The organism is Rufibacter ruber (assembly GCF_001647275.1).
GTDB classification, from domain to species: domain Bacteria; phylum Bacteroidota; class Bacteroidia; order Cytophagales; family Hymenobacteraceae; genus Nibribacter; species Nibribacter ruber_C.
This window is the reverse complement of record NZ_LRMM01000004.1, coordinates 1-56,616: the sequence shown is the minus strand read 5'-3', so window position 1 is coordinate 56,616 and position 56,616 is coordinate 1. Positions and strand designations below refer to the sequence as shown.

54 protein-coding genes and 1 pseudogene are annotated in these 56,616 nt (G+C 52.8%); 35 read left to right on the top strand and 20 right to left on the bottom strand.

Translation table 11 applies throughout. From position 1 onward, the window contains the following. The first annotated feature begins 156 nt into the window (after positions 1-156). From A8O25_RS02695 to coaE, 6 genes are all read left to right on the top strand, one after another. The gene (locus A8O25_RS02695) at positions 157-462 is read left to right on the top strand and encodes a YtxH domain-containing protein (RefSeq protein WP_066830503.1); all 306 of its coding nucleotides are present in this window, start codon (positions 157-159) and stop codon (positions 460-462) included. A gap of 9 nt (positions 463-471) precedes the next feature. After that, positions 472-1,470, top strand: coding sequence for an isocitrate/isopropylmalate dehydrogenase family protein (locus A8O25_RS02690; protein WP_066830500.1), 999 nt, complete (start codon positions 472-474; stop codon positions 1,468-1,470). A 32-nt stretch (positions 1,471-1,502) separates the two neighbouring features. Then, on the top strand, positions 1,503-2,048 hold the full coding sequence (locus A8O25_RS02685; RefSeq protein WP_066830496.1) for a DUF1573 domain-containing protein: 546 nt from the start codon (positions 1,503-1,505) through the stop codon (positions 2,046-2,048). Positions 2,049-2,061: 13 nt separating this feature from the next. Beyond that, positions 2,062-2,388 (top strand): preprotein translocase subunit YajC, encoded by a 327-nt coding sequence (gene yajC / locus A8O25_RS02680; protein WP_066830493.1) that lies wholly within the window; start codon positions 2,062-2,064, stop codon positions 2,386-2,388. Between the two features lie 92 nt (positions 2,389-2,480). Beyond that, a complete protein-coding gene (locus tag A8O25_RS02675; protein WP_153042559.1) occupies positions 2,481-3,377 on the top strand; it encodes a YbbR-like domain-containing protein in 897 nt (298 codons plus the stop codon). Between the two features lie 4 nt (positions 3,378-3,381). Beyond that, positions 3,382-3,990 (top strand): dephospho-CoA kinase, encoded by a 609-nt coding sequence (gene coaE, locus A8O25_RS02670; RefSeq protein ID WP_066830490.1) that lies wholly within the window; start codon positions 3,382-3,384, stop codon positions 3,988-3,990. Positions 3,991-5,462: 1,472 nt separating this feature from the next. Here coaE and A8O25_RS02665 read toward each other — a convergent pair. Continuing rightward, positions 5,463-5,942: a DUF4293 domain-containing protein gene (locus A8O25_RS02665; protein ID WP_066830487.1), complete on the bottom strand. Its 480-nt coding sequence runs from the start codon at positions 5,940-5,942 to the stop codon at positions 5,463-5,465. A gap of 55 nt (positions 5,943-5,997) precedes the next feature. Between A8O25_RS02665 and A8O25_RS02660 the strand changes: the two genes are divergently transcribed. The 3 genes from A8O25_RS02660 to truA all read left to right on the top strand — a co-directional run bounded on the left by A8O25_RS02660 (position 5,998) and on the right by truA (position 9,006). Then, positions 5,998-7,203, top strand: coding sequence for a thiolase family protein (locus tag A8O25_RS02660; protein WP_066830484.1), 1,206 nt, complete (start codon positions 5,998-6,000; stop codon positions 7,201-7,203). 158 nt (positions 7,204-7,361) lie between these two features. Beyond that, positions 7,362-7,805 carry a hypothetical protein gene (locus A8O25_RS02655; protein WP_066830481.1) on the top strand — a complete coding sequence of 148 codons (444 nt, stop codon included), beginning with the start codon at positions 7,362-7,364 and terminating at the stop codon, positions 7,803-7,805. Between the two features lie 415 nt (positions 7,806-8,220). After that, positions 8,221-9,006 carry a tRNA pseudouridine(38-40) synthase TruA gene (gene truA / locus A8O25_RS02650; protein ID WP_066830478.1) on the top strand — a complete coding sequence of 262 codons (786 nt, stop codon included), beginning with the start codon at positions 8,221-8,223 and terminating at the stop codon, positions 9,004-9,006. A 1,121-nt stretch (positions 9,007-10,127) separates the two neighbouring features. Here truA and rpmA read toward each other — a convergent pair. Both rpmA and rplU read right to left on the bottom strand, forming a co-directional pair. Continuing rightward, on the bottom strand, positions 10,128-10,406 hold the full coding sequence (gene rpmA, locus A8O25_RS22385) for a 50S ribosomal protein L27 (RefSeq protein ID WP_074987928.1): 279 nt from the start codon (positions 10,404-10,406) through the stop codon (positions 10,128-10,130). 67 nt (positions 10,407-10,473) lie between these two features. Then, a complete protein-coding gene (gene rplU, locus A8O25_RS02640; protein ID WP_066830472.1) occupies positions 10,474-10,782 on the bottom strand; it encodes a 50S ribosomal protein L21 in 309 nt (102 codons plus the stop codon). An 889-nt stretch (positions 10,783-11,671) separates the two neighbouring features. Between rplU and A8O25_RS02635 the strand changes: the two genes are divergently transcribed. The 8 genes from A8O25_RS02635 to A8O25_RS02600 all read left to right on the top strand — a co-directional run bounded on the left by A8O25_RS02635 (position 11,672) and on the right by A8O25_RS02600 (position 20,489). Then, the gene (locus A8O25_RS02635) at positions 11,672-12,631 is read left to right on the top strand and encodes a ribonucleoside-diphosphate reductase small subunit (protein ID WP_066830470.1); all 960 of its coding nucleotides are present in this window, start codon (positions 11,672-11,674) and stop codon (positions 12,629-12,631) included. Positions 12,632-13,090: 459 nt separating this feature from the next. Then, a complete protein-coding gene (locus A8O25_RS02630) occupies positions 13,091-15,472 on the top strand; it encodes a ribonucleoside-diphosphate reductase subunit alpha (protein ID WP_066830468.1) in 2,382 nt (793 codons plus the stop codon). A gap of 87 nt (positions 15,473-15,559) precedes the next feature. Continuing rightward, on the top strand, positions 15,560-16,393 hold the full coding sequence (locus A8O25_RS02625) for a hypothetical protein (RefSeq protein WP_066830465.1): 834 nt from the start codon (positions 15,560-15,562) through the stop codon (positions 16,391-16,393). 76 nt (positions 16,394-16,469) lie between these two features. Next, positions 16,470-16,817 (top strand): STAS-like domain-containing protein, encoded by a 348-nt coding sequence (locus tag A8O25_RS02620; RefSeq protein ID WP_066830462.1) that lies wholly within the window; start codon positions 16,470-16,472, stop codon positions 16,815-16,817. Continuing rightward, entirely contained in the window at positions 16,810-17,409 is a 600-nt protein-coding gene (locus A8O25_RS02615; protein ID WP_066830459.1) for a hypothetical protein, read from the top strand. The genes A8O25_RS02620 and A8O25_RS02615 overlap by 8 nt, the downstream gene beginning before the upstream one ends. Positions 17,410-17,425: 16 nt before the next feature. Beyond that, positions 17,426-17,935 (top strand): DUF2199 domain-containing protein, encoded by a 510-nt coding sequence (locus A8O25_RS02610; RefSeq protein WP_066830456.1) that lies wholly within the window; start codon positions 17,426-17,428, stop codon positions 17,933-17,935. 993 nt (positions 17,936-18,928) lie between these two features. After that, the gene (locus tag A8O25_RS02605; protein ID WP_066830453.1) at positions 18,929-20,212 is read left to right on the top strand and encodes an alkaline phosphatase family protein; all 1,284 of its coding nucleotides are present in this window, start codon (positions 18,929-18,931) and stop codon (positions 20,210-20,212) included. 10 nt (positions 20,213-20,222) lie between these two features. Then, the gene (locus tag A8O25_RS02600; protein ID WP_066830450.1) at positions 20,223-20,489 is read left to right on the top strand and encodes a hypothetical protein; all 267 of its coding nucleotides are present in this window, start codon (positions 20,223-20,225) and stop codon (positions 20,487-20,489) included. Positions 20,490-20,745: 256 nt separating this feature from the next. Here the strand turns inward: A8O25_RS02600 and A8O25_RS02595 are convergent, their stop codons facing one another. Next, a complete protein-coding gene (locus tag A8O25_RS02595) occupies positions 20,746-21,417 on the bottom strand; it encodes a hypothetical protein (protein WP_066830448.1) in 672 nt (223 codons plus the stop codon). Between the two features lie 212 nt (positions 21,418-21,629). Here A8O25_RS02595 and A8O25_RS02590 point away from each other — a divergent pair, with 212 nt between their 5' ends. Beyond that, entirely contained in the window at positions 21,630-22,475 is an 846-nt protein-coding gene (locus tag A8O25_RS02590; protein WP_082893397.1) for a DUF3298 and DUF4163 domain-containing protein, read from the top strand. 180 nt (positions 22,476-22,655) lie between these two features. Here the strand turns inward: A8O25_RS02590 and A8O25_RS02585 are convergent, their stop codons facing one another. Both A8O25_RS02585 and A8O25_RS02580 read right to left on the bottom strand, forming a co-directional pair. Beyond that, on the bottom strand, positions 22,656-23,462 hold the full coding sequence (locus A8O25_RS02585; RefSeq protein ID WP_066830443.1) for a hypothetical protein: 807 nt from the start codon (positions 23,460-23,462) through the stop codon (positions 22,656-22,658). A gap of 129 nt (positions 23,463-23,591) precedes the next feature. Next, entirely contained in the window at positions 23,592-24,110 is a 519-nt protein-coding gene (locus tag A8O25_RS02580) for a DUF421 domain-containing protein (RefSeq protein ID WP_241498914.1), read from the bottom strand. A 273-nt stretch (positions 24,111-24,383) separates the two neighbouring features. On the opposite strand from A8O25_RS02580, the gene A8O25_RS02575 reads away from it, so the two are divergent. The 4 genes from A8O25_RS02575 (at position 24,384) to A8O25_RS02560 (ending at position 27,643) form a co-directional block, all read left to right on the top strand. After that, positions 24,384-24,839 carry a hypothetical protein gene (locus A8O25_RS02575; RefSeq protein ID WP_066830441.1) on the top strand — a complete coding sequence of 152 codons (456 nt, stop codon included), beginning with the start codon at positions 24,384-24,386 and terminating at the stop codon, positions 24,837-24,839. A gap of 741 nt (positions 24,840-25,580) precedes the next feature. After that, entirely contained in the window at positions 25,581-26,240 is a 660-nt protein-coding gene (locus A8O25_RS02570; RefSeq protein ID WP_066830431.1) for a hypothetical protein, read from the top strand. Beyond that, entirely contained in the window at positions 26,201-26,992 is a 792-nt protein-coding gene (locus A8O25_RS02565; protein ID WP_066830428.1) for a sensor histidine kinase, read from the top strand. The genes A8O25_RS02570 and A8O25_RS02565 overlap by 40 nt, the downstream gene beginning before the upstream one ends. 6 nt (positions 26,993-26,998) lie before the next feature. Beyond that, a complete protein-coding gene (locus A8O25_RS02560; RefSeq protein WP_066830425.1) occupies positions 26,999-27,643 on the top strand; it encodes a response regulator transcription factor in 645 nt (214 codons plus the stop codon). A 271-nt stretch (positions 27,644-27,914) separates the two neighbouring features. On the opposite strand, the gene A8O25_RS02555 is transcribed toward A8O25_RS02560, so the two are convergent. Continuing rightward, positions 27,915-28,349 carry an STAS/SEC14 domain-containing protein gene (locus tag A8O25_RS02555; RefSeq protein ID WP_066830422.1) on the bottom strand — a complete coding sequence of 145 codons (435 nt, stop codon included), beginning with the start codon at positions 28,347-28,349 and terminating at the stop codon, positions 27,915-27,917. A gap of 1,110 nt (positions 28,350-29,459) precedes the next feature. Next, complete coding sequence (locus tag A8O25_RS02550; protein ID WP_066830420.1) at positions 29,460-29,888, bottom strand: hypothetical protein; 429 nt, start codon at positions 29,886-29,888, stop codon at positions 29,460-29,462. A gap of 319 nt (positions 29,889-30,207) precedes the next feature. On the opposite strand from A8O25_RS02550, the gene A8O25_RS02545 reads away from it, so the two are divergent. Both A8O25_RS02545 and A8O25_RS02540 read left to right on the top strand, forming a co-directional pair. Continuing rightward, the gene (locus tag A8O25_RS02545; RefSeq protein ID WP_066830417.1) at positions 30,208-30,588 is read left to right on the top strand and encodes an Hsp20/alpha crystallin family protein; all 381 of its coding nucleotides are present in this window, start codon (positions 30,208-30,210) and stop codon (positions 30,586-30,588) included. Positions 30,589-30,690: 102 nt separating this feature from the next. Then, the gene (locus A8O25_RS02540; RefSeq protein WP_066830414.1) at positions 30,691-31,251 is read left to right on the top strand and encodes an Hsp20/alpha crystallin family protein; all 561 of its coding nucleotides are present in this window, start codon (positions 30,691-30,693) and stop codon (positions 31,249-31,251) included. Positions 31,252-31,327: 76 nt separating this feature from the next. Here A8O25_RS02540 and A8O25_RS02535 read toward each other — a convergent pair whose 3' ends face one another. Continuing rightward, entirely contained in the window at positions 31,328-31,576 is a 249-nt protein-coding gene (locus A8O25_RS02535; RefSeq protein ID WP_066830412.1) for a hypothetical protein, read from the bottom strand. Positions 31,577-31,738: 162 nt separating this feature from the next. On the opposite strand from A8O25_RS02535, the gene A8O25_RS02530 reads away from it, so the two are divergent. Continuing rightward, on the top strand, positions 31,739-32,482 hold the full coding sequence (locus tag A8O25_RS02530) for a hypothetical protein (protein WP_066830409.1): 744 nt from the start codon (positions 31,739-31,741) through the stop codon (positions 32,480-32,482). A 257-nt stretch (positions 32,483-32,739) separates the two neighbouring features. Here the strand turns inward: A8O25_RS02530 and A8O25_RS02525 are convergent, their stop codons facing one another. Beyond that, positions 32,740-33,054, bottom strand: coding sequence for an SH3 domain-containing protein (locus A8O25_RS02525; RefSeq protein ID WP_153042558.1), 315 nt, complete (start codon positions 33,052-33,054; stop codon positions 32,740-32,742). Between the two features lie 636 nt (positions 33,055-33,690). Here A8O25_RS02525 and A8O25_RS02515 point away from each other — a divergent pair. The 3 genes from A8O25_RS02515 (at position 33,691) to A8O25_RS02505 (ending at position 35,360) form a co-directional block, all read left to right on the top strand. Beyond that, positions 33,691-34,149 carry a GNAT family N-acetyltransferase gene (locus tag A8O25_RS02515; RefSeq protein ID WP_082893395.1) on the top strand — a complete coding sequence of 153 codons (459 nt, stop codon included), beginning with the start codon at positions 33,691-33,693 and terminating at the stop codon, positions 34,147-34,149. A gap of 112 nt (positions 34,150-34,261) precedes the next feature. Further along, positions 34,262-34,954, top strand: coding sequence for an alpha/beta fold hydrolase (locus A8O25_RS02510; protein ID WP_066830739.1), 693 nt, complete (start codon positions 34,262-34,264; stop codon positions 34,952-34,954). Next, positions 34,947-35,360 carry a septal ring lytic transglycosylase RlpA family protein gene (locus A8O25_RS02505; RefSeq protein WP_066830393.1) on the top strand — a complete coding sequence of 138 codons (414 nt, stop codon included), beginning with the start codon at positions 34,947-34,949 and terminating at the stop codon, positions 35,358-35,360. The genes A8O25_RS02510 and A8O25_RS02505 overlap by 8 nt, the downstream gene beginning before the upstream one ends. A gap of 526 nt (positions 35,361-35,886) precedes the next feature. Here A8O25_RS02505 and A8O25_RS02500 read toward each other — a convergent pair. The 6 genes from A8O25_RS02500 to A8O25_RS02470 all read right to left on the bottom strand — a co-directional run bounded on the left by A8O25_RS02500 (position 35,887) and on the right by A8O25_RS02470 (position 42,403). Beyond that, positions 35,887-36,591, bottom strand: coding sequence for a head GIN domain-containing protein (locus tag A8O25_RS02500; RefSeq protein WP_066830390.1), 705 nt, complete (start codon positions 36,589-36,591; stop codon positions 35,887-35,889). A gap of 204 nt (positions 36,592-36,795) precedes the next feature. Continuing rightward, positions 36,796-37,320 (bottom strand): hypothetical protein, encoded by a 525-nt coding sequence (locus A8O25_RS02495; protein WP_153042557.1) that lies wholly within the window; start codon positions 37,318-37,320, stop codon positions 36,796-36,798. A 290-nt stretch (positions 37,321-37,610) separates the two neighbouring features. Further along, entirely contained in the window at positions 37,611-38,912 is a 1,302-nt protein-coding gene (locus A8O25_RS02490; protein ID WP_066830378.1) for a S41 family peptidase, read from the bottom strand. A gap of 407 nt (positions 38,913-39,319) precedes the next feature. Next, positions 39,320-39,547 carry a hypothetical protein gene (locus A8O25_RS02480; RefSeq protein WP_153042556.1) on the bottom strand — a complete coding sequence of 76 codons (228 nt, stop codon included), beginning with the start codon at positions 39,545-39,547 and terminating at the stop codon, positions 39,320-39,322. A 401-nt stretch (positions 39,548-39,948) separates the two neighbouring features. After that, the gene (locus A8O25_RS02475) at positions 39,949-42,024 is read right to left on the bottom strand and encodes a M56 family metallopeptidase (protein WP_066830365.1); all 2,076 of its coding nucleotides are present in this window, start codon (positions 42,022-42,024) and stop codon (positions 39,949-39,951) included. Further along, positions 41,999-42,403 carry a BlaI/MecI/CopY family transcriptional regulator gene (locus A8O25_RS02470; protein WP_066830364.1) on the bottom strand — a complete coding sequence of 135 codons (405 nt, stop codon included), beginning with the start codon at positions 42,401-42,403 and terminating at the stop codon, positions 41,999-42,001. The genes A8O25_RS02475 and A8O25_RS02470 overlap by 26 nt, the downstream gene beginning before the upstream one ends. Positions 42,404-42,799: 396 nt before the next feature. Here A8O25_RS02470 and A8O25_RS02465 point away from each other — a divergent pair, with 396 nt between their 5' ends. Then, the gene (locus A8O25_RS02465) at positions 42,800-43,315 is read left to right on the top strand and encodes a hypothetical protein (RefSeq protein WP_066830362.1); all 516 of its coding nucleotides are present in this window, start codon (positions 42,800-42,802) and stop codon (positions 43,313-43,315) included. Positions 43,316-43,527: 212 nt separating this feature from the next. Continuing rightward, entirely contained in the window at positions 43,528-43,929 is a 402-nt protein-coding gene (arfB, locus tag A8O25_RS02460) for an alternative ribosome rescue aminoacyl-tRNA hydrolase ArfB (RefSeq protein ID WP_066830736.1), read from the top strand. A gap of 291 nt (positions 43,930-44,220) precedes the next feature. Here arfB and A8O25_RS02455 read toward each other — a convergent pair whose 3' ends face one another. Together A8O25_RS02455 and A8O25_RS02450 are read right to left on the bottom strand one after the other, a co-directional pair. Beyond that, a complete protein-coding gene (locus A8O25_RS02455) occupies positions 44,221-45,027 on the bottom strand; it encodes a DUF481 domain-containing protein (RefSeq protein ID WP_161947683.1) in 807 nt (268 codons plus the stop codon). 628 nt (positions 45,028-45,655) lie between these two features. Then, on the bottom strand, positions 45,656-46,993 hold the full coding sequence (locus tag A8O25_RS02450) for an MBL fold metallo-hydrolase (RefSeq protein WP_066830358.1): 1,338 nt from the start codon (positions 46,991-46,993) through the stop codon (positions 45,656-45,658). Between the two features lie 296 nt (positions 46,994-47,289). Here A8O25_RS02450 and A8O25_RS02445 point away from each other — a divergent pair, with 296 nt between their 5' ends. After that, positions 47,290-48,114, top strand: a complete 825-nt coding sequence (locus A8O25_RS02445; RefSeq protein ID WP_066830356.1) for a cyanophycinase — start codon at positions 47,290-47,292, stop codon at positions 48,112-48,114. A gap of 445 nt (positions 48,115-48,559) precedes the next feature. Here the strand turns inward: A8O25_RS02445 and A8O25_RS02440 are convergent, their stop codons facing one another. Beyond that, positions 48,560-49,453 carry an NAD(P)/FAD-dependent oxidoreductase gene (locus A8O25_RS02440; protein ID WP_066830354.1) on the bottom strand — a complete coding sequence of 298 codons (894 nt, stop codon included), beginning with the start codon at positions 49,451-49,453 and terminating at the stop codon, positions 48,560-48,562. A 277-nt stretch (positions 49,454-49,730) separates the two neighbouring features. On the opposite strand from A8O25_RS02440, the gene A8O25_RS02435 reads away from it, so the two are divergent. The 4 genes from A8O25_RS02435 (at position 49,731) to A8O25_RS02420 (ending at position 53,518) form a co-directional block, all read left to right on the top strand. Then, positions 49,731-50,990 carry an OmpP1/FadL family transporter gene (locus tag A8O25_RS02435; protein WP_066830352.1) on the top strand — a complete coding sequence of 420 codons (1,260 nt, stop codon included), beginning with the start codon at positions 49,731-49,733 and terminating at the stop codon, positions 50,988-50,990. Between the two features lie 18 nt (positions 50,991-51,008). After that, a complete protein-coding gene (locus A8O25_RS02430) occupies positions 51,009-52,337 on the top strand; it encodes an SGNH/GDSL hydrolase family protein (RefSeq protein ID WP_066830349.1) in 1,329 nt (442 codons plus the stop codon). Positions 52,338-52,468: 131 nt separating this feature from the next. After that, a complete protein-coding gene (locus A8O25_RS02425) occupies positions 52,469-52,909 on the top strand; it encodes a lipocalin family protein (protein WP_153042555.1) in 441 nt (146 codons plus the stop codon). A 222-nt stretch (positions 52,910-53,131) separates the two neighbouring features. Then, positions 53,132-53,518 (top strand): lipocalin family protein, encoded by a 387-nt coding sequence (locus A8O25_RS02420; RefSeq protein ID WP_161947682.1) that lies wholly within the window; start codon positions 53,132-53,134, stop codon positions 53,516-53,518. A 105-nt stretch (positions 53,519-53,623) separates the two neighbouring features. Here the strand turns inward: A8O25_RS02420 and polA are convergent. Continuing rightward, positions 53,624-56,490: pseudogene (gene polA / locus A8O25_RS23675) on the bottom strand (DNA polymerase I). Positions 56,491-56,616 lie beyond the last annotated feature (126 nt).

The following is a 56,616-nucleotide window of genomic DNA, read 5'->3' as shown; positions in this document are numbered from 1 at the left end:
TTGGTTTTCGTTCGTATGGAGAGGAGATACTAACCGTTTTCTGTTTTGGGGCTGTTTTTCTGAAAACAGCCCCAAAACAGAAAACCATATTGCTAACCTCCGCCCGGCAGCGTACTTTATCCAGGGCGGCTTACATACTTAAACACTACCAAAACTATGGGCAAAAAAACCAATGCAATCCTTGCCTTTTCCACCGGTATCGCCACAGGCGCGGTATTGGGAATTCTGTTCGCCCCGGAGAGAGGCCGTGAAACCCGTGACAAACTGAGCTTTCAGTTAGAGAAGTACCGCACCCGGCTGCTGGAGTTGACCAATGACCTGGTGTCTGGAAGAGAAGAACTGGGCTCTGCCGCCAAAACCGAGGGACAGCGCGTGATCAAAGACGCCCGCGACAAAGCCGAGCGCCTGCTGGTAGACGTAGACTCCCTCATCAATCAAATAAACAGTAAGAAGGAAATTTAAGCCCTGACCATGACAACCGTTACCCTTATTCCCGGCGACGGGATAGGTCCTGAGATCACAGAAGCCGTTAAGGCGATCTTTGCAGCCGCACAAGTGCCCATTACCTGGGAAGAAGAGAATGCCGGACAGACCACCTTTGAGAGCATGGGTGAGTTGATTCCGCAGAGCCTGCTAGCCTCGCTGGAGCGTAACAAAATTGCCTTGAAGGGCCCTATTACCACCCCGGTAGGCAAAGGTTTCAAGAGCATTAACGTGCAGCTCCGCCAGAAATACGACCTGTACTCCAATGTGCGCCCGGCCAAAACCACGGCGGGCGTGAAAACCCGCTTTGACAATGTAGACCTGGTGTTGTTCCGGGAGAACACAGAAGGCTTGTACGCGGGTCTGGAGATCTATGACGAGCGTCTGGGCATTGCTGACTCTATTTCACGCGTGACGGTTGAGGGCTGCCATAAAATTGTTAGGGCGGCATTCCAATATGCCGCCAAGCAAAACCGTTCTAAGGTAACGGTGGCGCACAAAGCCAATATCCTGAAAAACGCCGGCCGGTTAATGCTGGAGGCGGCCGCTGAGGTGTCTAAGGAATTCCCCAGCGTGCCGTGGGAAGACAAGATCATTGACAACATGTGCATGCAGCTGGTAAGCAAGCCAGAGCAGTTTGACGTGATAGTGACCACCAACCTGTTTGGTGATATCCTGTCTGACCTGTGCGCCGGCCTGGTGGGCGGTCTGGGCGTGGTGTCTGGTGCCAACATTGGCGATGACATGGCCATTTTTGAGGCAGTACACGGCTCAGCCCCAGATATTGCCGGGCAGGGCCTGGCCAACCCCACCGCCTTGCTGCGTTCAGCTTTGATGATGCTGGAGCACATGGGCTTGCATGAGCATGCTAGCAAAATTGAGAAAGCACTGGAGAAAACCCTGATTGACAAGAACTGCTGCACCCGTGACCTGGGTGGTACGGCTTCTACCTCAGAATTTGCCCAGCATATCATTTCTAATTTGTAACTTGTCCTATTCTTAAGATAGGCTAACCATTTATGAAAAAGCAATTTATATTCGCCATGTTGATAGCCGGCGGCCTTTTCACTGCCAGCTGCGAGAAGAAAGCTGCTACCGAGGAGGCAACCGCCACTGAGCAGAACGCCTCTGAAGGCTCTGCCCCGGTTGCCGCCAATGACCCGGCCACCAACCCCAACGTGACCAGCCAGGAGGCCGTGAACCCTAATGCGCCCAAGCCGGTGATGACGTTCAAAGAAACCGAGTATGACTTTGGGACTATTAAGCAAGACAAGAAAGTAGAGCATACCTTCACCTTCACCAACACCGGTAAATCACCGCTGGTGATTGAGAGCGCATCTGCTTCTTGCGGCTGCACCGTGCCAGAGTGGCCAAAAGAGCCGGTGGCTCCAGGCAAGACAGGTTCTATCAAGGTGGTGTTTGACCCTGCTGGCAAGTCAGGCCAGACTTCAAAACAAATCACTATCACGGCTAATACAGACCCACAGGTAAACTACCTGACCATTAAAACCAACATCACCGGTTCTGTGCCAACGGCGGGAGCTGAGGGTCCGGTTAGATTATAATTCAAAAGCAGGTATGTTAACTATTCTTTTACAGGCTGCCGCCCCGGGCGGTGGCATGTCTCAGTTCCTCTTGATAGGGGCCATCTTTATTGTGTTCTACTTCTTCATTATGCGTCCGCAGCAGAAGAAGGCCAAGGACCAGAGAAAGTTCAGGGATGAACTCAAAAGAGGAATGCAGGTGGTGACCATAGGAGGTCTGCACGGCCGTATTCTCAGCATTGATGAAGATGCTGTCTGGCTGGAGATTGACAAAGGCATCAAATTAAAGTTTGACAAAGTAGCCATTGCCCGCGAATCTGCGAGCAAAGTGGCTGCCACTACAGAAACCGTTAATTCTTAAAAGACACCTTGCCTTTTAACAGAACAAAGCAAGCCCTCCTCTGGTTACTGAAACCGTTTTCGCCCAAGCAGAAACAGTATTGGAGGGTGGTCTTGCTTTGTTTTTTCACGGCGGCTACTTTCTGGCTCCTCAACGCACTCAATAAGAATTACACCACCCTGGTCTCCTACCCCATTCAGTTTGCCTATGACCCCAGGCAGCTGGTGCCCGTAAAACCGCTCCCGGAGGAGGTTACCATCAGTGTGACCGGCAAGGGCTGGAAGCTGCTGCGCAAGAACCTCCAGTTCCAGGTGCAGCCCGCCATACTCACCATAAGGGGCCTTCCGTACGTGAAAAGTGTGCCGGGTACGGCCTTACGCCCCGCTATTTCCAGTGTGCTGGATGGGCTGGCGCTGAATTTTGTGGCCACAGACTCCATTGCTTTTGACTTTGACCGGCTGGTCACCCGGAAAGTACCCATTACGGTAGACTCCACCCAACTCCAGATTGACTCCGGCTTTGCCTTTGCGGGACCCATTGTGATCAGACCAGACTCGGTCACGTTTGTGGGCCCTGAACGGATCATTGAGCAATTCCCCAGCCCCTACCCGTTGGCGGTGCCCACCGCCAGTTTAAAAGCTCCTTACAAGGGCGAGTTAAGCCTTACCCATGACTTTACCAAACTGGTGAAAGCAGATGTGAGTGAGGCCGAAGTTGAGTTCAACGTACTGGCGCTGGAGCGGCAGGAGGTGGCGGTGCCGCCTTTGTTGCAGAATTTCCCGCCGGGGTATAGGTTGCGGCTGGTAAATGGCCCGGTTAGGGTACAATACGCCTTCCTGCCTAAACACAGGGAGCAAATACAGCCAGAGCTGTTCCAGGTGGTGCTAGACTACCAGAAATTCAATGCCGCAGACTCAACCATTGTGCTGGTGGTAAGCCACACCCCCCCTTTGGTGAGGCAAGTGTCTGTTCTGCCGGCGCGGGTGCACATCTCCCTCACACCACAATAACCTCATGCTCAAAATTGGCATCACCGGCGGAATTGGTTCTGGCAAGAGCATTGTCTGCAGATGCTTCCAGCTGCTGGGAGTCCCCGTCTATGACTCAGATACTCGTGCCAAATGGGTGATGAACCATGACCCGGAGCTTCGGCAAGGCTTGATGGCTGCCTTCGGGCCAGAGACCTTTGATGCACACCACCACCTGAACCGCCCCTATCTCGCCCAAAAAGTATTTCATGATGCAGAACAGCTGGCCAGGCTGAACAAATTGGTACACCCTCAGGTGCGGAAGGATTTTTACCGCTGGTTAGAGGCGCACGCCCAGGCCCCATACGTGTTGAAAGAGGCCGCCCTCATGTTTGAATCAAACGCTTACACGCAGGTTGACCATGTGCTCACCGTTTCAGCCCCCATTGGCCTTCGCAAAGCCCGCACCCTCCTGCGGGATTCCCACCGCAGCCCCGCAGACGTTGACGCTATCATAAGCAAACAACTCCCAGAAGAAGAACGCATACGCCGCGCCCAGTTTGTTCTGTACAATGATGATGTGCAACTGGTAGTGCCCCAGGTAGTGCAGCTCCACGAAAAGTTTTTAACCCTGGCCGAACAGAAGCAGCCGTAATATTTTCCGTTTTGGAGCTGTTTTCAGAAAAACAGCCCCAAAACGGAAGTTGGTGCAGACGCCCGCAGGTCTCATGGCACCATAAGGTCTGATGAATTGCTGATGGTTGGAGGATGGAACTGCGCGGGACTTCGTACCCTAGGATGGGGCGATCCTCCTGCCTGGCGGGAACAGCAAGGAGATCAGCCATGCTTGCAACCCACCCCTGCCCCTCCCGGGAGGGGAGTGATCTGGAATGCGTAGGGCAAATGGCGGGTGACCGTACCTCAGCAATGCGTGGACCGGCAGGTGTCAACATCCCCGTTCGCCCCCTTCAAAGGGGGGGGTATCAAAGTGAGTTCTGAGTCCTGAGTCCTGAGTTCAGAGTCCTTTCTTTTCATCTTCTGAGTCCTTTCTTTTCATCTTAGGCAATTCAGAACGAATGAAGCAGCAATGCCTGGTTTCGCTGCCGCGCCGCGGGGGCAGCCAGAGACCGCCCGTCAGCTGTAGGCACGCGTCTGGAGACTCGCGCCAGCGCGGGAGTATCAGGTAGCGTTAGAAGGCACGGAAGTAACTTCCGCGCCATAGGGGGGCAGAAGAAGCAGAAGTAATGTGAGGCTGCCGCCTCATTGAAGCTGAAAGCTTCCGCCACCATAGGTCCAAGTGGGAAACTTGAACCAGAGATTGTGACAAACAAGCAGCAATAAGCAAACAAACAACAATGAACAATCAACACTTCTGCTGGTGGCACCTCTGTTAATTAGCACTTCTGCCCCTGGCTGATGTGCGCAGCACGGGCTCGCCTCAGGCTAGCGGGACAGCAACAGCTACCTGCAGAGGCAGACATAACAGCACAAGCAGTAACAGGAGGGGAACCCAAACCAGTCCTGGGGGTGAGCGCCTCTGTTAATACGGTGCCGCTTTAGCGGCAAGGCCGGAGGGCCTAGTTTTAACAGCAGTGCTCACCGCCAGGACGAGGCCCCGCGGCCGTGAGCGCTTAGCAGAAAAGATGAAACAACACAGTGAGTGAGGCATTGCGTCAACCGCCAAAGCCAAGGGAATAACGAACTTCACCTTCCTGCCGCAGCCAAGGGAGTAGCAGACTACGCATTCCCACTGCCGCAACACAGCCAGGGGAGCATCAATTTACTCATTGCCACTGAAATAAATATAAAATCAGCTGCCGCAGCCAAGGGGAAAAGCAGACTACGCATTGCATCATTGATGAAACATTTATGCCATTGAGGCACTGTTTCCAACAGCACAGCCAGTAGAACAGCAGACAACACCTATCGGCCGTAGAGTAAGCCCTGAGCCAAGACAATAGAAAAACTTACCTGATGAGCGACTAGCAGACCCGGCATTCCAGCAGCAACAAGCGCCAAGCCATTCCCACCGCGCACTACCCATGGAGCAAATAAAAAACTCTGTTTTCGGCCTGTTTTCTAAAAACCAGGCCAAAAACAGAGTCTCAGCTTTATGTAGAAGATCTGTTACCGAAGCCGATCCATAGACCGCACCAAATCCTCATCCCGCTTGATAAACCGGTTGGCCAGCACGTTCATCAGCAAGCCTACAGCAGGCAAGTAAAAACCCGCCATGTATTCGCCCTGCTGGGCCGTCTTCACCAGGTCTTCGCCCACATAAGAAGAGAAATAGAAGGCGCACCCCATCAAGGCGGCCATCACCAAAGAGTTCAGCAAGCCCAGTTTCATCTGGGTAAGCCGGTTTTTGTACTGAAAGATCTCGTACAATGCAATCAAGGCGGCCAGACCCGCTAAAATGGCAATGAAAATGGTGCTGGTAGACGCCTCGGCAGCGGTAGTGGCAGCAGCAGGGCCTAAACTAAAAGCGGTCAACACGTATTCCTGGCCGTTGGCGGGATTGGTCTTAGACCAGATGGGCACAAAAAACAGAGCCACCATGGCTATCACGAGCAGGAACAGAAACACGCTTTGAATTCTTTGTATCATAATAGGGTTAGTTAACTTGCAGATAGTTTACAAAACTACACAAAACTTGGTAATCATGGCGCAAGAAGCATATATCCTAGACATCATTCGTACCCCGGTGGGCAAGTTTGGCGGTACGTTAAGCACCGTGCGCCCAGATGACCTAGCGGCGCACGTGATCAAAGAGCTCATGGCCCGCAACCCAGGCGTGCAGCCCAATGACGTGGAAGACGTGATCTTTGGCGCCGCCAACCAGGCCGGCGAAGACAACCGCAACGTAGCCCGCATGGCAGCCCTGCTGGCGGGGCTGCCCCAGGAAGTGGGCGGCGTCACGGTGAACCGTCTCTGCGCCTCAGGCCTTCAGTCTATTGCAGATGCCTCCCGCGCCATCAAAGCCGGGGAGGGGGAGGTATACATTGCCGGAGGCGTAGAGAGCATGACCCGCGCCCCGTTTGTCATGGCCAAGGCCGAAACCGCGTGGAGCCGCACCCCAGAAATCTATGACACTACCATTGGCTGGCGCTTCACCAACCCCGCGCTGTCTAAGCTGTACCACCCCTACGCCATGGGCGAAACCGCCGAGAACGTGGCCCAGCAATGGAACATCTCCAGGGAGGCGCAGGATCAGTTTGCATGGCAGTCGCAGGAGCGGTACCAGGCTGCGGCCCGGGCCGGAAAGTTTAAAGAGGAGATAGTGCCGGTGCCCGTGCCGCAGAAAAAAGGGGAACCTGTGCTGTTCCAGGCAGATGAACACCCGCGCCTGTCGCCGTTAGAGAAACTGGCGGAGCTGAAACCTGCTTTTGCGAAAGAGAAGGGCTCAGTCACCGCCGGAAACTCGTCGGGCATTAATGACGGGGCCGCCGCCGCCCTTATTGTGAGCGGTGAGTACCTGAAAAAGCATAACCTGAAACCCTTGGCCAGAGTTGTGGCGTCGGCGGTAGCCGGGGTAGACCCTGCTCACATGGGCATGGGACCGGTACCGGCCACCCGCAAAGCTTTGCAGCGGGCCGGCCTGGAGGTAAAGGACCTGGACCTGATAGAGCTGAATGAAGCTTTTGCGGCGCAGGCGGTGGCCTGTGTGCAGGAACTGGGGCTGGACCAGGAGAAAGTAAATGTCAACGGCGGCTCCATTGCCATTGGCCATCCGCTGGGGGCCAGCGGTACCCGTGTCACCGCCACCCTTTTGCATGAGATGAAGCGCCGCCCTGAGGCAAAATACGGCCTGGCAACCATGTGCATAGGGGTAGGCCAGGGGCTGGCCATTGTGTATGAGAAGTGCTAAGCCAGCTACCCCATTGCAGGCAAAATCCCGCTACTTGCTAGCGGGATTTTTATTACCTGTAAATCAATGGTTTAAAAAATTGCTCCGGTCTGGCCATGTCCATCTTGTTTTTTGGCACAAACGTTGCAATGGCTGAGGTATATCTAAATCTCAGAATTATGAAAAAGTTGCTACTGATCGTTTTCTTAGGGCTGTTCCTTTTGGGAGGAGAGGGCGCCATGGCACAGGGCTTGAACTACAGCCGGGTCTACAGCCAGGATAAGCAAACCGCCAAAGCCGAAAAGAGCCGCGCCAAGGCCATGGCCAAAGCCGTGAAACAAGACGAGAAGTATCAACGCCAGCTTGCCAAAGACAAAGACAAGTACGAGCGGGACCAGGCCAACCTCAAGGAAGACTACAACCGCCGCCAGCATAAGCTCAATGACCGTTTCACCAAAGACCGGTACAGCGCCCTGCAGTTTGAGCAGGAGATGGCCCAGCTCAAAGCAGAATATGAGCTGGACAAGCAAAACCTGCAGCAGAAATATGAGCGCAAGCGCGATGAACGGCAGCTGGCCTGGCAGAAACAACGCCAATCGTATTCATTGGTAAGCATGAAATAATATTTAGGACCTGCCTAGGTTTTCTTTCACATTTCTGACTCCAGCGTGCACTTGCACCTTTAAGAATAAGGTATTCTGTTTCAGGGCTGTTTTGCTAAAAGTAGCTCCAAAACGCAGACGCCAGCGTGCGCCATGCCAACGTTAGACATAATCCATCACAATTGAAAAAGGGGAAATCCACAATATACCTATGATAGAAAGGGCAGGAGGCCGTACTTCCTGCCCTTTCTATTTAGTCACTGACTGGTTTCCCTGGAGGCCTTTTTAGGCGTATAATTTCTACCCTTGCCGTCTAAAGAACGTGAGAATTCTGTTTTCGGGCTGTTTTTCAGAAAACAGCGAAAACAAGATCCTATTTCTGCTTAGGCCAAAACACACCTCCCGGCACTCCCGCCCAAATGCTTATCTTTGTGCCATGCGGTATTTTCTAGAAGTGGCGTATGACGGAACCCGTTTCCATGGTTGGCAGGTGCAACCCAATGCGTTGAGCGTGCAGGAGGTGTTGAATGACTGCCTGCGCAAGGTGTTCAGGTTGCCTGACGTGGAGACCATTGGCAGCGGCCGCACAGATACCGGGGTCCATGCCACGCAGCAGTGGGTGCACGTAGACCTGCCGGCGGTCTTTGCCCCAGAAGAGATCCAATACAAGCTCAACCGCATTCTGCCACCAGATATAGCCGTGGGGCAGGTATTCCCGGTGGGGCCAGAGGCCCACACCCGCTTTGATGCCGTAAGCCGCACCTATGAATACCGCATCACGCTAGAGAAGAACCCGTTCCTGGTGCGGCACACCTACTACCTTTCCAGAATACCAGACGTGGCCCAGATGAATAAGGCGGCGCAGGTCCTGCTTGAGCAGGAGGATTTTACCACCTTCTCAAAAGTAAAAGGAGACACCCAACATTACCGCTGCACCATCACGTACGCCTCTTGGCGGCAGGAGGGCCATCTGCTCATCTTTACCATTCAGGCAAACCGTTTCCTGCGCGGAATGGTGCGCCTGGTGGTGGGCACCCTGCTAGATGTAGGCAAGGGGAAACTGACTGTGTCCGGTTTCAGGGAAGCCGTTGAGCGCCAAAACCGAGCCCTGGCCAGTGGCGCGGCTCCCGCCGAAGGTTTGTTTTTGCACCGGGTGGAGTACCCGCCGGGGTATTTTGACCAGCAACGGCTTTTATTTGAAGCGGCTCTCGCCGAAAGATAAGTGGCGGTTATTTTACTTAAGGAATGGTTCGCGGTTGCAAAGGCTTCCCTTCGGCTACTGTTTCAAAGGTTTGTGTTCTAGTCCAATGCGGCTGGGGCTTTTCATTGCCGCCGCCGCAGAAAGGCACGGTCTGCTGTTCCCTTTCTTTGCTGCTGCAGGGGGAATGCGTAGTTTGGTGTTCCCTTGGCTGGTCCGCTGTTGACAATGCCTCACTCACTGTGTTGTTTCATCTTTTCCGGTAAGCGCTCACGGCCGCGGGGCCCGTCCTGCCGGTTCGCACTGCTGTTAATACTACGCCTTTGGCGTTGCCTTCGGCACCGTATGAACAGAGGCGCTCACCGCCAGGACTGGTTTCGGTTCCTTTACTGTAGCTGCTTGTGCTGTTATGTCTGCCTCTGCACGTCACCGCTGCTGATCCGCTAGCCTGTGGCGAGCCCGTGCTGCGCACATCAGCCAGAGGCAGAAGTGCTAATTAACCCAGGTGCCACTAGCAGAAGTGTTGATTGTTCATTGTTGTTTGTTGGTTACTTATTGCTGCTTGTTTGTCACAATCTCTGGTTCAAGTTTCCAACTTGGACCTATAATGGCGGAAGCTTTCAGCTTCCATGGGGCGGCAGCCTCACATTACCTCTGCCCTCTTCTGCCCCTCTATGGCGCGGAAGTTACTTCCGTGCCTTCTAACACTACCTGATACTCCCTGCGCTGGCGCGAGTCTCCAGAGTCGTGCCTACAGCTGATGGGCGGTCTCTGGCTGCCCTCGCGGCGCAGCTGCGAGATCAGGCATTGCTGCTTCATTCGTGTTGAATTGCCTTAAAAAAAAGGAAGGACTCAAGACTAAAGACTCAAGACTCAGAACTCACTTCAATACTCCCCCTTGCAAGGGGGCGAAGGGGGATGTTGACTCAGGAGGGCACGCATTGCTGAGGTACGGTCACACAGCACATGCCCCCACGCATACCACCCCTGCCCCCGTAGCGTCTGGAGGGCCTGCGGGGGGCTGCGCCAAAAGCCGTTTCCGGGCTGTTTTTCTAAAAACAGCCCGGAAACGCATAAACAGAAAAAGGCTGCCCAAAGGCAGCCTTTTTCAATTACTCTCCGGCCTGAGCCGAAAAGAGAAAACCTTATGCTTGTGCTTCAGCAGTCTCAGCTACTGGAAGAACAGATACGTAGGAACGGTTTTTAGCACCTTTTTTGAAAGATACTACACCATCTGTCAATGCAAACAGGGTGTGGTCTTTGCCAATACCTACGTTGGCGCCCGGGTGGTGCGCAGTACCGCGCTGACGCACGATGATGTTACCGGCAATGATCGCCTGGCCACCAAAGATTTTAACACCTAGTCTCTTGGAATGTGATTCACGGCCGTTGTTAGAACTACCTACACCTTTTTTGTGTGCCATTTCTGTATTCTATTTATTCCCGGGAAAACCCGGAGATGATTCAACAATAATTTCCTGTCCCTAAAAATTAACCAATAGCGTTGATCAACACCTTGGTGTATTGTTGGCGGTGACCGTTTTTCTTCTTGTAGCCTTTTCTTCTTTTCTTTTTGAAAACGATCACTTTGTCACCTTTGGCGTGGCCCTGGATGGTACCAGTCACTTTTACTCCGTCTACAAAAGGAGCACCCACGGTTAAAGAACCATTATTGTCAACAAGAAGAACATTGGCGAACTCTACGGCGTCACCCTCATTGCCGGAAAGCTTGTTAGTGTAGAAGAACTTACCGCTCTCTACTTTCGTCTGGATACCAGCGATTTCAACAATTGCGTACATCAGCTTACGATTATTTTAAAAAATTGAACCGCAAAGGTAAGACGGGCCGCGCTAATTTGCAAACCTCCAGCTTTTATTTTTGATAGAACTCCCGGTGCCTACGTAATTGGTTTTAAGTGACTTGTGAGTTATCCCCCAACATGTGGATTACTTCTGTGGATAAATCAAACCCTATTGATAACCAGAGAGTTGCAAGTGGATAAGTCAAAGCGATAGCCGCCAACCCTGAGACGGGTTGAAAAAAGGGGGAGAAACCAAGAAGGGAAAAGAACACACAGACCCAGCCCGCACAAGTAAGGTAAACCTACAGTTCTGGAGATAAAATGTCAAGCAAAAAGTCTCCTAAATTTTCCCCTTAAGCGGCACCTGCCGGGCAACCGCCGCCGCGGCAAAACATAGCAAAAATTTTTCCGGTGGGCGCGAACCAAAGGTTACCAGAAGTATATCTCCCCAGCATTGCCGCCAGCGCCAATTTGGGAGGGGCCAATGTTAAGTTTTCGGCACTGATAGTGGAGTTGTAGAGACTACTCAATATCTTCATGCCCTGCTGTATCAAAGCAGTGCCCGCGCCTATGCACACCGGTGAAAACAGGCAGTTATAGGCTTTCCCTTAGTTATACAAAAAAGTCTATATTCAGGGTTTCTAATTTTGATAAATTTATAAGTAGTTGATTTTTAGGATTTTAAAATGTGGATTACGCGGGGATAAAGTTTGTATAAATTCGCCTGTCCAATTCAGGGGAACTACGTAATTGTCCCTATATTTGAAATCTCAACCAGATAGGTCACACCTTCTTTTCAGGGGCTTACCGGCTTCGGGGCTTGGTTCACAGGCACCCGCGCGGCACTATCTGGTCTATTAGTATAGAGTAACTAACTGTATTGTTTTATGGAGCCAATATTACAAGAGAACCCTAACCGCTTTGTCCTGTTCCCCATACAGAATGACGCTGTGTGGCAGATGTACAAGAAAGCCGAAGCCAGCTTCTGGACGGCAGAGGAGATTGACCTGTCGCCAGACCTGAAAGACTGGGAGAAACTGAACGACGGGGAGCGTCACTTCATCTCGCACGTACTGGCCTTCTTTGCCGCCTCAGACGGGATTGTGAACGAGAACCTGGCCATCAACTTCATGCAGGAGGTGCAGCTGCCAGAGGCCCGCTGCTTCTACGGGTTCCAGATCATGATGGAGAACATTCACTCTGAGACCTATTCGCTCCTCATTGACACCTATATTAAAGACCCGCAGGAGAAAGACCGCCTGTTCAACGCCCTGGACACCATTGACTGCGTGAAGAAAAAAGGCGAGTGGGCCCTGAAATGGATCAACTCTGAGAACTTCACTGAGCGTTTGATTGCCTTTGCCGCCGTAGAGGGTATTTTCTTCTCCGGCTCTTTCTGCTCCCTGTTCTGGCTCAAGAAGCGCGGCCTCATGCCAGGCCTCACCTTCTCCAATGAGCTGATCTCCCGTGACGAAGGGTTGCACACAGACTTTGCCTGCCTGCTATACTCTATGTTAGTGAACAAGTTACCAGAGGAGCGCGTACAAACCATCATTAGAGACGCGGTGAGCATTGAGCAGGAGTTTGTGACCAGTGCCCTGCCCGTGGACCTCATAGGGATGAACGCGAAACTCATGACACAATACATTGAGTTTGTGGCCGACCGCCTTCTGGTGGCGCTGGGCTACAGCAAAATCTACAATGCCACCAACCCGTTTGACTTCATGGAGATGATCTCCCTGCAAGGCAAGACCAACTTCTTTGAGAAACGCGTGGGCGAATACCAGAAGTCTGGCGTGATGAGCGACCGCGACTCCAACGTGTTCTCCCTGGACGAAGACTTTTAACCTCACCCAAACAGCCCAAACCTGTTTTTGGGCTGTTTTTGAAAAAACAGCTCCAAAACGCCCGGCAACCGGCTGGGCAATACCAAGAGAAACAGAAATCACCTTCCGTCCCCCTTTGAAGGGGGGGTAGGGGGATGACCAAGGCCGTTGAAGAGCCACCTGCTTCTGCTGAGCGAAATGAAAAAATGATTCTCGGGAATGCGTGATCTCCATATGTAAATCAGCACGAGTAATCCTCCCGGGCCTTCAAGGGGGGGGGACGAAAGAGTTGTGTAACATTATAATCAACCCAGATGCGTTTCTGGGCTGTTTTTCTCAAAACAAGGTAAAACCAGTTTCGGCCGCGGGCCGATGCCTTTGCCCCCAACATTGAAATTCACTATTGCCTGGCGCCAACGCGCGTGGCAAGAAATATCTGGATGGCTCACCCCCATCTGTCACCAATATAGATAGAAGCGTATGTTAGTTGTAAAAAGAGATGGCCGCCGGGAGTCGGTCAAGTTTGATAAGATCACGGCCCGCATAGAGAAACTGTGCTACGGCCTGAACATGACGTTCGTGAGCCCCATTGAGGTGGCCAAGAAGGTGATTGACGGGATCTATGATGGCGTGACCACGGTAGAGCTGGACAACCTGGCGGCAGAGACCTCAGCGTCTATGACCACCAAGCACCCAGACTATGCTATTCTGGCGGCGCGTATTGCCATCTCCAGCCTGCACAAGGTGACGCAGAAGTCGTTCTTCAACACCATGAAGCAGCTCTACACCTACGTAGACCCTAAAACCGGCGAGAATGCTTCATTGATCGCGAAAGACGTGTTTGACGTGATCAAGAAGAACGCGGCCGTGCTGGACTCCAGCATCATCTATGACCGCGACTACAACTATGACTACTTCGGGTACAAGACCCTGGAGCGCTCGTATTTGTTGCGCGTGCACGGCAAGGTAGTGGAGCGTCCGCAGCACATGCTCATGCGGGTGGCCGTGGGTATTCACAAGACAGACATTGACGCGGCCATCAATACCTACAACCTCATGTCTGAGAAGTGGTTCACGCACGCCACACCCACCCTTTTCAACGCCGGCACGCCTAAACCTCAGTTGTCTTCCTGCTTCCTGTTGACCATGAAGGAAGACAGCATTCCCGGCATCTATGACACCCTGAAGAACTGCGCGTTGATTTCGCAGAGCGCGGGCGGTATTGGGCTGGCGGCGCACAACATCAGAGCCACGGGTTCTTATATAAAAGGCACCAACGGTACGTCTAACGGACTTGTGCCCATGTTGAAGGTGTTCAATGACACAGCCCGTTACGTAGACCAGGGCGGCGGAAAACGCAAAGGCGCGTTCGCCATCTATCTGGAGCCGTGGCACGCTGATATCTTTGAGTTCCTGGATCTGCGTAAGAACCACGGGAAAGAGGAAATGCGTACCCGTGACCTGTTCCTGGCCCTCTGGACCCCAGACCTGTTCATGAAGCGCGTAGAAGCCAACGGCGACTGGAGCCTGATGTGCCCCAACGAGTGCCCAGGCCTTTCTGAGACCTGGGGCAAGGACTTTGAGCGCCTGTATGAGAAATACGAGAAAGAAGGCAAGGCCCGCAAGACCATCAAAGCGCAGGAACTGTGGTTCGCTATCTTAGAAGCACAGACTGAGACCGGTACGCCGTACATGCTGTTCAAAGACCACGCCAACGGCAAGTCAAACCAGCAGAACCTGGGTACCATTAAGAGTTCCAACCTGTGTACTGAGATTATTGAGTACACAGACCCAGACGAGATTGCGGTGTGTAACCTGGCCTCTCTGGCGTTGCCACGCTACATCAAAGAAGAGAACGGGGTTAAGAAATTTGACCACGAAAAACTTTACGAGGTAACGTATACCGTCACCAAGAACCTGAACAAGGTCATTGACATCAACTATTACCCGGTTCCCGAAGCCAAGAAATCAAACATGCGCCACCGGCCAATTGGCTTGGGTGTGCAGGGTCTGGCCGATGCGTTCCTGCAGCTGCGCATGCCGTTTGAGAGCGAAGAGGCGGCCCGCCTGAACAAGGAGATCTTTGAGACCATTTACTTTGCCGCCATGACGGCTTCTAAGGATCTGGCCAAAGTAGACGGTGCGTATGAGACCTTTGAAGGTTCGCCTATCAGCCGGGGTATCTTCCAGTTTGACATGTGGGGCGTGAAACCAGACAGCGGCCGCTGGGACTGGGAAGCGCTTCGCAACGAAGTGATGGAGCACGGCGTGCGCAACTCTCTGTTGGTTGCCCCTATGCCCACCGCTTCTACCTCGCAGATTCTGGGCAACAACGAAGGGTTTGAGCCATACACGTCTAACATCTACGTGCGCCGCGTGTTGAGCGGGGAGTTCATGGTGGTGAACAAACACCTCCTGAACGACCTGATTGCCCTCAACCTCTGGAACGACCAGATGAAGAACGCCATCATTGCCGCCAACGGCTCAGTGCAGGGTATTCCTAACATTCCGCAGAACATCAAAGACCTGTACAAGACGGTGTGGGAAATCAGCCAGCGCACCATCATTGACATGTCTGCCGACCGCGGCGCGTACATCTGCCAGAGCCAGAGCCTGAACCTGCACGTGTCTAACGTGAACTTCGGGAAGCTGACGTCTATGCACTTCCACAGCTGGAAGCGCGGCCTCAAAACCGGTATGTACTACCTGCGCACCAAAGCCGCCGCAGACGCCATCAAGTTCACCGTTGAGAAACAAGCCGCCGAAACCCTGGCGCCTATGTACAGCAGCGTAGAGCAAAACCAAAGCGACATGGCGTGTAGCCTGGATAATCCTGATGCGTGTGAGGCGTGCGGGTCTTAAGCAGCTAGTTTTGCTTATAAATGGAAAAAGGAGGCTGGAAACGGCCTCCTTTTATATATATTCAAAATCTTATCAAATTTAGAAGTTGTGGAAGTTGCTAACACTGTTTCAATTGCCCTTGCAGGAAAGATAACAACTTCCCCTGCCGGCTATTGGAGCTTAATCAACTTTTATCAAAAATGTGCTTCCTATCAAAATATCAATATTTTTATTGACTTCGAACCTTTGTATTGGTTTGACGCAAATCTGTGTGCACTTCTTCAAGCTATCCTCTACAGACTTAGCACAGAAAACAACCTAACATTTAGCCTTGATGTTGAACTTGTAAAAGGCAAATGTCCAATTCTATTCAGGAACGGCTTTCTGTCTAGTCTCTTGACCTTATCTGATAATGCCCGCTCTACAGTAAGGTCTGAACTTTTTCATCCATGTGATGATGTCAAATTCTATGAATACATTGAAGGAGATTTGTTAAACCATCCTCAGATGGCTAGCTTAAAATGCGAAGGTTTAGATGAACAATTTCTTGAGTTATTCTCCAACATTCAAAAACATGCAGCCACAACTGACCCTGTATTCGCTTGTGGGCAATATTATCCAAGCAAAGCGAAGCTTAATTTTACTATAGTAGATTTAGGCCAAGGATTCTTACCTCCAATTCAAACATTTACTAATGGAGCTATTTCCAATGCAAAAGATGCGATTGAATGGTCCTTAGGTTATGGGCACACGACAAAAGGTGAAATGCAGACAGGAGGATTGGGGCTGTATCACTTGTTAGAACATTGCAAGAATGCAGGTGGTGCCTTCAACATTATAACTGGAGGTGCGTACTGGGGAAACAACTTAGGAGAAATGGGAACAAGAGATGTACCTGAATTTGTTGGCACTACGATACATCTTATATACAACTGTGGGTAGTATTGCTTCGTATATCAATTTTGATTAGGTTTGCAAACCTTCTCATAACCCCCAACCACCATTTATTAAGAAAGTTATGCAGTTAAGCATTGCTCAAATTATAGGCAAACAAATTGCTGTACTGGATGTAGACGGCTTGAAAGTTTATGAAAAGCTTCAAGAGTCTTATAAGCCACATGAGAAGATTGTGCTTTCATTTGAAGGATTGCGTCACGTTACATCTGCTTTCTTGAATGCTGCACTTGGTAGATTTTTATTATCTACTCCTCAACCAGAAGAGGCAAAATCCGCTATCGAATTAAATGGTATTGATAATAGAGCTATTCTGAATAAAGTAAATGAAATTTATAAACTTGCTTTAGACCCAAAAGCAAGAGAAATCAGAGAAAATGCTCGAAATCAAGAGTTAGGGATACATGAGTAAATTTAAAATTTTTGACATAAGAAAATCTAAGCCGGGCAACCGGCTTTATTTTTTTGATGCTAATGTGTGGCTATGGATATTAAACCCTCCACTCCAACCAAAGTATTACGAAGAAGCATATCTCAACTTTTGGAGGATACTAATTGAGAAGACTACAGACAAGAAGGTGGCAGTAGTTAATACATTGCTACTTTCTGAGATTCTCAATAGGTATCTAAGAATAAGATTCGCAGTTTATAAAAACGAACTTTTGGAGAGTAGGAAACTTGACGAAAAGGGGATTAACAAACTAGATTTTAAAAAAGATTACCGAACTACTCAAGACTATCAAAATTCACTGGAAAGCTTTAAAGATGACTTAGCTGCATATGCTTCCTACATAGAGTTTAATGATAGTGGGCTAGAGCAGATTGACTCTATGCAAACTCTAATGAACATAACTCCTGATTCTGATTTTAATGATACCATTTATTATAACTTTTGTATTATCAATCAATATGCAATAGTTACTCATGATGGCGACTTTGCTTTCCCAGATATTCCTATACTTACTTGTAATAAAAGCCTCTTAGAATTTCAAATTAATAAATAGTTTATCGGCTCTATCGATGCCCTACACCTGTTCCACCTGCGGCCAAGAACATGACAACTGGCCAGCCTTAGCTTATTCTTCGCCGTGGCACTACAACAACCTCACTGAAGAAAAGAAAGAAACCATAGGCTGGCTGGAAGGAGACTTCTGCACAATTACTTATGAGGACCAGACAGATCGGTTCATTAGAGTAGTCATGACCATTCCCGTGAATGACCACTGTGAGGATTTAGATTATGGACTTTGGGTGTCAGTGAGTGAAAAGACCTTCCTTGATTATCAGAAGAATTACCACAATGAGGAGCATGAGGCGTCTTACTTCGGGTATGTCTGTAATCATTTAATGGGCTATGAAGAAGACGTGATGCAGGTTCCATCAACAGTGGTTACCCAAGCAGACAACAAAAGACCAGCAGTTTTCCCGCATGAAGATTTTGACCACCCGCTGGTACAAGACTTCTACCACGGCATCAGCAAAGAAGAAGCAGAAAAGTGTATTGAAGAAATGATTCGCATTTCTAGCTAAGTTCCGTTTTCGGCCTGCTTTCAGAAAAACAGGCCAAAAACAAAATAGTATCATAACTATATCTACTCCTAACGCTTAAACAGAACTGCTATGCAAACCATAAAACTTGGGGTGAACGAGAAAGTGTACCAGCATTTGATGTAGTTTCTACGCAAGTTCACCAAAGAGGAATTAGAAATTATTGAGGAGAGTGATGCCTTCACAGATGCCCAGAAGAAGCTAAAGCAAGATTTGGCTCAACTAGAAACCGGTTAAGCAGAATTTCTAAATATTAACCAACTAGATCAGGACCTTGAAAACACCCTCGCCTCCCTATTCTCCTGAAAGGAACATGTGGGCAAACGGTAATAGCACAGGAGCCAAGGCATTTTTAGTTCGACCACAAGATCTTTTCAAGATGACAAAAGTGGGTGGCGTTCAACTTTGAGAAAATTCGCGCAGAAGCTTTTTTCCCCTTGTTGGTGTTCTCACCAACAAGCCATACTGCGGTACCAACTAAAACTTTCATACAATTTTAGGAGTGGCGGTGAAATGCGAAGGCAACCACCCCCATCTTGTTGGAGAGAACACCAACAAGGGCAGGAATCAGCAAAAAGAAGAGATAGAGGTGTTTGGGTTTGTGAAGTAATGAAGAGAATTGGAGGTAAAGACATACTTCCTGATTTCAGCCCCATTTCCAGAAACGAGCCCAAAAACGGGAACCTCACCTCCCTGTCCTCCTGAAAGGATCTTGGTGGCCAGCGGTAGTAACGTATAAACAAAGCCTTTCTAGTTCGCCCACAAGATCCTTCCAGGTTGACAAAGCGGGAGGGGTGAAGGCCTTACCTTCTTTAAAGCAATCTGCACCAAGAAACAGAAATCTCTATTCCCGTTTTTAGCCTGTTTTCCCAAAAACAGGCTAAAAACAGAAAACCACCCCAACCCAAGGTTAAGCTTTCATGAAATGTGCGGCAACAACCCAATGCCTGTAGGCGGAAGCAGTATGTTTGTAGCATGAAGCAGCTTCCCCTTCTTATTTGTCTCCTGTTTTCCTGCCTTAGCTGGGTACAGGCGCAACCAGATACCACGCAGCAGGTGGTGCCCAACAGAGTAAACAGCCCGGCGCAGCAGCAGAAACCGTATGTGATCCTGATTTCGGCAGATGGGTTCAGGCATGACTACGTACGCAAATACAACTGCCAGAACCTACGCCAACTGGCCCAGCAGGGCGTACAGGCGAAGGGGCTGCAACCAGCGTTTCCGTCAAAGACGTTCCCTAACCACTATAGTCTGGTGACGGGGCTGTACCCGGCCCACCACGGCCTGATCAACAACAAGTTCTACGACCCCAACTTTAAGGCTTTTTACGCCAACAGCAAACCCCAAGAGGTGCAAGACCCCAAATGGTACGGCGGCACCCCGCTCTGGGTCCTGGCCGAGCGGCAGCAGATGCTGTCGGCCAGCTTTTACTGGCCCGGTTCAGAGGCACCCATCCAGAGCTTCTTGCCTACCTACCATTACCGGTATTCAGAGAAGATTGCCATTGACCAGCGCATTAACACCGTGGTGGAGTGGCTGCAGCTGCCAGCAGAGCGCAGGCCGCACCTGATCACGTTCTACTTTCCTGAAGTGGACCATGCCGGGCACACCTACGGCCCAGACTCCCCAGAAACCGAAGCCGCCGTGCAGTTCATTGACGCCAGCATTGGCAAACTCACCCAAGCCGTGGCGGCTACCGGCTTACCCGTCAATTTTGTGTTTACCGCTGACCACGGCATGGCCACCGTTGACCAGGAGCAGGTTTTACGTGCCCCGCCTATTGATACCGCCCAGTTTGTAGTGTCAGGCAACGACATCATGATAGAGCTGTACGCCAAACAGCAGAACCGCGCAGCACTCAAGCAAACGTACAAGCGCCTCCGCAAGGGCAGTACTCCAGGGTATAAAGTGTACCTGAAACAGAACATGCCCAAGCACCTGCATTACCGCCCCCAAGATGATTCCCTGCGCCGCATTGGCGATATTATTCTGTTGGCCCAATGGCCGAAGATCTTTCACAGTGCCGCCTCCGCACCAAGCCCCGGCCACCACGGCTATGACCCCTCGCAGACGCAGGATCTAAACGCCGCCTTTATTGCCTGGGGACCCGACGTAAAACAGGGCCTGACCCTGCCTGTGTTTGAGAATGTGCACGTCTTTCCCATTGTTGCCCAGATTTTGGGCCTGCCGTACAACTTTAAGCTAGACGGGAACCGTAAGATAGCCCAGCAGATACTCTCTGCTGAACCGTTACCATAACCCCTTACAAATGACACATCAGCGGGCCGGCTGCCCGTACACCCACTATTCCTCTCTTTTCCTGCCGCTCCTGGGGAGTCTCCTGTTGGCCTGCCAGTCTAACACCAAAAAAGCCGCCACTTCTGCCACGGCATTAAACCCGAAGCAAGGCTTGACCCAACTGGAGAAAGATGAGACGGAGTTCTTAGATATGTATCAACTAGACCAGGAGCACGAAAACACCCTCACCTCCCTGTCCTCCTTAAGGATCTTGGTGGCCAGCGGCAGTAGCGTATGAGCATATCTAGTTCGCCCGCAAGATCCTTTCACAATGACAAAAGCCGGAGCGTCATGAAGTAGTCTCCAGCACCAAGGCAGGTCAACCACCTTTCTGCTTCCGGCTAACCTGCATCAGAAAGCCTGAGGCCAAGCATAGCACCCGCAGGAGCGAGCCATAGGCGTCACATTTGGGCACACAAGCTGGCCGTTCTGTTTTTGGCCTGTTTTCAGAAAAACAGACCAAAAACAGAAAACGGCAGTTCCATCTGCGGGCGTTAAAAAAGCACCAGAACCAGGGCACCGAAAAAAAGCAGGAGGCCAAGGGCGAATATGCTAAAAACCAGCCCCGTTTTGGCACCGTTGGCATTGGCTAAGTCATCTGGGTGCTTCCGGTTCCAGGACAAGGCTTTCTTGCTGAACACCATTCCACCCAAGGCAAGGAGCAGAGAAAAAGGCAGCAGAACGCCTCCGCCCCGCGTAAGGCTAGACAGCCCGGCCACGCCCAGTACCAAAGACGCCACCCCTAAGAGAAGCCCGGTGCGCGCCACTCCGGCTTTAGGTTTTCCCGGCTCCGCTTGCCCCACCCGTGGCCTGCTCCCTTGCTGTTGTTGCCCCGGGGGCGCCAGAACCGGCACCTGCGCGCTGGGGTAAACACCTACCGGTGCCCCCGGCGGCGCTACCGCATAGACTGGCGGCGTGGCGGCAGGCACGGGTTCATTTGCAGACGCAGAAAGAGACGCAGCAGCAGCTGGTTCTACCGGGGGCCTAACCTGCCGGGCCTGAACAGAATCATCAGGAGGGGAAGAAACCGGCTTGCTGCCGGCCCTGGCCGCAGGTGCTGAAAAGTAGAAGACTTGCTTTTGAGTGCAGCCCGCCAGCAACAGCAGCCCCACCAGCCAGAAGATCAGTTTCTTTTGTCCGCACAGCGGAAGTGTTTGGCTGTTCATCTGTTTAAGGTAGTAAGAATATTCTGCTTTGCCTATACTGCAGGCAATAAGTTATTTACCAGCACACAACCCGCCTTTCCCCACTTATGTTACCCGGGAGAACAGCCCCACTCGCCGCATTTCTTTACCAGCCCAGGCAGTAAATTCAGTTTTTCACTGTAGTTGACACGGTATTTGCATAGGCAACGTCTGGTTTTAAACGTTTACCTGGTATGATGACCAAATATCTTTCGGTGCTGCTCCTGCTGGTGGGCGGCCTCACGTTTTCCTGCCAATCTAAGCAAGGCGCCAACGCTACGGGGGCAGACGAAAACGCTGCCCCGTTGGCAGGCACCTCCCAGGCCCTCGCCTTTCAGCCGCAAAGCGTGGTAAGGCGGCAAGAAAACTGCCCGGGCGACTCCTGCGCCACTGTTGACCTGCAGTACCTGGTAGCCCGGGGCGGCCCAACCCCGCTGCGCGATTCCCTGAACCAATACGTGCAGGATTTTCTGCTTCGGCTGCAGCTCACCAACAACCCAGACGCAGATTTGTCACCCCAAGAAAATGCCGCCGAAGCCGTGGCCACCGTCTTCCTGCAGGAGCAGGCCGCTTTCAGGAAAGAGTTTCCAGACGCGGGCGCGCGGGCCGGTTGGTACCTGAAGGTGGCCATGGAGCCCGTGCACCAGACACCTGCCCTGGTTTCCCTGCAACTGCAGAGCGAAGGCTACAGCGGCGGGGCGCACGGCTATGCGGTGACCACCCTGCAAAGCTTTGACAGCACCGGCCATGCCCTCCGGCTGCACGAGCTGGTCCCTGATACTGTTCAGCTCAGAAAACTGGTGGAGCAGGAGTTCAGAAATGTGAGGCAGTTGGGCGCTGAGTCTTTTGAGCAGCAGGGATTCTATACCCAGAATGGCCATCTGCCGTTTCCGCAGAATGCGGCGCTCACCCCAAAAGGCCTGCTGCTGTACTACAACGCCTACCAGGTGAACGCCTACGCCTTTGGCCCTACGCAGCTGTTACTGCCGTATGCCCAGATCAACCAGCTGCTGGCGCCACGCTTCCGGCCGCAGCCATAGGGCAAAAATGAGAAGCTGTTTTCGGGCTGTTTTCAGAAAAACACCGAAAACAGAAAGGGATTCTATCAGGCGCAGGCCAACCCCTGCGCCAGCGCAACGGCTTGTCACCGGCAGCTTCTATATGCCAAAGCCCCTCCAGAGGGACTGGAAGGGGGCTTTGGCTGCTCAAGTACTGTGGTATTAATAAGAATAGCTGTACATGGTCACCACGGCGTCTCCCGTAGTAGGCGTGGTTGTTTTTTTCACTGGGAGCTTCTGCGAATCATACTCATAGGTGTAGGTAGCCGCCAACTGTCGGCCATCTTCCTGGAAGGTAGTGGTTACTTTACCGGGGTTGTTCCACTGCAGAACGATGCCAGGCGTGAAGGGGGTACCGGCCAGGTGCTGAACACAGGGGCTGTCATCATAATTCTCGTACTTGACGGTGTAAGAGGCGGTCCAGCCGGCAGTGGGGGCGCTTCGCTGGAAAACGGTGATGTCACTCACATTCCCCCGGGCATTATACACATAGCTGTGTTTATGGGTGGCCACCAGCTCTTCTGAAGAGGCGTTGGTGTCTTTGAAATAGGAGTAGCGTACCGCTAACCGGCCGGCATTGTCATACTCAAAGGTGTAGTAGCTCTCTACCTGCCCATTTATTTTCTCCTCTAGCTTAGTGAGTTGCCCTAAGCCGTTGTAAGTGTACGCGCTCTCTTTGGTTACCTGCCCCCCGGTGTTCTTAATGAGCCCTATGCGCCCGTTGGCGCCGTACAGCACCTCGCTGTCTGAGGCCGTTAAACTGTGCAGAGCCAGCTCACCGGTTCCTTTAATGCGGGTAAGCTCCCCGCTGGGGCCATAGGTGAACTCACGCAGGGCGCCCTGGCTGGTGGTCACTTTGGCCAGCCTGACAAGGGGCGTGTTGCTGGGTTCAGGCTCCTCTATGCCGCAGCCCACTACCAGAAAGGCAATCAGGATCAGAAAAGGTACTTTAAAAAAAGATGGTGTCATGGGTAAAAAGGGGTGGAAGTACTGCCGGGTTCTTATACTGGAGAGTCCCCGGCCGGGCAAAAGGTTGCATCTGGGTTGATGATTCCTGCTGTGACAACCACTGGCCCCTACCCTCACTTTTAACCGCTGTCAGTCTTCCATGACCACACTAATGCTTCCGCTGCGTTCCAGACAGGCAGACTTCACCTTCTCCAGCTCCTCTGGCTTGCCGCTGCTCCTGATGGCTTCATGAATATCATTCTCAGTGATGTTATGCGCCTGCATGACCTCCCGCTGCAGCTCCCCGTTCCGCACCAGCGTGACCGTGTGCCCCTTCAGGAAGTTGCTGACACCCGAGCCGGTGCGGTATGCCGCCGCCGCCAGCAGCCGGTGCAGCAGGATGAGCACAAGCCCCGCCACCAACGTGGGAAAGAAAGGGGAGTTCCCGGTAATGGCACGGCTCATAATAGAGCCAAACATCACCCCCAGCACAATGTCAAAGGCGCTGTGACGCCCAAAAATGCGTTTGTTGGCCACCCGTATGTAGAGGAGCCCAACAAAGAAAACAATCACCGCCCGCAGCCCCATCTGCCACCAGTTCAGTTTTTCAACTCCTATTCCTAAGATTGTATCTAACAGCTCCATCATGCCCCAGAAACGTGCATCCATCTGCAAAAGTTACTGTTGCCAGACGCGGTTGACTGGGCTTGGTTTCCGGCCAGGGAACACTATCTACAAATGCAAAGCAGGCAAGGTCTATGAGAGTGGCAGAATCTACTTATATTCAGGTATTGTTTTGTTGCCTAAGCGCTTGCATCTTTAGGAGCGTGTTTGAGTTTTGTTTTTTGTGCGGCAACCGGGCAGAGCAAGAACGCGCGCAGCAGAATCTCCTGACCCAGAATCTGAACAAGTCCTTACCAACCATTCATAAACGAAAACCCTATGCCAAAACTTATCAACCTTCAAGGAGAGGGCGCCATTGAAGAGCGCCAGATTGATAAAAAAGAAATGATGCAAATGGTCAGAGACTACAAGCGCGAACGCACTGACGTCATTGCCCAGCACGGCAACAACCGCAATGACAGCCGTGCCTGCTATTTCTCAAAAGCGATCTACGAGAAGATTTTAGTTGAAGCCCAGTGTGATGGCATTAGAACGTACTACGGCATCAGGACTGAGCCCAGTGATAAGAAGCGGTACCACACCATCATTCTAGTTGGCACCAGAAACAGAAAAGACGCCCTCACAGACAATGACTACGTAGCCATTGCCAGCAACCCTGCAGATGATGACGGGACTATCTATGAATGGGGTTCCCTCTGCCCTCCGGGCGAAGGCTGCGCCATTGACACGCTTTTGGCTGAAGCAGACCAGCTAGACCAGGAGGAGCAGGGCTAAGCAGTTCAGCAAGAAGAGCAGTACTATCTTATAGCTCTCAGGCCACAGGTAAAGCCGTTTACCTGTGGCCTCAGCTTCTGCAGGTAAGCAAGATGCCCTGGCACCCTGAAAGGGGAAGATGCAGCAGGAACTGTTTGTAGAATGTACAGCCAGTGCCCTACGCAGCACCATCACCGGGGCAGGGTTGGGCAACAGTGCAAGGCGGCGACAAAGACAAATTTTAAACATACCTTTCCAGTACCTGCCATTCACCGGCAGAACGTACCGGGAAAAGAAGAGCGCGCCCTATCGGCTATTGTGCTGCCAATAGGGTTCTGGGGCTGCTTTAGGCTTGTTTTTCTGAAAACAGGCCTAAAACAGAGATTTCCCTACACCAGTTAGGGCAGGTTTACAGGTTAGATTGCAAGCGGAGAATATCAGGTTGGAAGCTCTGCTGAGGCGGCCTTAAAGCCGGGCAGCAACGCTACAACCATGATAAAAGCAGAGAGCCCGGCTTTTGCTGTGGCTCTTTGCAGCACAGAGACACCTTTTAAGCGCTTGTTTAACTTTTGGTATTGCAGGCGAAAACGGGGAGTGAAAAGTTTCTTCTATCCTGTTTTTTTGAGCGGCATAGCCGCGCGCTGGTGCGAGGCAACCGCCAGGTCAGGTTCTTTTGAGGCCCGTTGGCAGCGCAGAAGACAGATTCAAGCATGCTCTAAACTTGCTCTAGTACATACTTCAACCAAAGAAACTAAATATTGAATGTTAGAGACACTTAGGTACATTTATTACGCTGTCTTGTTTTCACTCACCGTCTACAGCCTGTTTGCCTTGAAAGACATCAGACAGTTTGGCGGAACCTTGTTGGTGCTGGTGCTGGCGGTGACTTCTTTGGTTGAGTTGTTAGGCTTGGGGGCCCGGTACAAAGGCATAGGCAACCACGCCACCTGGATCTTCAACCTGTACACAATCCTGATCATTCCGGTCTATCTGCTCATTTTAAAAGACAGCTTCTCGGCCTTCAGCAGAAAGGCGGTGCTGTATGTGGCGGGGGGCTTTATGGTGCTTGGGTTAGTAAACCTGTTTTTTATCCAGGGCCTACAGCGGTTCAACCACTTTACCCTCATGCTGGGGGCGGCGCTGCTGGTGCTGTTCAGCCTGCTGTACTTCAAAAGCCGGTTCCAGAATCCGCAGGAAAACCTGCTAAAGAGCTGGCGGTTCTGGGTGGCCACCGGTTTGCTGATGTATTTCCCGGGCACTTTGCTGTACTTTGGGTTTCTGAACTACCTGAGCCAGTTTGACCACGGCTGGCTTATGCAGGTCACCCTTATTCTGCAGCTCATGAATATCATGCTGTATACCTTGTTTGGAGTAGCTCTGTCATGTTTGAGACCCCGTCAGATATCATCACCGTTATTGTAGCCGGTTCGGCTATTCTGCTGGTCCTGGTCTTCTTTATCATCTCCTTCCTTTTTGCCTACCAGAAAAAGCAGCTTCAACACCTGAAAGAGACCCAGAAGCTCAAGGCGGCATATGAGAAAGCCATCACAGACTCAAGGCTGGAGATACAGGACGAAACCCTGAAGTATGTAGGCCGGGAACTGCATGACAACCTGGGCCAGATCCTGTCACTGGTCAAGCTCAACCTGCATGATGCGCACAACCCGGAACAGGTCACCTTTGCCAAAGAACTGGTTGCGGGGGCTATCAGAGACGTGCGCACCCTTTCAAAGTCATTGAACACTGACTGGGCTGACGAGGTACCGCTCCCCCACCTGATCCAGACGGAACTGGACAAAGTGGAGCGCAGCAGTAACCTCCAGACCGAGTTTGTGCACGAAGAATGTGACTGCACCATAGACAGCAAAAACAAGCTCATTGTCTTCAGAACTTTTCAGGAGAGCCTGAACAACATTTTAAAGCACGCCAATGCCACCTTGGTCACCGTGAATTTACATTTGGCAGAAGACCAGAATACCTGTACTTTAGAGATAGCAGACAACGGCGTTGGCTTTGACATAACCGGCGCGGCACAAGGCTCTGGCCTCAGCAACATCAAAAAACGCATGGAGGCCATTCATGGGCAGGCAGACATTTCTTCGCGCCTTGAAAGCGGCACCCGTATTGAGTTGAAGTTCCCCCGCCAGCCTTACGCTCCTGGCCTTTTAAAATAAAGCACTATGGTTGAGATTGTAATTGCAGATGATCACCGCCTCTTTGCACAAGGGTTAGCCACTATTTTGAGCAAAGACCCTGAGCTGGCGGTAAAAGCGATCTTCAATGACGGGCGGTCCATGATTGACTACCTCCGGAACCAGCAGGCGCACGTGGCGCTCATTGACCTGAACATGCCCTTCTTTAACGGCGAGAGCACCCTAGCCCGAATGAAGGAGTACGGGATCAGCTGCAAGAAAATTGTCATTACCATGTACGCAGATGAAGCCCTGCTCCACAACTGCATCACCCTGGGCATAGACGCCTACCTCCTGAAAGACGCCGAACCGGAGACGGTGGTGGCCACCATCAAACAGGTGGCGGCCGGCACCTATAAACTGAACAGCAAGTCTGTCAGCTTAAAAAACCCGTCAGAGGCGTTTAAAGATAATTTTGTGAACATGCACAAGCTGTCTAAACGCGAAGTAGAGATTCTGCACCTGGTGGTTCAAGGGCTTTCCAGCGCAGAAATCGCTGACAAACTGTTCCTCTCAATATTCACGGTAGAAACACACCGCCGCAACATTCACGTCAAACTAAAAGTCAAGAATACCGCTGAGCTGGTGAAACTCGCCCTGGAGCAGAGCATTGTCAAGGAGACGTCTCCTTAAGTCGGCTAGTAAATCTCCCCTCTCTGAACAGAAAAAGGCCAGCAGCTTGTGGTGTGTAAACGCCTCTTGGGGAACTTGTGCTGCCCAAGGCATGGCCGCGCTCACATCAACACGGGCGTAGGGAGCGTCACAAGTTTCTGTTTTAGGCCTGTTTTGGCCAAAACAGGCCTAAAACAGAAACCCGCCTCACATGCCTCTGGGGAGGAGTATCTGGTAGGCAAAGGGAGAATGTTCACGCTTACAGCTTCTCTGGGCCGGGAAAGCAATGGGGCTACTGATTGGGGCCTGGGTCTGTCTCCTGCAGAAGCCATTCCAGGGCCTCTTCTTCGTCTTGAAAATCCCGGATCAGCAGCTTCCCCAGGTCTCCGGCGTGCTTCTCAATGTACTTGATAGCCGCCGCCTGCTTCTCATCAGCAGAAACCAGGGTAGCCATGCGGCACAGGGCGCTGGTCATTAGTTTAGGCACCATGTGCTCCAGCATCCAGAGCTTGTCTTCGTCACTGAAGGCCCGCATTCTTCTGTTGTCTGCCAACCAGCGGGTCAGCCCAAACCGCTCAATGATATAGCCACACAACAGAATGGCTTCCCGCAGATCAGCACTGTTGAAATGCCCCCGCCAAATGGCCATCCCCAGCCGTTGCTCTTCATCATACTGAATGGTCACAGCATCACTTTGAAAGTAAACCTTGGGCAAACTTTGCAACATGTATCAATAAATAAGAAGTATATAAAATATAGTATTGAATAGTAGACCCTGAGGTGTAGGATCAGAAATTTAATAGTGCACCTGTCTAGTGTTTCCCCCCTTTTCTCTCTGGAAGGGTGTAGGGCGCCAGCACTTGCCTGTGCCGCCGTTTTAGGGCTACTTTTCAGAATACAGCCCTAAAACAGAATGCTAGCCTCCCCTTGCCGCTTGCACCCAATACACTTGATAACTCTAAACAGCTTTCGTTATCTATTTTATTCCTCTCTGCAAAGGAACTTGGCAGCAAATGAGTGAAGCGCTTAGTGACCACAGCTGCCGTTCGCCACAGAGATTCTTGCAAAAGGACACCCAGGGAAAAGGAATATGTATTCTGTCTAAGTACTTAGGTTGAGCCGCTCGAAGCTATTTCAAAGATAAGTATTGAAATGCAGGTTGTGCCCCAAAACATGGTGAAATTTTAACGATTTTGCCGCAAAGGCACCAGAAGCCTGCATTCATGCTTTTGGCACCTGACAGAGCTATCCATCGGCTTAAAAATACCAGGGGAGAACTTTCCCGGGTTACTATTATTCCTCTGTATGCTTCCAGACATTTTCTTTAGCGGCAACACCTCCTGCTGTTTTGGAGCTGTTTTCTGAAAAACAGCTCCAAAACAGCAGGGCGAACCTGGATAAAACCGTCTGCACAGGCGTTCTGACCTGAGCTAGACCGTATTGCTGAAGCCTTTATGCTCTATCACTGCCCTCTTCTCGTTTATCAGCAGCAGCGCCTGTGGTTCTAGTTAGAAGCGTGCTCCAGCCAGCAAAGGGATGGGCTGTATCTTATTCCACAGGCAAGACGGCCTGATCAGACAACTCAGCGGTTGGTGTGGACCCTGGAGGAGTGAAAGAAAGCAAAGGCCATGTTCTTCAGCCTTAGAGCAGGTTTAAATTTGTCTTTTCTGCTGCAAACGGGTATCAAAAGAACCTGACATCGCATTTTTCTCCCACCATAGAAACGCTTCGTCAGAACCTTTCGCTCCCCATTTTCGCTCGCAAAACCAAAATTTAATCAAGCTCTTATTTATGGCTTTTACTGTAGCCCCTACTGCCCTGGCGAGTGAAAGAGATTTTACCCTTGCTGTTGCAGGGCGCTGGAAACAGGCTCCAGCAGCCAGGCCATGGCGTGGGGCTTATTGCCAAACTCTTTGGTGACCAAGTCTCCCAACCCCTCGGCACGTTTGTACATCTGCTCTACCGCAGTTTTGTTGAAGAAATCCTCAGAGACCAGCGTCACGTTTCTACGCAGGGAACTGGCGTATAGCCGGGGCAGTACTTCCTCCACAAACCACTCCTGGTCTACCTGCCGAATAGCCTTCATTTTTCTGTTATCGCCCAGCCAGCGCAAAGGCTTGTGTTCTTCCATTAAAGCAAGGCAGGCCGTAATTGCCTCTCTGAACTCGTGGGTATTGAGAAAGCCATTCCATTCAGCTATTCCTAATTGAGCTTCGTCATCATAGCTAATTGTAACCACATGGTTCTGAAAGTAGGTGAGTACCATACCCGGGGAAGTAACAGATGTAAGGAAAAATTTAGGACTGGTACGGAAAACAGGTGCTTTGAGTGACAAATTATTGAAAATTGCCCGCCTGCCCCTGCTTTCCCTCGGCATAGCAGCCTCCAAGCCGCCTGATTTTGTCAGGGCAGCAGGAAAACAAGCTGCTTACCCGTTTGTAAGAATCCTGACATAATGCCATTTCCATTCTTCTTCTCCTTGACAAAGTGTCTTTACCAGAGGGCAAGCACGTGCGTGCCGGGCTGTGGTACAGCCTTTGCTATTGACCCGTTAACTATCAACGTGTTGAAGAGGAGAAAGTGATATGAAACTGATAAAAGATAAAAAGTTCTTACAGAATATAGCCCATTACATTGACCTGACCAATACCCTGGGCGGTGGGGTAAGTCAGCCGCAGTTAAGGATTGACAAACTCAAGAAAGAATTGGTGCTCCGGGTGACCCTGCCGGGCATTGACCTGAGCCAGTGCCAGGTGCTGCTGGACAAAAACCAGCTGACCCTGATGGCGCTGCACCAAAGTGAGCTGAACCCGGCCATGCAGATCCCGCTGTTCCAGCACCAGGTGACGTTGCCCCCTTTTGTGGACTTCGGCCAGATTACGGTAGTGCATGAAGACCACGAGCTTCAGGTACGTGTGCCTTACCTGCCACAGGGCCCCAGGCTGCTAGAGATTGAGCAACGGTAACGGCCAGAACCGTTCCATGCCTTTGTACCTGGCTTCAACGGCCCCCGTGTCTACTAGACTGTTACATTTTGTTGCATCACATGTTTAAAAAAGAAAGGAGTAATGATGGCCATTCAAGGTAGCAGAAGCGGCTTTGAAGACTTCATGCCGCAGACATTCAGCAGCATGCTTGACCGCTTCTTTAATGATTCTGTGAACAACCGTGAGCGGTTGAACCGCTTTAGCCCACTGGTAGACATTTGTGAGACAGACCAGAGCTACCAGATAGAGGCAACGCTCCCCGGGCTTGCCAAAGAAGACATCCAGCTGGATTTCCATGAGGGGCAGCTGACCATCTCTGGCGAGCGCACCCTGCAGAAAGAGCAAAAAGAGAAGAAGTACCATCTGGTGGAAAACCATTATGGTACCTTCAGCCGCTCTTTCAGGCTGCCAGACACCATAGACCCCGAGAAAATTGAAGCCGTTTTTGAGAACGGTATTCTGCGGGTGACAGTGCCAAAAGACGAGCGTAAAACCGCCCGCCACCGCATTCAAGTGCGGGATGGGGCCGCTCAGCCGGTGCAATTAGAAGAGAGTTCAGGCACAGGGAACCAGAACCCGGTGAAAGCCGCTGCTCCCAAAAAGAAGCAGCCAAGCCTGGCCCATGAAAACGGCACCCATTAAGTTACTTACCTGAAAAAAGGAAGGGCAGGTGGTTTTAGAACTACCTGCCCTTTCGCTTTAAGTAGGCCAGCAGAGATTACCCCTGCATGCCGCTGCTCATGGCTGCGTTGCCGTTCCCTTTGTCACGCCCGGTCCCGTCAGGAATACTTCCGGGGTTGGTAGGAGACACCTTACTGGTCTGCCCGGGGGTAACGGGGGCATTGTGGCCGCCGCCAGAGATACGGGTAGCGTTTCCTGACTCCACGGGTCTGGGGTTGTTGGCCCTATAAAAATACATGCTCACAAAAAAAGCTATGACTACTAAAATAACAATTGCAACTACCATGGTCTTCTAAGTTAAGTGGAACAATACACTTCCCTTTCTTTTACTGGCGTTTAGGCTCTGCTGTTTCGCGGGGGCGGCGGTATCTGCCTGAAACAGGCGTATTTCAGTATTTTATGCTCAGATTTTATCATAGAGAGGTGAACTTTCCGTTATAAGAGAGCTATGATCAAAAAATTATATTTCCTGTTCTTCTTCTGCTGGGCGGTGGCAGAGGGTGCCGCCGCCCAGCAAACCTCTTCAGGGCAACCGTACTTTATTGAGCTGCACACCGGGGAGAGGGTGTATGCGCGCAGGCTGCAGTATAAAAGCCCGGTGTTCAAACAGAATTACTTCCTGCTGGATGACTCGCTCCGGTACGCCCCAGAAACGGTGAAGTACTTCCAGAGCCCAGACGGCTTTTTTGCGCGTCTTAACGCGGGGCGCCGGTACAGTGACTTTGCCCAGCGGGAGCAGCCCGGCCGGGTTTCTACCTACTTTGTGTACCGCACAGACTACAGTTCCTACAGCCCCGGCATTGGCGTAGGCATGGGAGGCATGGGTATGGGCGGATATGGCTATGGCTACCCTACGCAGCGGCGTGTCTATTATTTCTCAAAAGACAATGGGCCCTTAGAGCCCCTCACCTATAAGAATTTACGGGTAGCCTTGTCTGACAACCCGGGCAGCATAGAGACCCTGCAACAGTACAAACGCGGCCAAAACATACGCACGGGCATGTATGTAGTAGGCGCCGGGCTCATCATTGCCGGGCTGCAGCAGCAGTTCAACAGCGGCCGGAACTCAGGCTACTCCCCGTTACTTTTTGTAGGCCTGGGGGTGAGCTTGCTTCCGCAGATTATCAAGCTGGTAAAGAAAGACCAACTGGCCCACGCCATTGAGCTGTACAACTACACCCCGGTTGAATAAAAACCTGCGCTGTTGCTAAAAAAGCAAGAAGGCCTGCTGTACAGCAGGCCTTCTTGCTTTTTCATGTTTTACTTCTTTTGCAGCAGGGCGCTTAAAGCATGTTTGAATTTTGATTTTACGGCCTAAAAGCACCAGAAAAAGGTTCTGCGGAAGCACTTTTGGAGCAACGCAGCAGCACTACGGGGCCAGAAAAGGGTGAACACAGGTTCTTTTCAGGGCGTTTTGCAGCGTAAAACCCAGATTTCAACATGCGGTTCTTAGAAATTAGCGGCACTGGGGGCCGTACGGGCGGCTTTCACAGCGGTGGCTTTTTTGCCTTTTCTTTCTTTCAGGTAAGAATTCAGCACATAGCCGCCTTCGCCGTCAATCTGAACCAGGGACCACTCGGTATTAACCTGTCTCACAACAGTGATCTGGTCTTCTGGGGTCAGCACCCGCATCACCTCGGTGCCCAAGGTGGGTTGGCGGAACATGCGTACCTTTTTGCTGTTCACATGTGAAGTGGGCTCTTGGGCAAATACAACAAATACTTGCATCAGGAAAACGGCGGAAAGAAGGATAATACGTTTCATAATTTTAAATGGGGTTTTAAAGTGGTGAATGTTTATATTATTTTGAAGTAGTTTCTTTTCATTATTCCCACACTCCCGCTCAGGAAAGAGCATAGGGGGCAGGGGCAGAATCTCTGCCATTCTTTTTACTAAACTATTGCTCCTTAATTGCTTACAACTTTATAGATGCAGATTCTGGAAGATGGTTGCTTCAGGTTTTTAAAATTTTAAAAATATTTTCAACTTCCTTTCCTCCCGCCCAACCTTCTCTGTTTCACAAGCCGCTTCTTTGCATTTTCCCTCTCAGCGTTAAGCGGCTTCCGTCTCTGCAGCTCTACTATGGCAACACCTATGCCAAACTTGCAAACAGCTAATTTACAATCACTTACAAGACAACTATTCTCACCCAACTGCCCGCTTATGAACACCAACTATTCAGATCCGGACACCGGAGCCGTTTTGCAGCTGCCCCGCCGGCTTTGCTGGCGGTTCTTTTGCCCTCTTGGTTTCATAAAGTCAGGGCAAAGGTAGAAGGCCGCCAAAGCCCCTGCAACACCTACTCCGTTGATTAACAAATATTTAACCTATGCCGTGATTCTATAACACATTCTTAACAGTTCTTTAAATGCTGGTTTCTTTTCCTGTCTTTCTACATTTGTGACCACCACTTTTGAGACCATGATTCCTTCCTTCCACATCAGGCCTATTACCCAACTCCCTGAAATGCTGCAGCAGCACCGGCTCATTCAGCACCTGAACCCGCAGATGGAGTTTTCGCGCTATGAGCAGCTGCTGCACCAGATGCTGCCCAACAACTACCAGATGGTAGGTGTCTTTGACCGCGAAATGTGCATTGGCCTCTCCGGTTACTGGATTGGCACCAAGCTGTATAGCGGGAAATACCTGGAGGTAGACAACTTTGTGGTAGATGAGCAGTACCGTTCCCAGGGCGTGGGCAAGCTCCTGCTGGACTGGCTCACCTCTGAAGCCGGGCGCCAGGGCTGTGAAACCATGATGCTAGACGCCTACGTGGTGAACAATGCCGCCCATAAGTTTTACCTGCGCGAAGGCTTTGCCATCAAAGGCTTCCATTTTCTGAAGCGCCTTAAAAAGTAAACCGCACCGCCTCTTAGCCCGGCAGGCACAGCCGTCTGTTTTGGGGCTGTTTTGCTGAAAACAGCCCCAAAACAGAAGTTGCCCCACCTCACCTGAAAGGTTATCTTTGGCCATGACCCCACTTCTACTACTGCACGGCGCGCTGGGCGCCGACAGCCAGTTCAAGCCCCTGCTCCCGTTGCTGCCCGCCGCCCTGCCGGTGTATTCCTTTAATTTGGCAGGCCACGGCGGAGAACCTTTTTCTGACCAGCCGTTCAGGATGGAATCTTTTGTGCAGCAGCTGTTGGAGTGGCTGGCGGCCCGGCAGCTAGGGCCGGTGCAGGTGTTTGGCTACAGCATGGGCGGCTATGTGGCACTAGAAGCGGCCAGGCAGCAGCCCCAGCGGTTCCGGAAGATCTTTACGCTGGCCACCAAGTTTGCCTGGTCCCCTGAAACCGCCGCACATGAGACGGCACGCCTTCGGCCGGAGGCCATTCAAAAAAAGGTACCCGCCTTTGCCCAGACGCTGCAACAGCGCCACGCCCCGCAAGACTGGGCCCAGCTGCTGCACCAGACGGCAGACATGATGCGGGCCCTTGGCCAGCAGCCGCTGCTCACCTCAGAAAAATTAGGCCAGATACAGGTGCCGGTACGCGTGGCCGTGGGCGACCGCGACCAGATGGTGACCGTAGAAGAGACGGTTGCCGCGTACCGAAGCCTGCCCAGCGCCCAGCTACAGGTACTACCAGACACCCGGCATCCGTTAGAACAAGTATCCCTGCCCCTGCTGGCGCAGGCCCTGAACCAGTATTTTGCTTATGCGTGATTTCACACCTGCTTTTAGGCACCTGCTGCCCCTGCTGTTCTCTTTTGCCGTTCTGTTCACCACAGGCTGCTCCTCTGGCAAGCCCGGGTTTGGCCAGAAAGGCTATACAGAAAGCGGCAAAGCGTCTTATTACTCCAACAAGCTTGCGGGCAACAAGATGGCCAACGGGCAGCGCTACCGCCCCGGCAAACGCACGGCCGCCCATAAAAAGCTTCCGTTTGGCACTAAAGTGAAAGTAACCAACCCCACCACCGGCAAATCTGTGAAAGTGCGCATCACAGACCGGGGGCCGTTTGTCTCTGGCCGCATCTTAGACCTTTCTATGTCTGCGGCGCGCAAGCTGGATCTGGTGAAGAGCGGGGTGGCCCCGGTTCAGATGAAAGTACTGAAGCCCGTGAAAAAGTAAGCCCGCCGCGTAAGGCACCAGCCTGTTTTTGGCCTGTTTTTCTGAAAACAGGCAAAAACAGGCTCCCGTGTTCTTCTGTCTCTGACAGTGTCTGAAATGGTTCTCTCCCGCCTCTTCTGGCATAAACGAAAAAACAATACCCAGGCTTTCCCAAAGCTCCCAGGAGCCGGGCTTCTAAGCAGGTATTCCTTCAGCTCCTGAAGTCCCTCACTGCTGCGGTCTCCCCTTTCCAGAATGGCAGCAACCTGGAGCCTGTTTACCGTTGGGTTTGGAAGCGAGGAGCCTCAGCGCGAGGCTTTACATAGCCGTTAGCTTAATAGCGGCGTGGCCAGGGCGGTAAAAGCGGGAAGGTAGGTTCTGGCCCTCTACAGCACCAAGGCAAATTCACATTGGCCGCGGGCTCTTTTCAGCCTGTGCGGGCGGTGTCCTTTTTTGCCTGGCCCCAGAAACACCCTTCTCCATACAGAAAGCGCCCGGGCAGAAGAGAATCTGCCCGGGCGCTTATCACCTGCTAAAACAAAAAAACTTACATGGGTCTTACTTTGCCCATGCCTGTATGCTTCACCTTAGGGGAGCCTTTGTAATCTACACTCACAATACCCGCGCCGTCTACGTTCAGCTCTTTGGCAACATTTACCTCGGCATGGCTGACCCCGGCGGCGTCAATGGAAAAATAATTCGTCTTTAAGTCTGCGGCTTTCAGGCTGGAGGCGCCGGCCATATCCAGGTCTACCTTGTCGGCGCGGCCGCTGAGGGTAACACTGGTGCCACCCGCCACGTCTGCCTGCAGCTCTTTCACCTGCAGGGCCATCTCTACGTTGATACCGCCCGCCATCTCCATTCTCAGGGCAGAGCCGGTGATGGTGTTGGTAGAGGTTAGCTTGATGCCTCCGGCCAGTTCCAGGCTTTTAAGGTTCTGCACGGTCACGTACGCTTTCAGTTTCTTGGCATTGCGCACCCGGTTAGCCTTGGTCCTGATGGTGAGCACGCCATTTTCCACCTCGGTCTCAATCAAGGGGAGAATGTTTTCATCGGCTTCCAGTTTAAGGCTTTCAGTAGCACCCTGGGTGAGCACAATCTCAAAGCCACCGCTCACGGCCAGCCCGGTAAAGGAGCCCACTGAGCGGGTCTGGGTCTGGATTTTACCGTTTCCGTTCACGGTCTGCGCCTGGGCAACCTGCAGCAGGCTCATCAACGCTACCAGCAGCAGCAAGGGGAATGACTTTTTCATGGGAGTTTGGGTTAGAGGTAGTTCTGTTCTTTCTCCTATAGATGCAGGTTTCTGGCAAAGGTTGCCTGCCCTGTTCCCCCAGAGGTAAATTTTTGCTAGCATACCGGCTTCACCAGGGCGCAGGGCATGTGCCGCCCGCAGCTGTTTTAGGCCTACTTTTTGAAAAACAGGCCGAAAACAGAAACAGGGAAGGCCGTCACTTCTTTACCCTTGGCTTCTCTCTACTCCCGCGCGCCCAAACGCCACCGCCTGCCGGTCACCGGTGTTGCTGAACAGCCGCCAGAAATGGCCAGCCTCCTCCAGCACCCCTTTGGCGGGTGAAACGAGGAGCCCCTGGTTTCCGCCCAGCGCAATCGTCAACTCGCCGTCAGGGGAAACGGTAACCTGCTGCACCCGCAACTGCTCAGACGGCTGCCGCACCAGCTCCTGCAGTTTACGGTCGCGCAGGTTGCTGCCGGGTACCTGCGGGTCAAAGGCGGGATCTGCCAGGGCCCGGGCATCACGCGGCAGTTCCACCTCGTGAAACTGGATACCCGTCTCGCCGGGCTGCTCCAGTTGCCAGTAACAGGCCACTTCCAGGGTCCAGGCGCCCACATCCAGGATCAACCCGTAGGCATTGGTCACCTGCGCCTTCCCAAAATGGAAGAACTGCACATGCCCCAGCCGGGTAGCCTTGGTTAACGGCAGCCCCGGCAGGTGCTGCAACTCCTGAAAAATCTTCTCGCTCATAGGTGCTTTGTAAAACTGCCGCAAAGGTACGGGTTTCGCTGCATTGCCCGCGCGCGTTTCCTGGCCGTTTTCTTGAAAAGAGGCCCAAAACAGAAAGCCCGGCGGTGCCCGCCTGCGCAAGATTTTTTAGAGCCTTTCCCCATTTGTCTTTTGCGCTGCAAACAGGCCTCAAAAGAACCTGACAAGCCGGTTGCCCCGCCCCATAGCGGGGCGTTTGCGGCTCTGAAAAGGGGAGAGAAGCACCTTGCAACCCCGGTTTTCGCCTGCAAAAGCAACGTGTTAACAAGCGCTCACTTAACCACCAGCAGGGAGTTGACATTGCCGTTTTCCTGCACGGTCTCCGGGTTGGCGGGGTCCCTCATCCATTTTCCGTCTACAATAAAAGAGTAGCTTATTTTACCCGGCTCCACCTGTGCCTGCCCCACCCAGCGGTCACCCTGTCTTTTCAGGAGCAGGCTTTTTCTGGCGAAGGAGTTGAAAGAGCCCGCCACTGCCACTTCTTTGGCCTCAGCAAACCCTGCGAGGCTGAAGGTGACCATGCGCAGCTGGGGTGGGTTGTCCCGCAGCCTCTGCCCTTGAGCCAGCAGCGCCTGTTTCCTGGCCGCATCTGCGGTGGCAGCAGCTAGTGCGCGCAAAGCCAGCAACTGACCAGCGTATAAAGCCCTGATAGACGGCACCAAGGTGTCTGGCTTTACCCCCACCTGCTCCCAGTTGGTTTGGGTGACAGGGTTCACAGAGCGGCTGTTGGGCACTGTGACCTCAAACTGGGCATTGGCTCTCACCAGTTCAGCAGGATTGGCACCGCCCCTGGTCACCTCGCCCACCACGGTGGCCCGCTTGAGATGCTGCAGGTCATAGGCCAGCTCCTCGCCCCCTGAAAAAGTACGGCCACTGGTTAAGAGGTAAAGAGGTTTCTCCAGGTACCGGGGGCCGGGCACCCACGCGGGTGTCCAGAACTGGCGGGTGCTGTTGGTGCTTCTGTAATAGATATCCAGCAGATGCACGGGCTCTGGGAAGAAGTAGCCACACAGAAACGGGATAGTGTTGGGATCTAAACTGCCCCGGCATTCCCGCAGGTCCAGGATCAGGGCATCTGTGTGGGCTACAAACTGCATGGCGGCAATCAGGGTGTCAGCGCACTTGTCTAGCGGCCCGAACATGGGCAGGTTCAGGTAGCCAATATTGCCGGGCAGTATCTCTTTTTTCTTTACCCCGTAGCTACCCTCTTTCAAGGTTCTAGTAAGCCATGCCCCGTAGCCCTGCCCCTCCTGTCCTTTTTTTTCGGCCGCAGGCCGAAGCGGAGCATAGCTTACCCCCAGATGCTGGTCTTTAGACACCAGCCGCAAGTCTCTAGTGAGCTGAAAGGCAAATTCCTGACCAGAGGCAATGGTGTCATAGCGGCCCTTCGCCATCTGTTGCCGCACCTGCCGCTCCATCTGCGCCGCCACCTCCGGGAACACGTAGTTTTCCTTCAGCACTTTACAGACAGCCTCTACGGCTTCCTGCTTCTCTTTCTTTGACAGCTGGGCCTGGGTCACACAGGACAGGAGCAGGCATACCCCCAGCAGGAGGTTTCTTTTAAGGGAAAACATAGTAGCAATGGTAAGTTCAGAAGTTCTTTTAATGGATTGTGCTCAGGGAATTCCTGCTTTGGGGCTGTTTTCCTGAAAACAGCCCCAAAACAGGAATAGTATTTGACAGCTTCTGTCATAGTAGCAGCTCCTGCCTTCTGGTGGTTAGCGCTTGTTCTGTTTTGCCTAGCAGTTTCAGGCTTGCCTGGTTGATCTTTTTGTTGGGAACAGCTTTCCAGCGGGCGGCATCAGAGACAAGCTCTTCCTGAATGAGTTGTTTTGGCAGATCCCGTACAGGCAGCTTTTGCCAAACGCTTGGGCATTTTGGACTTCTTTGCGGGTGGGGCAGGGGCAGGTTTCTGTGCCAAGGCAGCGGTGCCCACCACCGCCAGGGCCAACAGCAGGACAAGTTGTTTCAGGGCATTGAATCACACAGGGTTGCCGCTGCTTCTATGACTCTTTTTCTGCGCAAAGGCTGCTTGCCCGCTTTTACTTTTGGCAGCTGGCTTATACCCATTGGGGGGCGCACCGGCCCCTTTGCCAACCGCCGCCTTGGCTAAGAGCAGTTCCCGCTCTGCCTGGGCATAGTCTTTCACTTTGAAATTCGCGTACGCCTTGCAGTAGTGGCGCAAAAAAGCGTCTGGTAAATTCTTCATAGCTTTCAAAAAAGGCATAGACACAGCACCTCCAGAGACACCAGATTTACAGGTGCCTGAGTGCATGTTTAATATTCTTCTTTTGCACTGGCAAGCGGGCCCCAAAGAACCTGACCTCGCGGTTGCCTCGCCCTACTGCGGGCCGTTTGCGGCTCTAAAAACGGGATAGAGGAACCTTTTGCCCCGGCTTTCACCTGCAAAGTCAAACTGTAGACAAGCGCTGGGAAGAAAATCAGGAAATTGTCAGAAAATGGCAGGAGGTCTCTCGTTAGTCTGTTTTTGGGCTGATTTTAGAAAAACAGCCCAAAAACAGACTAAAAAAGAATAACAGAAATAACGGACAACAGGCCGGAAACAGACAGGAAGGCTACAAAACATGGTGGTAACCAACCACGCGGTGGCTACTTCTTGTCTAGGGTGTGCTTAGAGTTGATCTTAAAGCTGGCGCCGTCTTTTTTGAACATTTTCTCCACGTCTTCCCCGGTTGCCTGCTGCATGATCTTCTTGTACTTCTCAAATGTGGCGTCTGGTTGCTTCTGGCCATTGACGGTGAGGCCCGTTTTATCCATGGTGAACTCGTAGTTGTCGTCGGCTGACTTGATCAGGCCGTCTTCTACCAGGGCAGCCTTCAGCGCCTCCACCATGGCGTTGTGCTTTTTCATGCGCTCCTCGTGCTCTTTCATGCGCGCAGCGTGTTCAGCCATGCGTTTGTTGTGGTCTTTCATGCGCTCACTGTGTTCGGCTAACCGCTGCTTGTGCTCCCCTGAGCGACTGGCCTGGCTGGCTTCCAGCTTAGCGGCGAACTCCTGCTGGCGCGCATGGTACTCCTCCATTTTGGCATGGTACTCCTTCATGCGCCCCTCGTACTTCTTCATTGACTGCTGGTAGCGCCGGTTGGCTTCCTCATCATCTGGCAGCGGAGCTACCGGCGGCACAGGAGGCACAGGGGGAACCGGTGCGCGCAGGAGGCTGGTGGCATGTGCGCCCGGCGGGGTGGGCGGAGCAGGGGCCATGGCCACGCCGGGAACAGGCGGCAGGGGCGCAGAGGGAGCAGGTGGCATACTGGTGTTCTCCTCCAGCGCGCCCAGTGAAGCTTCTACGTGCTGCAACGCCTGCTCCACCTCGGCTTCATTTCTCAGGGTTTTGCCCTGCCTGGCCACGGCCAGCTGCTGTTCAATGCGGTCCTGGTACTTGCCCAGCTCATCTTTAGGCACCCGCTGGCCGTTCACGTACACCTCCACCACTTTGCCTTTCTTGTTTTGCACAATGATGAGGCCGTCTGCCAGTTGCTGCAGGGTAAACCCTTCCTCCATCTGCTCAACCATGGCAGAAGCCGCCGTGGCAGTGGTACCCTGGGGCACGGCAGGCGCTTCTTCACGGGCTTGCCCCTGGGCCTGCGTGTTCTGGACGGGCTCATTGGCCCACGCGCTGGCGGAGAACACCAGCACCCCGGCAATTACGGCGCAACTGGCCAGGAAGCCTTCTGAGAAAGTAGGCCTTAAGGTAGATTTCTGCACCAGACGGGTGATGCGGCTTAACAAGGTTCTCCGGCGGCCAGAAAATGCCACGGCCAGGCGGGGAGAGGCTCCATTCTTTTTCATCATCATTTCTTCTAAGTGGGTTAAGGCGTAAGCGTAAGTGAGCGAGTCACCGCAGAGGGCTAGGGCCAGGTCATCACAGGCGTGTTCGCGCTCGGTGCGCGCACAGTCAGAGATCCACCACACGGCCGGGTGGAAGAAAAACAGGGTCTCCACCATGGTCTGCAGCAGGTTGAGCAGGTAATCTTTGCGGCGCACGTGCGCCAGTTCATGCGCCAGAATGGCTTCTACCTGAGCGGTAGAGAGGCCAGTCAGGGCCCCCAGCGGAAACAGGATAAGCGGCTTAAAATGGCCAATGACCATAGGCACCTGTACCATGGCAGACTCAGCCACCGTCACCAGCTGGCCAATGCCCAGTTGCCGGCCCAGCTCCCGCGTCTTCTGCTGCCACACCTCAGAGACGGCACGGGTGCGGTAAGACCTGAGCCGCTGCACATACACCCAGCCCCCCAACACTTTCAGGCCCAGGATGAGCATGCCCAGCAGCCACAGCGTGACCACCAGCGGCAGATGCTGGTCAAAGTACGCCTGCCCCTGCGCCCAAACCTTCTCCAATATCCCCATGGGCTGCGCCTGAGCAACGGGTTGAGAAAATGCCGCCCCAGCTGTGGCGCCTACCGTTGCCGGGGCGGCGGCGGCACCCTTAGCAGGCTCATACAGCTGAAAGAAGGTCACCCCGGAGACCAGCAGCAGCGCTACCAGCCCCGCCCATGCCACGTGGTAGCGGGTGGCGGCGGTATGGCGGTGCATGAGCCCCAGCAGGGCGGCCAGCAACAGGGCAATAAGAGCACCCTGCCAGAGTGAGTGCAGGAGCGTCCAGCCCAGGGCGTGTAATACCTCCTGGGGCAGTACATCATGAATCAGATGCTGAGGATTCATCTTCCAGTTTCTTTAAAAGGTGACGGATTTGATCTAGTTCTTCTGGGGAGGTTTTGCGGTTTCCCAGGGCTTGCATGACCAGCTTCATGGCAGATCCCCGGAACGTGGTGTCTAAAAAGCGGTTGAGCAGGCTCTGCTGGGTTTCCTCTTCGGTCACGGCCGCCTGGTAGAGGTGGGAGCGGCTTTCCTCATCACGGGTGACCAGGTTCTTCTCAAACATGATCTGCAGGAGTTTAAGCGTGGTGGTGTAGCCGGTCTCTTTGGTTTTGTTCTGTTCTTCATTCACCAACCGCACGGTGCTGGGGCCGTTCTGCCACAGAATCTGCAGAATCTCCAGTTCAGTATCAGTGGGTTTCAGGGGTGCTTTGTTTTCGGGCATATGTAAGGCGGCAGCTGTACTACGATCTATTTCGCAGGCAATTATACGAACACTTTCGTAAAAAGAAAATATTTACTACGACTTTTTTCGTACAAACTTAAAAAAAACCCCGTCAGACAGTTGCCGCCAACCCTCAACCCACCTATTTCCTGCACCGGCCGTGCATACTGGAGGCGGGCTGGCCCAGAAATCCCGCTGCCCTGGCGCACGCAGCAGTGTCTGTTTTTGGCTTGTTTTCAGGAAAACAGCCCGAAAACAGCAGCCAGAGAACATTCACGGAAGTAAAAGGACGCAAGAAAATCTCTACCAGCCACACCGCCGTCTGCGTTAAGACGTTGTAGTGAAAGATGCCGCCTCAGGCGCAGCAGATTTCTGATTACTTGCGTACCTTACCCTATGAAAAAGCTATTACTGGCGGTGCTGGGCCTCTCCCTCTATTTTTGCACACCTGCGTGGGCGCAGCGGTACAAAACCGCGGCCGGCCTGCGCATAGGCAGTGAAGAGGTGGGGCTAACGGTGCAGCAGAAGATTCTGGAGAAAACCACCCTGGAGGGGCTGGTCACGGCCGCTCCGCGCGAAGTCACCGTCACCGCTCTGGCTGAGCGCCACTTCCCCATGCTGGGGCAGCGCTTCAACTATTACCTGGGCGGGGGCGTGCACGCCGGCAACATGAAAGACTACGGCGCCATCTACGGCTTTGACGGCATAGCCGGCATTGAGTACAAGATCAACGGGCTGCCGTTCCTGCTCTCGGGAGACATTAAACCGGCGTTCCACCTGCGGCATGAGACGTGGTTCAACCTGGGCGGCGCCTTCTCTATCAGGTACGTGCTGGTCAAAGAGAAGCCCCCGGGGCCCATGGAGATCATCAGGGGCATCTTTGGCGGCGGCAAGAACAAGAAGAAGAAATAAGGCATTGGCCCCAGAAAGATGTACTTTGCGTTTTGGAGCCGTTTTGGCCAAAACAGCTCCAAAACGCAAAACACCCGCCGCGTGGGGCTTTTCCGCCTGCGCCGGGGCCGGGGCAATCCTGGGGCCCGGGGCTGTGCTCTTCGCCCGTTGCTATTACCTTTGGCCAGACGTTACACCACCGCCCTAAGCCGCCGGCTTACATACTTCTGCTTATGCTACCAGACCTTTCCTCAGAATTGACCTTCCAGACATCGCGCAGCAGCGGGCCCGGCGGCCAGAACGTGAACAAGGTGGCCAGCCGGGTGGAGGTGTGGTTTTCTATTGCGAACTCAGAGCTGCTCACCCCTGACCAGAAAGCCCTGCTGCTGGAGAAACTGGGCCCGCGCCTGAACAAGGACGGTTTTCTGCACCTGGCCAGCCAGGAGTCAAGAAGCCAGCTGGACAACAAGGAGGGGGTAGTGCAGAAGCTGTATGAGACCCTGGCCCAGGCCCTGCGCCGCCCCAAGCCCCGCAAACGCACCAAACCCTCAAAAGCCGCCATTGAAAGACGCCTGCAGTCTAAACAGAAGCAGGGGCAGAAGAAGGCCAACCGAAGGGGCGGCATGGATTTTTAAATTCCCTGAAGCGGCTGCCGCCGAGGGGGCAGTACCGTCATCTCAAAAGCCCCCGTAGCGTCTGGAGGACCTTTTCACCAACTTTATCTTATGATCTGCAGCTTTACCCGTTCTGCCCATCAGGGAGGCGGCTGGCCAGCGGGAGCGTAGAGCGCTGGTGCTCCTGCTACGCGCAACCGGTTCACAGAGCTGATTCCTTCGGCGCGAGCCGGTAAAATTTTGGCAGAACAGCCGCAGCCGGTTGGGTTTCTGTTTTTGCTGTTTTTCAGAAAACAGGCCAAAAACAGGCAGTTAAAAACTCACTTGAATGCCGTTGGTGAGGCTGTAGAGGTAGTTGGGAATGGGCACAATGGGCCGGTTCTCATAGGTGTGCGAGAAGTTGGTGGTGAGCTGCAGGCGGTTGTTGATCTTCATGGTGATGGACAGATCGCCGCTGAACCGGTGCCGCATCATGGCGCTGGGCTGGTCATAGCCAAACTGCCAGTAGTGAATAGAACTCATCTCCAGGTACGGGTTCAAAGGCAAGCGCACACTCACGTAGTTAGACATCTTGGGAATGTGCTTTTTGATATAACGCTCTTCCTCCAGGTTGTGCCACCGCTCGTGCTCATACATGCCCCCCGTGCCCAGGTTCAGCTTGATATTCTCTTTGCGCACCACGGCAAACCTAAGGCCTGCCCCGGCCAGCGCCCGCAGTTCCAGCCCCCGGTTGTAGTCATACTGCACCTGCCCGTAGGTTTCATAAGAGAGCCAGTTCTGCCGGTTAAACGTTACCCGCCCGTGCACAAAACCCGTCTCGATCTGGGTTTCGCCTTTCAGGCGAACGTAGTTGTAAGAAGCCAGCAGCAGGTAGGTATTGTGCTCAGAGACGTAGCCGCCGCTGCCGCTGCCGTTTAAGCCAATGAAATGGTCGGTTTTGCCCTCCTTGCCCACAGCGCGGTTGAAGAGGTTCAGGTTCACCCCTATCTTGCCGGTAAAGTAGTGGGAGGAGTCCCGCTCCACCCGCGCTTTTTCCACGTTCAGGATTTGGGCAGAGGCCGTGGCGGCGAGAAAAACAACAGCAGAAAACAGGGAAAGAACCCTAGGCAAAAAAGACATACGCAACACGTGAAAAGCCGCTCCCCGCAGGAACAGACCCCTCTTTTTTGGGGTGGACATGCCGCCACCTGTTTGACGCCCCCGCCTATGGGAAAGCGTGGGGTGCAGGCAGCGTTAGAAACCCCGAAGTTACAGAGAATTGCTTTTCTTTAAAAATAGCCGCCGCCCAATGCCCTCTCAGCTGGCGTTTTAGGCCTGTTTTTGTAAAAACGGCTCCAAAACGCCAGCTGGCTTTCCTACTCCTGCCCACATAGGTAAGCCTGGCAGTTCAAGGTGCTGCCAGACCGCACAAGCCTTTAGACACTGTTTACTTTTTGCGCTGCAACTGGCCGTTACCGCAACCTGGCCTCCCGCTTTTATTGCCTTTGCAGCACTGCCAAAAAGCTCAAAAACACCTTGGGTAGAACCTCACCCCTAGAGCCTGTTTACCTTTGTCTTTTGCGCTGCGAACGGGCCTCACAAGAACCTGACCTGGCGGTTGCCTCGCCCCATGGCGCTGCCAGGCTGCTCTGAAAACGGGATAGAAGCACCCTTTGCTCCCTGTTTTCGCCTCTAAAAACCAACCTGAAACAGCGCTTACTGGTTGGGCTATCTATGTGTAAACTGCCAACAGGCTTTTACTGATCTCTTAACTGAATTCTTTCACGGCTTCGCCGAGGTCATAGACGGGCATCTCCTCTACCACGTGGGCAATGATGCTGGCCGCCGCCGCTGACCGGTACCCGCTGGCGCAGTGCACCACAATGGGCTTGTCCCGGGGAATTTCGCTCAGGTGCTCCCGCAGCTCTGGCAGGGGCAGTTGCAGGGCGTGGGCAAATACCTGTTTCCCGCGGGCCTCACTCCGGTTCCTGATGTCTATGATGGTGAACTGGTCTGGGTTGGCTCTGAAGGCGGCCATGTCCAGGGCGGGCTCTGCGATGGTCTGGACCTGCGGCGGCGTGCAGAACGCCCCCAAAATGTTGGGTTCATAGCCAATGCTGGCGCTTTTCCTGATGATTTCCTTGAGCTTTTCTTCGTCTTCGGCAATCAGGTAGAACTGCTCATCTGGCCACATGACAGATCCCAGCCAGGTCTCAAACTTGGGCCCGTCCTGCAGGTTGATGGCCCCGGGCAGGTGCCCCTGCTTGAACTGCTCCTGCGGCCGGGTGTCAACAATCAGGACTTCGTCTTTCAGCTTGTGGTCAGGCTGTAGCAGGGGCACCTGTTTCACGGCGGTATCAAACTTGGGCGCTCCCTTGCGGTTTAGCTCTACGTTGTACGCAAAATAGGCGGGCACAAAAGGCTGGTCTGCGGTGAGGAAAGCCACAAACTCCTCTTCACTCATGGGCTGCAGGGCCGGGTTAGTGCGTTTCTCCTCGCCTATGGTGCTGGAGGGGGCGCTGCTCAGGTTTTTCCCGCAGAGGCTGCCGGCGCCGTGGGCCGGGTACACGGTTACATGGTCTGGCAGCGCCATGAGCTTCTCACGGGTGGAGTGGTACATCTGGCGGGCCAGCTCCTGGCGGGTGGCGGTGGCGGTGCCCACGGTCTCCCTCAGGTCGGGCCGGCCCACATCGCCAATAAACAGGGTGTCACCGGTAAAAACGGCTTGGGCTTTGCCTTCCTCGTTGCGCAGCAGAACAGAGATGCTGTCTGGAGAGTGGCCGGGGGTGTTCATGGCCTGCAGCGTCACCTGCCCCACCTTGAGCTCAGCGGGTTCATCAAAGGGCGTGTGTTTGTATTCGGCGCCCGCCAACCCACTGACATAGATGGGGGTCTGCTTGGCCTCAGACAGCTCCAGGTGCCCGCTCACGAAGTCTGCGTGCGGGTGCGTCTCAATAATGGCCACAATCCTGGCGTCATGCAGCATGGCGTACTCCTCATAGGGTTTGGGGTTACGCGCGGGGTCTATCACGGCAATCTCTGCATCACTCATGATGATGTAAGAGTAGTGGGCAAGCCCTTTGTCTTCAAACTGCTCAATTTTCATAGCTAGGAATGTCTGTGGGTGGTATGGTGAGAGGCAGAACGGCCTTTGCCCCTTTAAACGGGAAAACGGCAAAGTAGATGTTCTCCCTCTTTTCTGTTTCTGCCTGTTTTCAGGAAAACAGGCCAGAAACAGAACTTTGGCGGCGGCCGTTTGCGTAAAGAGGTTCCGGCGTTTGGTGGCTGCGGTGATTCCTGCTTACTTTCAGGCCTGGCGCGGGCCTGCCTTACGGCAACCACTCTTTTCTGCCGGGGCGGCAGCCCGGAGGCGCCACGTGAAACAGAAGAAAAAAACACTATATGCAAGAACCCAAAGGTACGTTGATTGCACTGGGCGGCGGAGATGACGACGTCTTGATTGAGCTCATCAAATCTGAGCTCTGCAGCCCAGACTCGCATATTGAGGTCATCACCACGGCCACCCTGGAGCCGCTGGAGAGCGGGCAGGCGTACAAAGAGGCGTTTGAAGAACTAGGCTGCCGCAACGTGCGGTTCATGCACATAGACGAAGCCAATGCCGCAGACAAACCCGAGAACCTGACCCGCATTGGCAACGCCGAAGTTATTTTCTTCACGGGCGGCAACCAGCTCCGGCTAAAGGAGTTTCTGGGGGGCACCCAGCTGCACCGGCTCATGCAGGAGCGGTACCTGCAGGATGAGATCACTATTTCTGGCACCAGCGCCGGGGCGGCCGCCATGTCTACCCGCATGATCTACGAGGGCTACGGGTATTATTCCCTGCTCAAGGGCGAAGTCAAGACCACAGACGGTCTCTCCTTCATCAGCAATGTGTTTCTGGACACCCACTTCACCGAGCGGGGCCGGTTTGGGCGGCTGGCGCACGCAGTCTCTAAACGCCCCGAGTTTGTGGGTATTGGCCTGGGGGAGGAAACCGGCATTATTATCAAGCAGAACCGGCACGTAGAGGTTTTTGGGTCTGGGGTCATCACCATCATTGACGGCGCGCACGTTCGTTACTCTAACCTGGATGAGGTGGAGGAAGGGGAGCCCATTGCCATTGAAAACCTGACCATGCACCTGTTGGTAGAAGGCCATGAATACTGCCTGCAAGACCGCAGCTTCAGAAAGGTTTCGCAGCAGCGGAAGAAGGCAAAGACCAAGTAGGCACTCCCGCCGTCTTTTCTCCAGAACATAATACATGAGCATTGCCCCGAACGGGAAAGTGGTACTTTTTCACCCCCGGCAGGGAATGGCTTGACTGGGGGCCTTGACGGGCATACCCTTTCTGGCGGGGAGAACCATTTCTACTCTGGCACAAGCAGATGCGTGCGCTACTGTTTTAGGGCTGATTTCACAAAAACAGGTCTAAAACAGCCGCCCTGCCCGCTTAAGCGTACATGGGCCAGAAATACTGCCCAGAGCCATCAGTAAGAAATTAATGACCCGCGTTGGTGAGGCTCGCGACACAAAAAATACCGGCCCGCCCGCAGCTGCTCTGTATAACTGTGCCCTCTGCTGGCATTTGCATACCTTTTTCTGTTTTAGGGCTGTTTTTTGAAAAACAGCCCTAAAACAGAAAAAGGCACCCGTTGTAGACAGGCATGAGAAGCTACTTCCTGAACTCCTTCTGCAGCTCCATGTTGATGGCCACTGCGGCTTTGGTGCCTTCGGCGGCGGCCACAATCACGAGCTGCATGTCACGGGCGGCGTCTCCCGCCACGTACAGCCCCGGCACGTTGGTCATCTGGTGCTTGTAGGTTTTCACCACTCCCTTGCTGGTAAAGTCACAGTGCAGCTGCTGCGCCAGGTCTGAGTGCTGGTCTGAGCCAGTGGAGAAGAACATGGCCTCCCGGTTCTCCACCTCCCCGTTCCTGAGTACAATGCGCTGCAGATGTCCGCCTTCGCCCTCTAGCCGCTCAATGCCGGCGGTGTTGATTTTGACGTCATTCCTGGCCAGGAGCTCGCGGTCTTCGCGGGTGAGTTTGTTGGTGCCGTCTGTGAACAGCATCACGTCACTGCTCCACGTTTTCAAAGACAGGGAGAGGCCAATGGCATCGCGGTTTTTACCGTAGGCCGCCAGGGGCTTGTTCTTAGACTCATAGCCGTCACAGTAGGGGCAGTGGTGAATGCTGGACCCATAGAAGGGCTCTGCCCCGGGCAGCTTAGGCCACCTGTCACAGAGGCCGGTGGCCAGGAGTACCTTTCTGGAGAGATAGACCTGGTCTTCTTCATCTGTGGCCTCAAACATGTCTCCCTCTTTGGAGATCTTGACAATGCGCTTCTGCTTAAAGGCTACCTCATACTTCTCCAGGTCTTTTCTCCCTAAGCGCAGGAACTCCTGCGGCGGGGTGCCGTCACGGGTAATAAAGCCGTTCATGGCGTCAGAGAAGGAGTTACGGTACACGCCGGTATCAAACAGCGCTACTTTGCGCATGCAGCGGCCCAGCAACATGGCGGCGCTTAGCCCCGCGGGCCCACCGCCCACTATCAGAACATCATACATACAATTATCTCTTTTCCAGACATGGCTTAACGAAACCCGCAGAAAAGAGGTGGCCCCTCTGCCTTCTTTCTTTCATTTTTCAGTAGAAAACGCCCCACCCCCGGGTTGAATTCTGCGTTGAAGGCCTGTAATGAAAATCAAAAGGGGAAGGTGGGGCGGTTAATATTTCTAAAAAAAATAGTGCTTATGCATAACACTATAAGAATAACTGTTCTATTTTTCTATATTTGGTTATCAAATCATTAAACCCAATCCACCAATTTTAACAAGCAAACGCATGAGAAGTAAATTACTAGCCTTATTGGGGAGCGCCGCCCTTACGGTGGGCATCGCCAATGCCGGCGGCTACCAGGTTAACTTACAAGGGCAGAAGCAGATAGGCATGGGGCATGTGGGCACCGGACTTGCGCTAGACCAAAGCAGCATTTTCTTTAACCCGGGGGCTTTGGCCCGGCTTAGACAAAACGGTGTACAAGTTGGTATCAGCGCCCTGACGTCTAAAATTGCGTACCGTGAACCTTCCCCCGGCATTTCTGAGGCCCGCACAGACAATCCTATGGGTACGCCTTTTCAGGTGTACGCTTCTTATGGCGCGGCTGAGAGCCCGTGGCGCTTCGGGATTGGGGTCTACACGCCGTATGGCAGCACGGTCACCTGGGGCAATGCCTGGCAGGGCCGCTTTGGGTTGAATGAACTTACCTTAAAGACCATTTTTATTCAGCCTACGGTCAGCTACCAGATCACTGACAAAATTGGCATTGGGGCCGGTCTGGTCATTTCTACAGGAAGCGTGAATCTGCAGCGCTCCATTCCGTTGATTGATGCCTCTGGCCGCGAAGGCCATATTGAGTTAGACGGAAAAGCCAAGACTGCCCTTGGTTTCAACGTGGGAATATTGGTGCAGCCCATTGAAAAGCTTTCTATTGGTTTGACTTACCGCTCAGAGATTGACGCCACCGTTGAGGGGGGAGATGTCACTTTCATCACGCCGGGCGCTGCCCCGGTAGCGGCTCAGTTTACCGCTAATCAATTTGACGCCACGCTTCCGCTGCCAGATAACATTACCCTGGGGATTGGTATCATGCCTACAGATAAACTGACCATTGGTATTGATGTGCAGCGTGTAGGATGGGGGGCTTACAAATCCCTGCGCTTTGATTTCAACGGCCGGGTAGGGCAAGCGCCACCCGTTGAGACCACCGTCAGTGACGCGCCGCGCAACTACAAAGACGCTTACATTTACCGCATTGGTGCCCAATACAAAGTGTCTGATATGCTCACCGTGCGGGCAGGCGGGTATTATGACCAAACTCCCGTTAGAACAGGTTACCTTACCCCAGAGACCCCAGATGCTGACTCAAGAAGCGTGTCTGCCGGTTTGACCCTGGCGGTAAGTGAAAAAGTAGACCTTGACCTCTCCTTCAGCTATATCAATAAAAAGGAGCGTACAGACCTGGCTGACAAATCTGGTGGGGTACCCGGTACCTTCAAATCTGTGGCTTACATTCCGGGTGTTGGGGTTAATTATAAATTCTAATTTCTTCTCTGAGTTATCATGAAAAATATATTACATAAAATAGGAACGGCTGTCATTCTTTCCAGCGCGTTCTTCTTTGCAGGCTGTGAGCCTGAATTTGAAGAAAAGGAAATTACGGTTAGCGCAGGGCCCCTTGATCTGTCTAAGTATGTGGCCATAGGGAATTCCTTAACGGCCGGTTTTCAGGACGGAGGCCTTTACTTAGAAGGACAGGTGAACTCCTATCCTAATATTCTCGCCTACCAGTTCTCTTATGCGGGAGGAGGTCAATTTGTGCAGCCTCTTTTCTCAAACGAGCAGTTTAATGGCTCCGGCTATCTTAGGTTAACTGGCTTTACCACCAGTGGCTCGCCTATTATTGCCCCAGTAACCACCAGTCTGGCAGTACGCACAGACGCCGCGGCACTTCCAGGAGGGCCGCGGTTAGCTAAATTTGCCAACCCTGCTACTATCCAGAACTGGGGGGTGCCCGGCATCTCTGTGCTATCCAGCAGCCAGGCCGCCTACGGGGGAATCAACCCCTACTATGAGCGGTTGCTCACTGACGCCGAAGTGGGGCAAGTGCCTTATGTTCAAAAAGTACTCTCTACCAAGCCTACCTTCTTCTCACTTTGGCTGGGGAATAATGATGTACTTACCTACGCTACCAACGGGGCCGTAGTAGACCCTAACAATCCTTTTAGCGGGTTGACTGACCCTACTACCTTTAGAGCCATTTACACCCAATTGGTGACCGGCTTAGTGCAGGGTGGTACAGAAGGGGTGATTGCCAATATCCCAGATGTAACCGCGGTGCCTTACTTTACCACCGTCACGCAAGACATGGTAAGACGCTCTGCCGGCAACAACCAACTGGTTATCTATATCAGAACGGGCGAAGGCCAAGCTGATGTACGCCCTATTGAAGCAGGAGATTACATTCTACTCACCACCCAGGCGGCCATAGGGAGAGCTGATAACTTTAACGGTACCACAATTCCTCACGGTTTCCACCCGTTAAACCCGCTCACTGACAAAGAGGTACTTGATAAAGCTGAAGTAGAAGAGGTTAGAGGAAGAACCATTGCGCTAAACCAGATTATCAAAGAAGTGGCTACTGCTAACAAGATTCCCGTTTTTGATACGTTTGACTTCTTTAATAAGCGTAAAAGCGGCTTTATGCAGAATGGCATAGGGTATTCTGCCGCCTTTATCACGGGTAATTTGTTCTCCTTAGACGGCATTCACCTGACTCCAAGGGGATATGCCATTGTGGCCAATGAGTTCATCAATACCATTAACTCCCATTACAAGTCTACTATTCCAACCATAGACGTTACCCAGTTCCGTACGGTGCTGATCCCGTAACCTCCTACCGGAATACCTTTAAAAAAGAGGCTCAGGCAGTACCTGAGCCTCTTTTTTTGCCAATTACGTATAGCTTTCTAGTTTAGAATATCTTTACAGCCGTTTCAGGAATATATTTTAAAAAAAGCCTTATGAAAAATCTCTCTTCTCTCTTTCTTCTACTCTGTTCAATGCTCTCTTTCACCGCCTGCAGCAGCGATGATGAAGATGACAACGCGGCCGCCCATCTGGTGAATAAGAAGTGGCAGTTAGCAGAGGCAAAAGTGACAAGCCCTCTCCCTATAGACTTCTATGAAGACCTGACCGCCTGTGAAAAAGACAACACCCTGGAATTCAAAGATAACAATATACTGCTCCTGGATGAAGGGCCAAGCAAATGCAACCCAGATGATGCGCAGCAAGAACAGGGAGCCTGGAGCATAAGCGGCACAACCCTCACCCTCTCAGGGGTTGACTTAGGCTTACCCATCTCTGAGATTAAACTCACCGTGACTGAATCTTCTGCCACCACCCTCAAAGGCACCTTTCAGGAAACCTATCAAGGCACTCCGGTGAAGGGCAAGGTTGCCTAAAGCCCTATAGACGCTAACAAAAATTTAAAAGATGGTACTTTGCCCTCAGCAAGGCTGAGGGTACCCTTAGTACAGATCAACCTTTTTTCCCCTCCCCAAACCCACTACTTACTTCTGAGTATTTTTAGCATTCTGGCATAAAATAGGATTATGCCCGCATTGCCTATTATGTTTAATGTAGTTCTTTTGCAGCAGTTTCAACAACCTAATGAAAACATCTGTATGAAAAAGAACTACTTACTTCTATTGCTGGCGGCTTTTGTATTTGCGTTCAGCAGCTGCAGCGATGATGATGAAAAATCATTCAACTCTAAAGAACTGGAGGGTGCCTGGAAAATGACCTCTATGCTGGAAAATAAGATGGAGATGTTAGATCCAGATGATGACATTGTATGGATTTTTGACGATGGGGAGTTTGAAATTGTGGAAGATGGCATGACAGATGAGACCGGATACTACCGGGTAAAAGGCGACAAACTGATCATGGAAGGTGATGACGATGTTACCTTTACAATTGAAGATCTGACCAAATCAAAACTAGTTCTTAGCATAAAGGAGTCTTTTGGCGGAAACACGTATGAGGGACGCATTACCTTCAGGAAGAATTAACTTCTAGTTACAAAATACTATCAAAAAGAAGAGGGGGCCTTTGGCCCCCTCTTCTTTTTATGGCTCTCTGTTTTTGCTGTTTTTTCAAAAACAGGCCAAAAACGCCTAGTGCGCAGCCAGCCAGTTGTCACCGGTGCCCAGGCCAATCTCCATGGGCACGCTCAAAGGCAAGGCCGTTTTCATGAGTTCCTCAATCTTGGGCTGCACTATTTCCAGTTCCTCTTTGGGCACGTCAAAGACCAGTTCATCATGCACCTGCAGAATCATGCGGGTGGCCAGTTTCTCGTCGCGCAGCCATTGGTCAATGTTGATCATGGCAATCTTGATGATGTCTGCCGCGGTGCCTTGAATGGGCGCGTTAATGGCGTTGCGTTCGGCGTAGCCGCGTATGTTCTGGTTGCGGCTGTTGATGTCACGTAAGTAGCGGCGGCGGCCCAGCAGCGTCTCCACGTATTCCTGCTCACGGGCCTGGTTGATGGCGCTGTCCATGTACTGCTTCACGGCGGGGAACTCCACAAAATAGGCCTCAATGATGTCGGCGGCCTCGCGGCGCGGGATCGCCAGACGTTCGGCCAGGCCGAAGGCAGAGATGCCGTAGATGATGCCAAAGTTGATGGTCTTGGCCTTCCGGCGCATGTCTGACGTCACCTGGTCAACGGGCACGTGGAACACCTTGGCCGCGGTAGACGCGTGAATATCCTGCCCCTTCTGAAACGCCTCTTTCATGGTGGCGTCATTGCTGAAATGGGCCATGATCCTGAGCTCAATCTGCGAGTAGTCAGCCGAAAGCAGCACGTGGTTCTCGTCGCGCGGCACAAAAGCTTTGCGTATCTCCCGGCCTTTCTCCGTGCGGATTGGGATGTTCTGCAGGTTAGGGTTGGTGGAGCTCAATCGGCCGGTGGCCGCCACGGCTTGGTTGTACGAGGTGTGCAGGCGGTTGTCTTCTGCGCACACCAGCTGCGGCAGCGCATCTACATAGGTGCTCTTGAGTTTGGTGAGCTGTCGGTGGTCCAGAATGAGCTGCACAATCTCATGCTCAAAGGCCAGCTTTGATAAGATTTCTTCGCCGGTGGCGTACTGCCCGGTTTTGGTCTTCTTGATTTTAGAGCCGCCCAGCTGCATTTTATCAAACAGCACCTCGCCCAATTGCTTAGGCGAGCCTATGTTGAACTCCATGCCCGCGTGCTCAAAAATCTTCTGCTCAATCTCCTTGATACTGGTTTCCAACGAAATAGAAGACTCAGCCAGGGCCTCGGCGTCAATGCTTACGCCAGCGCGCTCCATGTGGCCCAGCACGGCCAGCAACGGGTTCTCCACGTCATGGAAGAGGCGTTTTAGGCCTTGTTTTTCCAAAAGTGGGTCAAAGTAGTTTTTGAGTTGCAGGGTGACATCAGCGTCTTCGCAGGCGTACTCGTAGACTTGCAGCGGCGGCAACTTATCCATGGTGAGCTGGTGCTTGCCTTTGCCCAGCAGCGTCTCAATGGAAATGGGCGAGTAGTTCAGGTACGTCTCAGCCAGCAAATCCATGTTATGCCGCATGTCGGGCTCCAAGAGGTAATGGGCCAGCATGGTGTCATAGAGCGGGCCCTGCACGTCAATGCCGTAGCGCTGCAGCACTACCAGGTCATACTTGATATTCTGCCCAATCTTGGTAATACTGGGGCTTTCCAGCACCTCCTTAAACTCCTGCACCAGGTCAAACGCCGCCTCCTCGTCCTGCGGCGGAACCGGAATATAGTACGCCTCACCCGGCAAATAGCAGAACGACAACCCTACCAGACGCGCCGTGATGGGGTCAACGCTGGTGGTTTCGGTGTCAAAAGAGATTTCCTTCTGCAGTTTCAGGTATTTTAGGAGCTGTGCGCGCTGCTCGGGCGTGGTGAGCAGGTGGTACTCGTGCAGGGTGGTGTCAATGGTTTTGCGCACGCGCGGCGTAAGTTCGTCAAACGCGGCCTCGGTGGCCACGCCTTCTTCGGGCGCGCCGATTCTTCTACCGCCCCAAACAACGAGGTCTGCCCCGTAGGCACGCTGGATTTTACGCCTCTGCCCACGGTAGGTTTGTTGCTCACGGGCTTGGGAACGGCCGGCGAGGCGGTGCCCAGCACGCGGGTGGCCAGTTGCCGGAACTCCAGCTCGTCAAACAGCGCGGCTAGCTTCTCGGTGTCCGGGCCGTCATAGCGCAGGCCTTCCTCGTCAAATTCAATGGGCACGTCCAGGTGAATGGTAGCCAGCTCTTTAGACATCAAGCCCTGCTCCGCGAAGTTCACCACGTTTTCCTTCTGCTTGCCTTTCAGTTCATGGGCATTGGCAATCAGGTTCTCCACGCTGCCAAACCTTTGAATGAGCGTCTTGGCAGTTTTCTCGCCAATGCCCGGTATGCCGGGTATGTTATCTACGGCATCGCCCATGAGGCCCAAGATGTCAATGACCTGCTTCACATTTTCAATCTCCCAGCGCTCCAGTACCTTTTGCGTGTCAATCACCTCAATAGCGTTGCCCAAAAACGCAGGCTTGTAGACAAACACGTGGTCGGTGACCAGCTGGTAGTAGTCTTTGTCTGGGGTCATCATGAACACGTCATAGCCGGCTTTCTCTGCTTTGCAGGAGAGGGTGCCAATGATGTCATCGGCTTCGTAGCCGTCCAGCATCATGCCCGGTATGCCAAACGCCTCCACAATCTTCTTCACGTACGGAATGGCAATGGCAATATCTTCGGGCATGGCCTGCCGGTTGGCCTTGTATTCCACAAAATTCTCATGCCTGAACGTCTTGCTGGGCGCATCATAGCACACGCCAATATGGGTGGGCTTCTCCCGGTTGAGCAGGTCTACCAACGTGTTGGTGAAGCCCAGCGCGGCGCCGGTGTTCATGCCTTTGGAGTTGATTCTGGGGTTCTTGCTGAACGCGAAGTGGGCGCGGTAGATGAGCGCCATGGCGTCTAGCAGAAAGAGGCGTTTGTCTGGTGTACTCATAGTCTAGCGAAGGTACGGGGTACGTGGCTGTTATAGGGTATTATCACCAAAAATGGCCTTATACTGAAGACTTCTACTTCAATGGGTTTACTGTTTCCACAGAAACTAAATTGTACATTATTCTGT

Coding starts and splice junctions, on each gene's coding strand:
- A8O25_RS02695 (WP_066830503.1), top strand. CDS start 157: ATGGGCAAAAAAACCAATGCAATCCTTGCCTTTTCCACCGGTATCGCC.
- A8O25_RS02690 (WP_066830500.1), top strand. CDS start 472: ATGACAACCGTTACCCTTATTCCCGGCGACGGGATAGGTCCTGAGATC.
- A8O25_RS02685 (WP_066830496.1), top strand. CDS start 1,503: ATGAAAAAGCAATTTATATTCGCCATGTTGATAGCCGGCGGCCTTTTC.
- yajC (WP_066830493.1), top strand. CDS start 2,062: ATGTTAACTATTCTTTTACAGGCTGCCGCCCCGGGCGGTGGCATGTCT.
- coaE (WP_066830490.1), top strand. CDS start 3,382: ATGCTCAAAATTGGCATCACCGGCGGAATTGGTTCTGGCAAGAGCATT.
- A8O25_RS02665 (WP_066830487.1), bottom strand. CDS start 5,942: ATGATACAAAGAATTCAAAGCGTGTTTCTGTTCCTGCTCGTGATAGCC.
- A8O25_RS02660 (WP_066830484.1), top strand. CDS start 5,998: ATGGCGCAAGAAGCATATATCCTAGACATCATTCGTACCCCGGTGGGC.
- A8O25_RS02655 (WP_066830481.1), top strand. CDS start 7,362: ATGAAAAAGTTGCTACTGATCGTTTTCTTAGGGCTGTTCCTTTTGGGA.
- truA (WP_066830478.1), top strand. CDS start 8,221: ATGCGGTATTTTCTAGAAGTGGCGTATGACGGAACCCGTTTCCATGGT.
- rpmA (WP_074987928.1), bottom strand. CDS start 10,406: ATGGCACACAAAAAAGGTGTAGGTAGTTCTAACAACGGCCGTGAATCA.
- rplU (WP_066830472.1), bottom strand. CDS start 10,782: ATGTACGCAATTGTTGAAATCGCTGGTATCCAGACGAAAGTAGAGAGC.
- A8O25_RS02635 (WP_066830470.1), top strand. CDS start 11,672: ATGGAGCCAATATTACAAGAGAACCCTAACCGCTTTGTCCTGTTCCCC.
- A8O25_RS02630 (WP_066830468.1), top strand. CDS start 13,091: ATGTTAGTTGTAAAAAGAGATGGCCGCCGGGAGTCGGTCAAGTTTGAT.
- A8O25_RS02620 (WP_066830462.1), top strand. CDS start 16,470: ATGCAGTTAAGCATTGCTCAAATTATAGGCAAACAAATTGCTGTACTG.
- A8O25_RS02615 (WP_066830459.1), top strand. CDS start 16,810: ATGAGTAAATTTAAAATTTTTGACATAAGAAAATCTAAGCCGGGCAAC.
- A8O25_RS02610 (WP_066830456.1), top strand. CDS start 17,426: ATGCCCTACACCTGTTCCACCTGCGGCCAAGAACATGACAACTGGCCA.
- A8O25_RS02605 (WP_066830453.1), top strand. CDS start 18,929: ATGAAGCAGCTTCCCCTTCTTATTTGTCTCCTGTTTTCCTGCCTTAGC.
- A8O25_RS02600 (WP_066830450.1), top strand. CDS start 20,223: ATGACACATCAGCGGGCCGGCTGCCCGTACACCCACTATTCCTCTCTT.
- A8O25_RS02595 (WP_066830448.1), bottom strand. CDS start 21,417: ATGAACAGCCAAACACTTCCGCTGTGCGGACAAAAGAAACTGATCTTC.
- A8O25_RS02590 (WP_082893397.1), top strand. CDS start 21,630: ATGATGACCAAATATCTTTCGGTGCTGCTCCTGCTGGTGGGCGGCCTC.
- A8O25_RS02585 (WP_066830443.1), bottom strand. CDS start 23,462: ATGACACCATCTTTTTTTAAAGTACCTTTTCTGATCCTGATTGCCTTT.
- A8O25_RS02580 (WP_241498914.1), bottom strand. CDS start 24,110: ATGGATGCACGTTTCTGGGGCATGATGGAGCTGTTAGATACAATCTTA.
- A8O25_RS02575 (WP_066830441.1), top strand. CDS start 24,384: ATGCCAAAACTTATCAACCTTCAAGGAGAGGGCGCCATTGAAGAGCGC.
- A8O25_RS02570 (WP_066830431.1), top strand. CDS start 25,581: ATGTTAGAGACACTTAGGTACATTTATTACGCTGTCTTGTTTTCACTC.
- A8O25_RS02565 (WP_066830428.1), top strand. CDS start 26,201: ATGTTTGAGACCCCGTCAGATATCATCACCGTTATTGTAGCCGGTTCG.
- A8O25_RS02560 (WP_066830425.1), top strand. CDS start 26,999: ATGGTTGAGATTGTAATTGCAGATGATCACCGCCTCTTTGCACAAGGG.
- A8O25_RS02555 (WP_066830422.1), bottom strand. CDS start 28,349: ATGTTGCAAAGTTTGCCCAAGGTTTACTTTCAAAGTGATGCTGTGACC.
- A8O25_RS02550 (WP_066830420.1), bottom strand. CDS start 29,888: ATGGTACTCACCTACTTTCAGAACCATGTGGTTACAATTAGCTATGAT.
- A8O25_RS02545 (WP_066830417.1), top strand. CDS start 30,208: ATGAAACTGATAAAAGATAAAAAGTTCTTACAGAATATAGCCCATTAC.
- A8O25_RS02540 (WP_066830414.1), top strand. CDS start 30,691: ATGATGGCCATTCAAGGTAGCAGAAGCGGCTTTGAAGACTTCATGCCG.
- A8O25_RS02535 (WP_066830412.1), bottom strand. CDS start 31,576: ATGGTAGTTGCAATTGTTATTTTAGTAGTCATAGCTTTTTTTGTGAGC.
- A8O25_RS02530 (WP_066830409.1), top strand. CDS start 31,739: ATGATCAAAAAATTATATTTCCTGTTCTTCTTCTGCTGGGCGGTGGCA.
- A8O25_RS02525 (WP_153042558.1), bottom strand. CDS start 33,054: ATGAAACGTATTATCCTTCTTTCCGCCGTTTTCCTGATGCAAGTATTT.
- A8O25_RS02510 (WP_066830739.1), top strand. CDS start 34,262: ATGACCCCACTTCTACTACTGCACGGCGCGCTGGGCGCCGACAGCCAG.
- A8O25_RS02505 (WP_066830393.1), top strand. CDS start 34,947: ATGCGTGATTTCACACCTGCTTTTAGGCACCTGCTGCCCCTGCTGTTC.
- A8O25_RS02500 (WP_066830390.1), bottom strand. CDS start 36,591: ATGAAAAAGTCATTCCCCTTGCTGCTGCTGGTAGCGTTGATGAGCCTG.
- A8O25_RS02495 (WP_153042557.1), bottom strand. CDS start 37,320: ATGAGCGAGAAGATTTTTCAGGAGTTGCAGCACCTGCCGGGGCTGCCG.
- A8O25_RS02490 (WP_066830378.1), bottom strand. CDS start 38,912: ATGTTTTCCCTTAAAAGAAACCTCCTGCTGGGGGTATGCCTGCTCCTG.
- A8O25_RS02480 (WP_153042556.1), bottom strand. CDS start 39,547: ATGAAGAATTTACCAGACGCTTTTTTGCGCCACTACTGCAAGGCGTAC.
- A8O25_RS02475 (WP_066830365.1), bottom strand. CDS start 42,024: ATGAATCCTCAGCATCTGATTCATGATGTACTGCCCCAGGAGGTATTA.
- A8O25_RS02470 (WP_066830364.1), bottom strand. CDS start 42,403: ATGCCCGAAAACAAAGCACCCCTGAAACCCACTGATACTGAACTGGAG.
- A8O25_RS02465 (WP_066830362.1), top strand. CDS start 42,800: ATGAAAAAGCTATTACTGGCGGTGCTGGGCCTCTCCCTCTATTTTTGC.
- arfB (WP_066830736.1), top strand. CDS start 43,528: ATGCTACCAGACCTTTCCTCAGAATTGACCTTCCAGACATCGCGCAGC.
- A8O25_RS02455 (WP_161947683.1), bottom strand. CDS start 45,027: ATGTCTTTTTTGCCTAGGGTTCTTTCCCTGTTTTCTGCTGTTGTTTTT.
- A8O25_RS02450 (WP_066830358.1), bottom strand. CDS start 46,993: ATGAAAATTGAGCAGTTTGAAGACAAAGGGCTTGCCCACTACTCTTAC.
- A8O25_RS02445 (WP_066830356.1), top strand. CDS start 47,290: ATGCAAGAACCCAAAGGTACGTTGATTGCACTGGGCGGCGGAGATGAC.
- A8O25_RS02440 (WP_066830354.1), bottom strand. CDS start 49,453: ATGTATGATGTTCTGATAGTGGGCGGTGGGCCCGCGGGGCTAAGCGCC.
- A8O25_RS02435 (WP_066830352.1), top strand. CDS start 49,731: ATGAGAAGTAAATTACTAGCCTTATTGGGGAGCGCCGCCCTTACGGTG.
- A8O25_RS02430 (WP_066830349.1), top strand. CDS start 51,009: ATGAAAAATATATTACATAAAATAGGAACGGCTGTCATTCTTTCCAGC.
- A8O25_RS02425 (WP_153042555.1), top strand. CDS start 52,469: ATGAAAAATCTCTCTTCTCTCTTTCTTCTACTCTGTTCAATGCTCTCT.
- A8O25_RS02420 (WP_161947682.1), top strand. CDS start 53,132: ATGAAAAAGAACTACTTACTTCTATTGCTGGCGGCTTTTGTATTTGCG.